The sequence below is a fragment of the Mesorhizobium sp. M0954 genome (genome assembly GCF_040319155.1).
Taxonomy (GTDB): domain Bacteria; phylum Pseudomonadota; class Alphaproteobacteria; order Rhizobiales; family Rhizobiaceae; genus Mesorhizobium.
Map to the genome: position 1 here is coordinate 224,375 of NZ_JAMYNR010000006.1, position 57,671 is coordinate 282,045.

A 57,671-nucleotide genomic window follows, 5' to 3' on the forward strand; every position below is an offset into this window, starting at 1 on the left:
CACGTTGGGCGGGATTGTGCTAACCTACTGATATGCGCGTGATCGTCACTGGCGGCACCGGTTTCCTCGGCCGGCATCTCGTTTGGCGCCTCGCGGACGCCGGTCACGACGTCGTCTTCAGCGGACGTGACGCGGGTAAAGCGCGCGAGGTGATGTCGCGCGCATCGCAGCCCGTCGCATTTGCTGCACTGTCACATGGCTCGAACAACGCCACGGCGACATTGAAGCGGGCGGCCGCTGGCGCGGACGCGATCGTGCATTGCGCCGGACTGTCGTCGCCTTGGGGCCGGCGCGCCGACTTCCGTAAAGCAAACGTGCGGTCAACCGAGGAAGTGCTGGCCACCATGCAGACGAACGGCGTTGCGCGGCTGGTTTACATATCCACGCCGAGCCTTTACTTCCAGTTCCGCGACTGCCTCGCAGTGTGCGAGGATGAGCCCCTGCCGCCGCCCGTCAACGACTACGCGGCCACGAAGGGTGAGGCGGAACGCTTGGTGCGTGCGGCACGTGTGCCGTCGGTTATCCTGCGCCCACGCGGCATCTTCGGTGCGTGGGACGAGACGCTGCTGCCGCGCCTACTGCGCCTGTTGCGACGTGACCGCTTTCCGCTATTTAACGGCGGCGATGCGCTGATTGACCTCACGCACGTAGACAACGTGGTCGACGCAATCGAGTTGGCCTTAGCGCTGCCCAACCCCATCGGCGAGACCTTCAATGTCAGCAACGGCCAACCGCGCCGCGCCGCCGACCTCTTCTCCGAACTCGCGCACACTTTCGGCCAACCCTGGCGGCCGCGCCACGTGCCGCTGACTGCGGGGCTCGCATTCGCGCGTGCGTGCGAGTTCGCGGGACGTATCGCGCGTGGATGGGAGCCGCCTATTACTCGCTACAGCCTCGGCACCGTAGCGTTCTCGCTTACTCTAGACCTGCGGCACGCGCGCACACGCCTGGGCTACGTGCCGCGCGTCGATCTCGACGATGGCATTGCGCTCACCGCGGCGTGGATGCGCGCGCGATCGCAAGGATGGTCATGTTGAGCCCAGTGGCCATCGAGATGTTGCAGGTCGGCTTCTGCCGTCATCCTGAATGCGTGACTTTGCGCGGCGGCTCGCTGCGGCCCATCATATTTCCCGCGATGTGCGCACTGATCCGGCATCCCACCTTCGGCAACTGGCTGTTCGACACCGGCTATGGCGAGCACTTCCACGCGGCTACACAACCATTTCCCGAGCGCTTATACCGTTGGGTCACGCCCATTGCTCTGCCAGAGGTCGAGCGCCTGGTGGCGCAACTCGCCACGCGCGGGCTGCGGCCGCAAGACATTGACGGCGTCGTCATCTCGCACTTCCATGCAGACCACATCGGCGGACTGCGCGACTTCCCGCGCGCGACTCTGGTGGCCTCACATGCGGCATTTTTGCACCTTGATAGGATGTCGCGTTTGCGTGCGCTCTCTCAAGGCTTCCTGCCGGCGTTGCTGCCGCCCGACTTTAAGGATCGCACCCGCTTCATCGAGGGCCTGCCCCGCGTGGAACTTCCCCACGAGTTGTGGCCCCTCGGACACGGTTTCGACATCCTCGGCGACGCCAGCCTGCTAGCAATCCCGCTGCACGGCCACGCGCACGATCAGTTCGGGGTGTTGCTGCGGCGCACCGACGGCCGCGCCATGTTTCTGTTGGCGGACGCCTGCTGGTCATTAAAGGCTCTGCGCGAGTCGAGGCCGCCCACATGGCTCGCGCAGCGTGTCTTTGCGGACAGAGCCAGCTACCAGCGCATCTTCGAGAAGCTGCAGGCGCTATCGACTGATCATCCAGAGATTCTGCTGGTGCCCTCGCACTGCCAGGAGACCGCTCGTGCGCTCGTCCTCCCCGTCGTCGTGTGAGTTGGCCATCCTCGCGTGGCATCTGGTGCGCACGCGGTGGGGGTTACACTTCGCGTCGCGGTCGCGGCTGTTGCGGTGGCAGTCGTTGCAACTCGCTCGCTTCGAGCGCCGTGTTCTATCTCAAGTGCCGCTGTATGCGCCGCACGTCGGCGAGCCGCTGGAGGCGTGGCCGACGATGTCGAAGCAACTCGTGATGGACAACTTCGCGGCGGCAAACATGGGCGGCATCGCACTGGAACAGGCGCTGTCCGTCGCCACCAAGGCCGAGCGCTCGCGCGACTTCTCGCCGACCATCGGCGACGTCACCGTAGGCCTGTCCAGCGGCACGAGCGGACCGCGCGGCGTATTCTTGGTTTCAGCCCGCGAGCGCGCGATGTGGGCTGGTGTGATGATCGGCCGAGCGCTGACGCCGGTACAATTCCGGCGCCTTCTGACGCCGTGGCGCCCGCCGCTGCGCATCGCGTTCTTCCTCCGCGCCAACAGCAACCTTTATGAGACCCTGAAGTCGGGCCGCATTTCGTTCCGCTTCTTTGATCTGATTGCGGGCGTCGAGCCGCACGTTAACACGCTGAACGATTTTGAGCCCGACCTGCTCGTCGCGCCGGCGCGCGTCCTCGCGTGGCTCGCGTCGCAGCGGGCCGCAGGCCTATTGAGGATCGCGCCTACCAAGGTGATCTCGGTGGCCGAGGTGCTTGAGCCCGACGACGAGCGCGCCATCACGCAGGCCTTCGCGCAGCCTGTACACCAGTTGTACCAGTGCACCGAGGGCTTTATCGGTTACACCTGCGAACGCGGTGTACTGCACCTCAACGAGGAGTTCGTACACGTCGAACCCGATTGGCTGGACGCCGAACGCACGCGCTTTTGCCCCGTTATAACCGACTTCTCACGCCGCACGCAGCCAATCGTGCGCTACCGGCTGGAGGACGTGCTGCGCGTGCGAGCTGCGCCGTGCGAGTGCGGGAGACATAGTATGGCGCTGGAGCGCATCGAGGGGCGCTGCGACGATATACTCTGGTTCGAGGATGCGCGAGACGGTAGCACCAAGCCCGTGTTCCCGGACATCGTCCGCCATGCGCTTCTCCTAGCTGCAGTTCCGGGCGACTTTCGCCTTTCTCAGCGGGGCGCGTTGCTGTTCATAAGTTGCTCCGAGAGGTCCGACGCCGCCTACGACGCGGTGGCGAACGCACTACAGGCCTTGGCCGATCGCCTCGGACTGCGCCTGCCGACGCTCGCGCGCGTGGCGTGGCAGGACTTGCCTTGGACACATAAGCGCCGGCGCATCGCCTACGAGCAAGGAGCCCCAGCACCATGAGGCGCCTGCGCCGCTGCACGCCGACTGAATGGCTGTACCGCTGCCTGGAGTCCGAGCTGCCGCCGTTCGCGATCCAATTGCGTATCGCGCTGCGGGCCCTGCCGCAGGTCAGGGCGCTGGAGCGGGCGCTGACGGCGTGTGTCGAGGCCAACCCGGCGTCACGCCAGCAGTTAAGTGGCCGTTGGTGGCTGGACGAAGGTGGCATGCCACGCATCGTCAGCATCGACGCCGACACGCCATTTTCGCTGCAGCATGCGGCGCTGCAACGCCGCCTCGCGCCGACCGGCGCCCCGCCCGTCGAGGTGCTGCGGTGGCCCGGCGCAGGCCTGGTGCTGCGTGCCTCGCACGTGTCAATGGACGCGGCGGGGCTGCTGCACTTCGCGCAGGACTTGTTCCGCGCGCTGCGTGGCGAGCCCCTGCTCGGCTCGAGCGGCTTTCTGGACGACTGGTCGCTGTTGAAGGCCTCGCCGCATTGCCGCCCGCTCCCCTCGCTGCCGCCAATGTGGTCTTCGCCCGCCGGTGCGCCGTCCGCCGCAGCCGGCTATGTTCAGGCTCTGCGCCAGGTGCGCGGCCGGGTTGACTCGCCTACCGCGCGCATCGCGGCCGCGCTTGCGCAAGCATCCACGGGCGGCACGTGCCGGTTAATGATCCCGGTTGACCTGCGCCTGACCAACACGGCCCTGCGCACGACTGCGAACCTGAGTAACCCGCTCTTCCTCGATTTCGAATCCGGCTGGGACGCCTCTACCTGCTGGCGCCACGTGCTGGGCGCGCTAAGTCGCCACGAGCAGTTCGGCGTAGCGCACGCGACCGCGGCGCTCCGGTGGCTGCCAGAGCGCGCGACGGGCCGCGTACTCGGCGTCGTCCAGCGCTGGCAGGCGCGCCATGGCCGCCATTTTTTCAGCGCGGTGAGCTCCAATCTTGCGCGCGTTTCGCAGGCCGCGTTCGCCTTCGACGGTCAACTGCCGACGGATGTCGCATTCCTTCCGTTCGACACGCCCGGCGCCGGACTCAACCTGCTCACGTTACAGCATGACGACGCGCTTGAACTGGCGGCGTCGTGCCCGGCGGCAGCCGGCGATCACGGCCGGCTCCACGCGCTGCTAGATGCGGTCTGCGCCGAACTCGAACGCGGCGTGGTTGCGCATAGGAGCCGGCCTGCGCTGCCAGGTGTCGGTCCACGGATCGCCATCGCCGCTACCTTCGTCGCCGAGCCGCTTGCGGGCGTGCTCGCTTCATGGATGGCTGTCTTCGGCGTGCCTCTCGCACCCGCTTTCTCGCCATACGGCCAAGTCCTGCAGGCGCTCGCCGATCCGAACTCTGTGTTTAGCGGCAACCGCGACGGGGTCAATGTGGTCCTGTTGCGGCTGGAGGACATGCGGCGATTTGCCGATCGTGACGACGCGTTGCATGCCAACATCGATGTGCTGCTCGATGGTCTCGCGCGCAAAGCGGCGCGTGGCGAAGCACCGCTAGTCGCGTGGCTCGCGCCGCTGTCGGAGCGCGGGCGCGGTAATCCAGTGCTCGGGGCGCTCCAGCGCGACTTCGAGATGCGCCTCGCAGCCATCGAGGGACTGCGCCTGCTGGCCGACACAGATGTGCGCCGCTGGTATCCGGTTGCGCAGGATATGGCCCCATTGTCCGACGCGCTGGGCCACATCCCCTTTACCCGTGACCGCTACGCCGCACTCGCGAGCGGAGTGGCTCGAACGGTCGTCGATGTGGTGCTTCCGCCCCTAAAGGTAATCGTGGTTGACTGCGACAACACCCTGTGGCGTGGCGTGTGCGCGGAACAGGGGCCGCTCGGCGTCGAGGTGACAGACTCGCATCGTGAGCTGCAGGCCTGGCTCGTCGCACAGGTGAAGACCGGACGACTGGTGTGCCTTGCCAGCCGCAACGAGCCTACCGACGTCGACGCCGTCTTCGCGCAAAATCCCGACATGCTGTTGCGGCCGGAACACGTGGCCGCTTGCCGCATCGACTGGCAACGCAAGTCCGACAACGTGCGCGCGCTTGCCGCTGACCTACGGTTGGGCTTGGACAGCGTCGTGTTCATCGACGACAACCCGGTCGAGTGCGCCGAGGTGCAGGCGCATTGCCCAGGTGTCCAGGTGCTGCTCCTGCCCCAAGACTTGGCTCAAATCCCTGCTTGGCTTGAGCACCTCTGGGCACTGGCGCCTGCGGTGCGCGCGGAAGCGTCGGATCGCACGCGACTATATCGTCAGGAAGGCGAGCGCGAGGCATTGAGGGCGCAGAGCGAAGACTTCCAGGCCTTCCTAGATTCGATGCAACTGCGGGTGACGATCGAGTCGCCCAAGGACGGCGAGTGGGAGCGCGTGGCGGAATTGAGCCGCCGCACCAACCAGTTCAATCTGGTGCCAAAGGCGCAGACCGCAGCACATTTCCGGAGTCTAGGCGCGCAGTGTCTCGCCGTGCACGTGACGGATCGCTTTGGCGACTACGGGCTTACCGGGGCGCTCGTGTTGCGCGTGGAGAAATCCAGCCTGCACGTCGACACCTGGATGCTCAGTTGCCGCGTGTTGGGCCGCGGCGTGGAACATCAGGTTTTGGCACAATTGGGCGAACTAGCCGTGCGTGCGAACTGCGATGATATCGTCCTGGCCATTGAGTTGACTGCGCGCAACACACCGGCGCTGGCTTTCCTGGAGTCGACCTGCGAACCCCTCGAAAAGCCCGGGGGCCATAGCTTCCGCATTCTCGCATGGCGGGCGTGCCTCACGCGCGTGCGTGCGGCCGACGCGTCCGTGCGGGAGACCGACGCCACCCAATACGCGTCAGGGACGCCGCCGATGGGATTGCCCGCCGGAGTGCTCGACCTCGTCGCTCGTGAGCGTCGCGACATTTTGCGAGTCCGCGCGGCCGCCGGCGAGCACGCCACGACGGATCTTGACGACGATATCCTTTCCGGCCTAATCGCGCTTGCATGCTCGGCCACCGACGGCGCTGTGGGAGGTGCAAAGCCTGACGACTCGCTCGTGGACCTAGGGTTTGACTCTCTGCAGATTGTCACGCTCATTGAGGAGGCCGCCCGCGTGTACTGCCCAGGCCTCGCCGCCGAGCTGTTCGAAACGGAGCTATGCCGCTTTCTCGACAACCCGACACTGCGCGAACTGGCCTCGACGCTGCAGCGACTGGCGCAGGACCCGTACACATGACCGACTTCGGCTCAGTGACACGCTGGCAAATCTACGGACGCTGGGCTTTACTAAACCTACTGGCGTTCGGTACGCTGTATCCTCTGGTCAACTGGCTCACAAGCATGCGCGTGACCACATTCGGGCTGTACCTTGACGCGGAGAGGGCAGCCCCGTTCGTGCCGATTTGGATTTGGGCGTATCTGTCCATCAATCTGCTGTTCCTTATGCCGCCGCTGGTAATGCGCGCAGCCGATTTACCGGTATTGGGTCGCCGCATGCTGGCTGCCACCGTCGCGAGCAGCGTCATCTTCTTAGCGCTACCAGCGCACTTGGGCTTCGAACGCACCGTGCCATCGGAGGGCGTATACCGCGTGATTTTCAGTTGGCTGTTCCAGGCCGATGGCCCGCATAACCTGGTGCCCTCGCTGCACGTTGCCTACGCGTCGTTATGCATACTCAGTCTCCAAACCGCAGCGCGCCGGTGGGTGGTGCGCGCCGCGTGGGGGCTGTGGCTAGCTGCGATCATCGTGTCGACAGTATTGGTGCACCAGCATCATATAGTCGACGTGATGACGGGGCTGCTGCTGGCCGTAGCAGTCTGCCGCCTGCTCCCCGCGAGGGCTGGAGACTCGATCGCTCCAATCGTTGATGAGCACCTACGAAAGACGACGGCGGAAGCACGATAGTAGTTGATCCTTCGACTTCGAGAAGCGTTCGTTGCGTGCATATAGTGTAACCTCCGCGTCCTTTGAAACACTGCGAAAATCAGTCGTACTGAACAAATCGCCGAACTCTAACGGCCGACAAACAAAGTATTGACCCACGAGCATCGATTCTTTGGTTCTCCTCGATGTGCGATATGATAGTGACTGATTCACGCGCTGCCGCTGGTGAGCGCTGAGCGTTGTCGCGACAGGGGAACCGTTGCTTGAACCTGAAGCAACCCTGGACTCCGTTAGCCCATCGTGGCCATCGGCATAGGATTCAGCGCACTGCCGTTGTGGCCCTCACGCGGGACCGGCCGCCTCTTGTCGAGGCCCTTTTCAAGCGCTCGCCGTCGCGTGGTGGCTGATCGGCGGATTCGGCGGCCTTTCGCTCGCCAGCCGTTAGGGACGGAGCGACCATTGTGTCGCCTCACACACACCTACTGCTGTTTAATCCGCTGTGTTTGTTTCTTCCAACGATTTGATGGCAGACCGCGAACTGCTCGTGGTCTTGCCACGGTAAGTGCGGCCGCCGCACTATTTGCCCTCATCATCCTTCCGCCGCCTGGTCTGTTCCAGGACAATCTGGCCTTGCTCTCGCCCTTTCAGCACACCTTGGAATCTCGGTGTGGGCTTGGCGTTGACTGTCGATTGTGCGAGCGCCGCCCACGGCGGCGCCCACTTTACAATAAGCGATGGCAGCCGCGTGATATGGCCTCATGAGAACCAACATCGAGCACCCGTTCGCCTCGCAGCACGCGGCTGAATGTTAGCAGCTCCGCCGCGTGGTGCGAGGCATAGCGCAAGGTGTCCGCGGCAGGCCTGCCGGGCGGGCACCGCCAACGACGCGGCGATGGCGGCCTGCCGCTCAAAAAGGAGACGTCGAGGCGCAAGCCGCCAACAGACCGGCGCAGACAATTGTCCGACCGGTCTCACTTCCACCCTGATACGCCGAAAAGGCCCATGATAATCGGCGCTGTTTCCAGCCAGCGCGGAGAGCCCCACATGAAATGGTTGAAGACGAAGAACGGCAAATTGCACGCCAGCCCGATCACCCAAACACGATGCACGCGACCCCGGCGCACCAGATCGAAGATCAGCACTGGTGCCATCCACAGCAACGCATAGATATATTGGGCATCGTAGGACGCTGGATAAGTGGTCGGCAACCAGCGTACGGCTATGCGATCGACCGCAGCCATAAGTATCACCAGCGTAGCCAAGATCATCAGGCGCCGATGCGCGCCCGGATCGCTGCGCCGGACGGCAATGCCCCAGAGTGCGAACAGCGGAAATAAGACGAAAGCTGTGATCTGCTCGATGAGAATGTTCGACAGCAGCGTCTTGGTAGACGCCAGCACATCGGGTGGAATCGCGCCCGCTGGCAGGCCGGCCACCATCATCCAGATAGAGCGGGCGACAAGCACCATCATCAGCACCATCAACGGGATCCACGCGAATGCGATCATGCCCAGCCTGCGATGCAAGGCGGTGCGGCCCGTGGCAACGGAAGCGGCCTGCACTAGCAGAAGAATGATCCAGCCGCCCATCACGATGGCGTGGATATGTATAGCCAACGGGATCGGCGGCAGATGGCCAACGACAACCGCATGGACGAGGTCGACCGAATGGGGCACAAACCCAACTAGCACCGTGACGAAAATGAACAGCGTGTACGCGAAAAAAAACCGGCGATCGGCGTCCGAATTTGCAGACATTCCAATGGCTGGGGTCGTGGCGACCATCGACTCATCTCCGGCGTTATTGATTGTTGGAGGAAGACGGGAAGTATCATTGAACTACAGTAAACTTGTGCGCGAAATGCTTACCTTTGATGCAGTGACCGTCTGTAAACAGTCAATCGGAAATTCCCTAGGACGGCGCTTTGATGTGGCCGCTGGAGGGTAGCTGCTTTCGGGGGATGCCGTTACCCTGAAACGGTATGCCGACTTGAGCGGCAAGGATGCGGTCCGCAACCGGAAGGTCCGGGTCGCCGAAATGGCCAATTCCAAACGTTCTCCTCCGTTATATCAGTCAACTTGGTGAAGAACGGATCCAGAGAATACCTACTGCCATGTCGGTCGACTGGTTGAACGTAGGCCTTGAATGTGTCCAGGAGAGGAAAGTCGCCTTCAAGGCCAAGCTTGACAGCACCGATCTGTGCGATGACTGGATCCGGATCGTGGGCAGCACACCAGAATCTCCGCTGAGACCCTTCAAGGCAAAGAAACTCGCAGTCAAATACGATCGCTGTATTCATGATCAGCTTTCCCTTCTGCGCCCAATCCTCCCTCGTTGTAGCCGAGTTTGTTTACCCTCCCAAGATTTAGCTCTGGAGTTCGCAACTGGGGTCGCCTCAAGCCGTTGCGCGAACGGCGGCTCTGGAGAAGCGCTAGGAAGGTCATCAATTGGCGCACGGCTGACCTTTGTCGTGTCGATCGGAACATCGACTCTTGGCCGCGATCAGTCGATTGCCTTCAGAGACCTTCGACTACCGTCCTGGAACCCAAAGCGCCTGAGTCCGGCTGCGCCTCTTCCGGCTGAAAGACCATCATCGCATGGATCGTGGCTGCGACGTTGTCGGCCGCCGAGATCAAGACGCTGTCGAGATGATGGATGTAGCGGCTGGTAATCGAGCCGGCCGCATGCCCAAGCATCGCTGCGATGGTCGGCTCCGTGTAGCCGAGCTCAGAGGCTGCCGAGGCGAAGGAATGGCGCAGGGTGTGGGGCGTTACACCCTCGAGTTTCGCCTTCTTTGCAATCCGCTTCCAGCCTCTCGCCATTCCGCCAAACACCTGCCCGTCACGCACGGGTGCGAGCACGGTCGGGCAGTCTTCCACCGCCTCAATGGTTGTGAGATAGTCCAGGACCGTCCGCCCGATCGGCCGCAGTGACGCTCCCTCCTTGTCTTCCAGCCGCAGACAGCCACCTGCTCGATCCACCTCGGCGTGCTTGAGGTGGATGATCTCCCCCAACCGGCAGCCGGTGAGGGCAAGTAGCCAGACCGCATCGATCAACTGCGGCGTTTCTCCCTTCGCTCGTGCTTCTGCTAGCGCTTGCCCGAGCCGTCCATATTCCTCGGGCCCAAGCCGACGGCGGCGACGCGCATCCGCTGGGCGCTTCACTCCATGCACCGGATTGGTCTCGATGATGCCCTGGTCGACGGCGAAGGAGATGATGCCGCTGAGCAAACCGGTCGTGCGTGCCGCAGTGCCCGCCCCGCCCTTCACGATCGATTTGCCGCGCTTCATGGTCTTCTCGACCTTGGCGGTCTTGCCACTCGCCACATCCCTCAGGAAGCGATTGATGTCGGCCTTGCTGAGATCCACGACGCGCGTCGAGCCGAGCAGCGGAACAATGTGCCGATTGATCCGTCCCCGGTCGGTGTAGAGGGTGCTCATCTTCTTGGGGCGATTTCCCTTGCCGAGCACCAAGCCTTTCTCGGCCATGGCCAGATAGTCTTCACACAGTTCGCGGACGGTAACCGATCGACGGCGTGTTGCCCGATCGTCGGCAGGATCCCTGCCTGTCACGACACCGCCGAGTTCTGCCATGGCCAGCTTGCGCGCCTGCTCCACGGTGAGCGGTCCATGCCGCCCAATGGTCATACGTTTACGGACACCATGGACGTTGCGATAGTCGACGAAATAGGTGCGCGTCCCACTCGATTGAACGAAGACGCCGAAGCCCTTGAGCTCACTGCACCAGATGGTGAACTGCTTCTCTCGTGGGATAGCCTTATCGACGATGGTCTTGGTCAACTTCGGCACGACGCGATCCCTTGCTCACCACATACTCACCAATTCGAAGCTGGTGATAGAGCGATGTAGCGTATCGGCGGTCGGCATGAAATTCACCAAGTTATTGTTACATTGGATGTTTTCGCGCCACGTCGCGTTTTCGGCGGCTCGCTTCGGCGGAAGGAATTGGCACTCCGAAGGCAGAGGTCACAGGTTCGAATCCTGTCGGGTGCGCCAATCATTTCAATAAGTTAGCCTCAGACACACCAGCGATTGTGCGAAGGCTGCTCACCAATTGCTCGCAAGCTCTGGCGTAGTTTGGCGAACATGGAGCTTTTGATTTTGGTGAAGGATCGCCAGCAGGAGACCAGCTCTAGGCCGCAGTTGATGCAATCTGATTGTCTATGGCAGCCCTGCACCCAGTCAGCCACCCTGCCGACGATGAGAGTACGCACTCGGAAGGTGAGAGTTTTACCCTTTCGAGAGCGCCGGAGTCGAATTCTCTTCTTGGAAGTCGACATTGGCCGGAACCAGCATTCGTGACCCGAAGCCATCCTACGTTGGGTACGATGTCAACGGCAGCTTTGCGCCCAATCAGCTTTGCCGTTTCCCGAAAGCAGACATCTCAGGCGACCGCGCTGGAGGTCGTTGTGGGGTACGCATGAGCCAAGCTTGCATCAAATCGACACAAACTACGCTGTCGGAATCGCCGCAGATTGTGCGACCTCAACGGCTCAGGGCGTCCAGCGCCCTTTGTGCCGCGATCAGGTCGACGATTGGATACCTAGTGTTAAATGTGTGGACCACCGCTTGCAGACCAGTCGCCGCCTCATGGACACGACCTTGCCGTGCCAGAACTGGTGCTAGTTGCGTTGCGGCGCGAAGCTCGAAGAGTGTCGCTTGCTGCCGACGGGCAGTAGCAATTGCTGTTTCGAATAGGTGCGCGGCGCCCGTCAGGTCACCTCTGCCTGCGGCGATCTGGCCACGAAGGCGAATGCATTCTGCTAGGTAGCTCGCCTCGTCCGTATCGAAAACGAGGGTATCGACATCATCAAGCATTTGCGATGCATTTTCGATGCGACCGGCCCGCAGGAGAAGATCACAAAGTTCGCATGTTTTCTCAGGGGTATGAAATACGACGCCCCGCCCACGCCAAAGAACCACACTCTCCCGGACGTCATCGATGCCGGCATCCAGTTCACCTAAATGCGAGCGGGCATGGCCACGCCACCTGATGCCGCTGCTTCGACGCGCCGTGTAGCCATGCCGTTCGCAAATCTCGACCATCTTCGTAGCGTTATCGAGTAATTCCTTGTATTGGCCGAGTAGCGCGCACAATTGGCACTGCACGAGAAGATGCCACGCGAGATCGAAGGGCTTATCGAGCTGGTCAAAATTTCGCATCAGGCGCTCTTTCTCTTCGACTGCAGCATCAAAGAAACCCAATATGATCAGCGATTCGCTAAAATATGCCTGGGCAGACACACGTTGATCTGCACCGGCGAACGAAATGCGACGACTTGGGTCAACCCGATCAATCAGATCTAAGGCCTTGCGCAAAGCCTCCGCTGCCATTGGTTGTTCTCCCCGGTTGGAATGAGCAATTCCCTTCGTTGCCCAAAGACCACTCAGATAGGCCGTTGGAAGGAGATCGGCACAGTTTACGAGCTGCTCTTCGGCCAGGGTCAGGTAATCGTGATTGCGCCCGGTGGCATAAAAAAATGGAGCGAGCGAAAGCGCAACGTCACATTGCAATTCGACCGATGCAGTGTTCGCGGCTGCAAGCCGTGCATCTTCAAGCGTCTTCCCAAGGCGCTCGGAACGATACCCTTCAGCCTGCATCAAGGCATTGGCCATCTCAAGGTGGAGACGTGTCATCCCTTCGGCGCCGCCGGAGACGTCGCCAAGTCGCCTGCTGCAGTCAATAGCGCTGGAAAAGTGCGACACGGCTTCCCGGGTGGCAGCTCTGGCCACGGCGGCCCTTCCCGCCTTTTGCCAGTGATCGAGCGCGCCCGCCCAATCCCCAGCTTGCTGTAGGTGGTGCGCGAGGAGCTCGGGTTGCGGTTCAGTGATTCCGGTCCACTTTTCCTCCAACACATCTGCGACACGCTTATGTATCTCCTGGCGCTTGCCGCGCAGCAGCGTGCCATACGCTGCGTCCTGAACGAGCGCATGCTTGAAGAGGTAAGTGGCCAGTGGCCGCGTCCCGCGGCAGAACACCAGACCGGCGCCGACGAGTTGATCAAGCGCGCCATTTAGATCAGCGGCATTTCGCTGTGCGACCGCTGCCAGCAATTCGTAAGAGAACTCCCGACCGAGAACCGCGCCGACCTGGGCGACCTCCTTAACGGTTGAGCCGAGGCGATCGAGCCGTGCCATCAACGAGGCATGCAGCGTGGCGGGGACATTGAACGCCGTTGCATCAGCACTTGAGAGCACTGTCCTGGCGTTGCCGCCCTCCAACACCGCCTTGGTCAGCTCCTCGACGAACAGTGGCACCCCATCCGTGCGCTCGATGATCTCCGCGACAACGTCGCTCGGCAGCTCCCCGGTGCCGACGACCCGCTGGACCAGCGCGGCGCCGTCACGACGGTCGAGCCGGTTGAGGACAAGAACAGTGACGTGGGCCTGCCCGGTCCACGGCGGTTGAAACTCGGGGCGAAACGTGAGGAGAAGCAGCACTGGCAGGCGCAGCACCCGCTCGACTACAACGTCGAGCAGCTCGCGCGAGCTGGGGTCGATCCAGTGCACATCCTCGAAGAGCATCAGCACCGGACTTTGTCGCGCCAGGTCTTCGAGCTGCCTGAGCAACGCATCGAAGGTCTTCTCTTTCTTACGCTGAGGCGTCAGTTGGAGAGGCGGGAAGCGACCTTCGGTCGGCAACGACAGCAGCTCGGCCAGCAGCGCCACGTCCTCCGGCGAGGTCGGGGCAAGCAGGGCCGCAAGCTTATCCAGTTTCCTCTCGGGTGGGTCGTCGCGCCTCAACCCGGCGGCACGTTCTAGCTGCGCAATGGTAGGGTGGAGCCCGCTGTCTTGATGGTGCGGCGAACAGAAATAGCGCAAGCGCGTGTGTGGCTCATTCTGGATCCGCTCCTGCAAGGTGACGGTCAGGCGCGACTTTCCGATGCCGGGCTCGCCTGAGAGCAGCACCACACGACCTTCACCACTTTTCGCACGATGCCAGTGGCGCTGCAGCAGGTCGACCTCCTCCTCACGCCCAACCAGCGGCGTGGGCGTCGTCCCATGCATCGCCTCGAAGCGGCTTTCGACAGCGCTCTCACGAAAAACTTGATAGGGATGGATCGGCTCCGGAAAGCCTTTCACCTCGACCGCGCCAAGATCGCGATATTCGAAAAGATCGCCGACCAGCTGCCGCGTTTGCGGCCCGATCACGACCGCGTCGGGTTCGGCAAGAGCTTGCAAGCGGGCGGCCAGGTTCGGCGTCTCGCCCACAACGCCGCGCTCTTGCCCTTCGCCGGCAGTGATCAGATCGCCAACGACGACCTGTCCGGTGCCGATGCCGATACGAACCCGCAATGGCTCGGGCTCTGGGAGTCGCCTAACGGCATTGACGAGAGCAAGGCCAGAGCGCACCGCCTGCTCAGCAGCATCCTCGTGCGCCTGCGGGTAGCCGAAATACACCAAGACTCCGTCGCCCATATACTTGGCGACAAAGCCGCCGAAGCGGGTGACCGTATCGGCGACACAGCGGTGATATGCTCCGATGGTCTCACGCAGGTCCTCGGGATCCAGACGCGTCGCCAGCGCCGTCGAGCCGACGAGATCCACGAACATGACGGTCAGCTGTCGACGCTCCGCGTTTAGGGCCCGTGTGCGGCTCTGAGCCGCGATGTCATCGGTGCTCGCGTCGGGATGGCTTGACGACGGCTCCAGCCCCACTACCGCCTTGCGGAATCGCTTGCGATGACCGAGGAGCATACCGAGCTTCTCGAGGTCGGCATCAGTCAGCTCCGGCAGGACTTCCGCGTCGATCGCGTTGTCGCGAAATGCCTGCTCGTATTGCTGGAGACCGAGGCCTCGCAACCAAGTGGCAACGTCCACACAGCTCTCCCAAGGCTGAAGTTTGGGTCCCTCAGCCGCAACATTAACTCAGATGCCAGGGAAATGCTGTAGGCTCGGCGACGGTGACAGCAAAAGGACGATACGCTCCTAGTGATCAAGCCTCCGCACCGGTGAAGGTTTTCCGATGCGGGGCTCGGCGCGAGGGTGCGTTCGGGGCCGGCCTTGGCCCGCGTTGGAAAACCTTCACCGATGCTGCCGGACCGCAATGCGCCTCATGTCGGCCGTTAAAGTTAGATGTGCCACCGCCTTACAGCGGGGACATTACCGGCGACCGCGCCTGAGGGCGTAGTTGCGCCAATTGCCGACCTCCCTGACCCTTCTCCATAGCGGCCGTTCGCTGGACGGCTGGAGGCGACCCTAAGCGGAAGCTCGTTCGGCCTCGGCCGAATTCACACCTATTCACCAACGCGGAACTCCCCATTTTCGTAAGGAAGTGGCCGAACTCGATTGACCAGCAGACCTTCTTCCTCTCTCTCTGCTCAGCGGAGCGGACGCAGCTTTAGGCGGAGGACGGTGTCGCGCAGGCGGAGGCGGGTGTGTTTACGAGCATGATCGCGGCCTACAAGTCGCTCGGCGGCGTGCCGGCGCAGGACCGGCGGCGCCGAACGGCCGGAACCTTAGCAGCAGTTATTTTGCCGGCAACCACTGGGCGGCGCTGACGGCGATAGGCCAGAGAAAGCGCGCCAGTGCCGACGCTTCGGCCATTGCCGTAATGAACACTTGCGGCGTGGCCGCGAGCGCCAACAGTCCTTCTTCTGCGAGCATTACCGCGCCCGCGACCAGCCCGAGCTCCCACGCGAGCGCGACGCCCATCACCACGAGCGCGCCGAGACCGAGATAGCCGAACAGCATCTTCGCTTCCGGCGACCAGTCGCTCTTGCTCTGCTGAAACGTGAACGCGTAGGCCGGGTTCAGTTCGAGCACGAGCCCATGGCCTTGACGCCAGCGCCGCAGCTCCTGCTCAAGGTTCTGCCGCACCTTCTCCGGCAGGTTCGGCAGCGTCGCGCGATGGATGTGGTAGAGAAACAGTCCATCGGACCCCTGGGGCTCTCCGCCGCCCCCGGCCGGTGGTGCGCCGGCCGGCTGCCACGTCATCGACGGGTGAAAGCAGATCCAGTCGGCGCTTCGCGCGTTGCCCTTGCCGCTGATCCGCACCGGCAGCGGCAGCACGCGCTGCCATCGCGTCATTCGAAACGCGCTGCCTTTGACTGTGTAGTCGAGCGGCACGCTGAATGACTGGAAACCCTTACTCATTCGGATCGCCAGTTGCGGCATCTCGATCTTGAGCTGCGGAACGATCACGTCCTTGATGATAGTGAGCTTTTCGTTCAACTCGTCCCACGTGGACTGCGCCGTTTTGACCGTGCCGACCTCGACGCCGTCGAACACCAGATTGCGGCTGGCGCTGATCCCGAGCATGTCGGGCTTCCGCGCGCCGCCCGGCGTGATCTCTTTGAGCAGCGCCAGCAGCTCTGTGTGTGGCGCCTGCGCCTTCACTAGCCGCATGAACTGCTTCACCAGACGTGGGTTGAGCACGTTGCGGAAGTCCCGTTCGAGCACGGTCATCACCAGCTCGAGTACCGGATCAAGCGGGTCGTAATTGAAGAAAAAGCGCTGCAACTGCCACGTGATCAGCTGCGGCACCGGCAGCGTGCCGCGGAAGTAACTCGCGTAGCACTCGCGGACCCACCATTCGGCCGCCGTATACTCGAGCACGTTCGGCGGATCGTTGCGGACCGGAAAGCTGGCGCACTCCGGAAGACCGAGAAAGCTCATGGCGCCGGACCCGTCATGGTTCGAACACCGGCAGCTCGGGACCGTCCTGCAGCCAGACTAGCGTCGTCGGCACCGTGAACTCCCACGGCTCGCCTTCGGGGACGGCACCGGCCAGGTCGTCGGTCTGCGCTTTGATCTCTTCCGCGATCGACGTGAACAGTGGATCGTCCAGCTTCGGCGGCTCGCCGCCTTGCCAGATCTTTTTGAAGACGTCGGGGTCCTTCGATTCGAGGAAGTAGAGCACTGCCTCGTTGTACGCGGGGGACACGGGGAGCAGGACCCGGGCCGCGCCCGCCTGGAGAAATTGCGCGAACAGCGGATCGGGATCGTCCATGTTGCTGACCTTGATCCAGTTGCGCTTGCGGCCCCAGAAGTACGGGAAGAAGAGATAGGTGATCTGATCCCAGTCGAAGGCCTGCTCGAAAAACTGGATATAGCGGCCCTCGCTTAGCGCTTCGATCGGTTTGACCTCAGGGATCTGAGCCGGCTGCCCGGGCGGATCCGTCATCGCGTCGAAGTAGGCAAAATGCTGTCCGGTCAGCATCGTGATCGAGAGCTTCTTGAGCTCGGCCTTCTCGATCGTGCGGTTGGTCTGTGGGTTGCGCCCTCTGATCACGACCGCGCCGATCTGCGCCTGCGCCTGTGCCACCTTCTGGTCGTACTCGCTTTTGAGCGCCTTGTAGGCGGTGTAGATTTTGTCGAAGGTGGAGAGCTGCCACTTCTCGTAGTGTGCCGTGGTCCGCTCGCAGTTCGCGGCGACGTTGACCGCATACGCGTTGATGTCGTAGCCGATGATACTCACCGGCACCGGGCCTATCGGGTCATCCCAGGGATCCGGAGATGCGGACGGCCCGACCAGTTGATTCGAGCCGTGCTTGACCGCGGTGCTGGCCAGCAGGTGAAAGCCCCACTCGCCGATCTGCAGCATGAACTGCGGCCCGCCTTGCACCCAGATGATCGAGACCTCGGCGTTGAAGAAGCGGAGGATGTAGCCCTCCGGAACGATCAGGTCCTTGACGGACTTCGAGACGGTCAGGCCGTTATCGATTGCCCCCTGATCGAAAACGGTCGTGATGTAGACCCACTCCGCCGGCGGCGGCGTCACGCCCGCGGCGTTGTAGCGGCTCGTGAACAGCTGGTAATTGCTCGGCGTGATGTCGCTCGACGTGAGGGGTTGACCCTTGGCGTTGACCAAAGGCTGTGGCGGCGTCACACCGGCGAGTTCGAGCGCCGATCGCATCTGCGAGGTGCGGAAGAACGCGGCCGGCTCGGGGACGATCAGCTCCAGCATCAGCCGCCGTCCATAGTTATAGACCTGCGCGCGATAGCGCTTGTCGACCCAGCGGTAGACGCCCGTGATGTGGCCTGTGCCGTGCTTGTTGTCGAGGCCATGGCTGTTCGTTTCCTCGACTTCGTGCAGCGTCTTGGTGGTGCGTTCGACCTTGGTCTTCTTCTGGACGCGCGATACCGAGCGATCGACTACGTCCTTCGCGAAGTTGGAACTGTTTTTCGCGGACTCCTGCTTCGACGTCGAATACGCGAAGTCACCGTGCGCCGTCACCGTGACCGGACCGAAGCCGCCCGTCACCGTGACGCCGGCCTGCACGCTCATGTCTTCCTTGATCACCTGCTCGGCTTCCTTCTTCAGCTCGAACCGCTCGGTTGACTGGGTGTCGCGTTCGGTCTCCTGCGCCTCCTCTTCCGACGTGAACACCATCGTCTCGGCGCGATCGAGCACGCGATGCTTGCGGTCCTTGAACTCGCCCTTGAGGACGTTCTCGATGTGCGCGACTTCTCCTGGCACGTAGGCGAGCAGCTTTTGCTTGACGACTTTCAGATCGCCGATCCCGAGAGGCCGGATCTGGCCGCTCATGTTCACGTCGGGAGTCGAGCTCGGGTCGCCGGTCAGGTCTGGCTGCGGGAGAAAGATCTTGTCGAGGCCCACAATGTCCTTCGCCTTGGCCATGCCGATGAATTCCGCGTCGCCCGAAAACGTCTGGACCTTCGCCGACAGCGTCGTCAGGTGTCGTTCCAGTGCGAGGCTGGCCGAGGGAAGGCTGGTCGTGTCCTTGATCGAGAGCGTGCCCAGCAGCCGCTGCGCGGGCGCGGCGACATTGGCCGCGACGGCATCGCGAAATCTCGGCGCCGATGTGATCGAGACCCGGGCGCCGCTCCCCCCTGGGTCGTCCCTGCTCGTCATCCGCGACTGTGCCTTGAGTAACGGTGAGGCCGACCGCAGCGTTTCGAGCAGCGTCTGCGTGGCTTCGAACTCCTGAAGGAGCTCGCGCTTCTTCGCCGTATCGGGGCTCCCCTGAGGCGGTGCCGGTCGGGACGGCGGTGGGGTGGGCGCGGCGGGCTGATTGAAGTGCCGGTGCAGCGCACCTGGCACGAGCGGCGTGGCGCTCAAGGTGCGCTTGGCCTCGTTCGCATCGGTGATGCTGCCGTTCGCGATCCCGCGAGCGAAGTGCAGCGCCCGTAACGCCGACGTCGCAAGCTCCAGTCGGGAGCCTGCATCAGGACCGGTGCGAGAGCCGATGTAGTAGGCATCGAAGGCCTGCTCGAGGAGCGTGTTGATCTTTGCCTCGCTCAGGTTGGCGATACCGGCGTCTCGTGCCGCGTCAGCGGCGACGGGTGGCTCCGGCGCGTCCGCCGGATCGTCGGCCAATCCCCGCGGAGGCCCCTGTTCGTACCTGTGGACCAGCGTGCGATACGCCGCGACGAGCGGCTTGAGCCCGCTGAAATCGGCCTGGCTCCATTTCTGAAGCGCTCCTTCGGTCGTCGCGAGCGGACGGGCGATCTGCTCGAGTTGGCGTTGGCCGTCTGCGCCTTCAGCCCGCGCATCGCGAATCGTGGTCGCTGCGCTGTCTTCCTCGTTGGCCATCTGCGTCGGTCTGATTGCGACGAACTTAAAAATATCGGTGAGGAGTTTTTCCGTCATGAAATATCCCGCAAGCACAAGTGGGCGGATGGTCCGCCGTTGAGCGCACTACGTCAAGGAGCAACTGCTCGGGAGAGAACCTTGGTTAATACTACGTCAAGGAGCAACTGCTCGGGAGAGAACCTTGGTTAATGTTGACGAGGTTGCTGACCTCGAGAAGAATGCCGAAAGAACCTTCCTGCGCGAGGACCTGCACCGCCGGCGCATCGTCACACTCCGCGAAGGCCATGGAGGCGCGCGACGGAGGCTGGCTGGAAGCCGCCGGCATCGTCCTCGCGCGCCAGCGTCCCGGCAGCGCCAGGGGCGTGATGTCCATCACGCTAGAAGACGAAACCGGTATCGCCAATCTGTTGGTCTGGGTGAAGGTGTTCGAGAGGTATGATCGCTGCCCCCTTTGCTCGCAGTCAAGCACGCTGGAGCCGCCGATCGTTGATCTGCAAATCGCCAGGCTCCTGGAGCGCGACGAGACCTGGTACTAGCAGCGCCTGCCTATCGTCGAGGATCGCATCCGTGACCGGCTGGGCGAACTTTCCGGTCGCCTAGGCGATGCCGACTGGCTCGATGGTGCGTTCAGCGCCGGTGACCTTCTGATGGTGGCGGTGCTGCGCAGGTTGAACGGATCGGGTATACTGGACGAATATCCGAACCTCTCCGCCTATGTAGCCCGCGGCGAAGCGCGGCCGGCCTTCAAGCGTGCTTTCGATGCTCAATTGGCGGTTTTCACCGCCGCATCGACCGGCTGATAAGCGCCGCCCTGGGTCACTTGACCCCATCGGAGCGAATGCCCGGTTTTAGGCGGTAAAACGTTCGCTGAGAATGTCCGCAACGGGTCAGATCGCGTCGATGCATGGGGGCGCGTGAACGTCCGCTTCTCACATTCCAAGCCGCAAGTCCGCTTCCGGCCCCAAATTGCGGCCGCTCGTGATGATTCCGCCGTTGCACAAAACCTGACGTTGGTTCAGTTGCGGCATACCGCGGAGCCAGAGCCAAAACTGTGCTACCTCATCTCGAGCCTGCGGATGCCGTGAGCGCTAGCTTGAGAAGGCCCAAGCAGCGGATGGCGCCAAACTGAATATTCGTGATTGAGGAGTCATCCCCCCTGTTTGGCCATAAGCTCAAGGGAAAGGAAGTCGACTATTTCCCGAGAAAGATGAAGGTGGAAGTTTCAATGAGGGCAATTTCCGTTTCGATGGCTTTACTTTGGCAGACAAAGCTCGCGACGATGCTATGCGCATGCCGAGTAATAAAGGGCCTAAGTCACTTCACCGGGTTGTCGAAGCCGTCGCTGTATCGAGGAAATGGGTGGGAGGGCTTATATGCCAAAGGACACTAGGCCTGTCGAAGTCACGCCTGCGAGCCTCCGGGAGCGAGGTGCGATTGAGAATCTATTCCAGCTCTATACCCATGACTTCTCGGAAAATTGGGCAGGGACGGATCTGGGCGACGTGGATGTCGAGGGACGGTTCGCCCCATATCCTCTGGACCGTTATTGGACCGACTCTTCACACACTCCGCTGTTGCTCCGCATCGGCTCACAAATCGTAGGCTTTGCGCTCCTGAACAACGAGAGCCATGTTCTAGCCCCGGTGGACATGAACATTGCCGAGTTTTTCGTGCTGCGAAAGTATCGTCGCAACGGTGTCGGAACCGCTGCCGCTCACGCGGTTTTTGCGCGTTACTCTGGAATTTGGGAGGCCGCGGTCGCCCGGAAGAACGTGTTCGCGCTGGCGTTCTGGCGACGGACCATCGGCGGTTTCCCCAATGTGATGGATTTGACTGAAGACGATGTTCAAACGGATCACTGGGACGGCCCGGTGCTTCGCTTTCGCGTGCCGAATTAGAGCTTCGATAGGTCAGCTAAGGGGTCAACTGACGCAATCTCAGGCAGTCCGAACATTCAGTACGACTCGGTCCGCGCCGATCCGAATATTGTCGTTGTCAGCAATGGGTCGATCGCCCTGCCAATCTTCAGAAGGCTGTAGGAAGGGCAGCCTATTCGAGACGTACTGGCTACCGCGCTCCTCGATATGGTTCGGGGGAGTCGCCTGCCTCTCCGGGCGAACGTTCAGACAATTGAGGGCATTCACTCGGCAGAAATGGATTTCCAACGTAGCCATCGCGGTGCTCAACCGGGCTGGATAGACTGGCAACCTACCGGTCTGCTCCGGGCCCCCAACATCGGTCATTCGACCGTCGTTCCACAAATACAAAAGCCGTCGTTTGCTGCAGCAACCAACCGCCAAAAAAGATTTGGAACAGAGGGCCTACGATCAGCGCCGAGATCTCACTTATCTAAAACGTGCTCTGCTTGCTCAAAGCTTTCCTGACTACCAGCGTCGGAAGGGCAAGGCCAGTACTGACGGAATCTGCTGATAGTGGGGAAGGTTTGCGTCCGGAGAGACGCCCAGGTCCTGTGGTGCAAGGCCCGGATGGAAAACGAAGGTGCCAAAGATCTGGTCCCAAAGTGTCAGGGTTGCGCCGTAATTCTTGGCCTCATTCACGTCCGCAGAATGGTGGTAACGATGCACTTCCGGACCAACGAAGATGTAATTGGCCCATCCCAGGCGCAGATCAACGTTGAAATGGCTGATGATGCCATGAAAGGCATTGATAACGAGAAAGATCAGAACCGCGTCGGTTGAGTATCCCATGAGCCAGATTGGCAGAATGATCGCAGACGCCTGAACGAGCACTGCGTTGAACGGATGCGAAACAGCGTGCATCAGCAGATAAAGCCGTTCCGGCAAGTGATGCGCAGCGTGGATACGCCAGAGCAACCCGCCCAGTGGCCCCCGCAGTTCATGCATGCCTCGGTGGATGTGATAATTCATGAACTCGAAGACGACGAACAGGACTGGCAATTGAATCCAGATCGGCCAATCACGTGCTGGGCCACCGGTTTTGCTGGAAATGGTGATCGTCAGCATCGCAAGTACCGCGGAGACCAATGCCACGGTCGCCCCGGACGATACGATATAGGCAAGGTCCGGCAACAGTGTTCGCCAGGTCATCGACCAGCGTTTCTGCATCGGCAACGTCAACTCGATAACCAGATAGGTCAGCAAGAGTGGCAGGGTGATCAATATCCAGGCGGGGCGCTCGTCCACGCCCATCGCCAGGAACCGGTTCAACGCGTAGATGACCCAGATCCACGAAACCGGGTACAATCCCCAGCGGATGAGCCGCCGAGTTATATTCTCGATACCCATGTTCGGTCCTCCTTGAGTTTTCAGACAGGTGTCTGATAAGTTCGAGAGAGGTAACGGATTTGTGCAGAAGAACCAGATGGGCGGTCATCTTTCCGGACAGGTGCAGACCAATGTGTCCGATGATCCGCGCGCCGTGCGCACGCGCGCCACATTGAAGGAGGCCCTGATGCACTTGTTACAGCAGGGTGATTGGTCCGAAATCACCGCAAGTGCCATCTGCCGTCGAGCGGGCGTTGCGCGCTCCTCCTTTTACGAGCATTTCGACACCAAAGCTGACCTGCTGGACGAAATCTTTTCCGATATATTGGGTGACATAAAGCCTTCAACGCGGCCAAGCGAACCGTTGGCGACGCTGAACTGGCTGGTTTCGCACGTGGGCGCAGCACCGGACTTTTTTGCCGACGCAATGGCGGGCAAGCGTGGGGATGCTTTACTGCCCCGGTTTCGGGCGGCGCTTAAAGTGCGGCTCGAACTGGAGCTGTCTCTCCGCGGAGTGCAGGATGCCTCGGCAAAAGCTGCCTATATCATCGGCGGATCGATGTCCTGCCTGGCGGAAGCAAAGGGCTGCAACGTGCGCGAGGCGGTCCAAAAGATGGCAATGCGCTTGCTCGTATGACTGGATTGGAGTGTGATGCGGTGACTATTGCAACAGTGTTGTGCAAGCATGCGGCGCGATGGTCTTAACCTGGCTCATCTCATTGTCGTGGGAAAAGAGCGATCCGGGTGATATGCTCAGGTGCCGCGAGACAATCGTTCCGCGCCGTCCAGATTATGCTGGGCCACACCAAAATCGAGAACACAGTGAGGTATCTCGGCGTCGACGTAGAAGATGCCCTCGAACTCGCCGAGGCCACGGAAGTCTAACCAAGATGCGGCTCCATTTCCGAGTGGAGCCGTGGATGCAACGCGCCCCAATATAGCCGTTGAGGTCCGTTTGTGCGTCACCTGAAAGCGGACATCCTTATCGGGTCGCAGGACGCCCGCGCCAGTAGCTGACATCTGCGTCAGATATTCTCCGGCGTGACGATTTCAAAAGGTATGGATCGCTGAAGGGTGGCAAATGGTGCTTGCGGTCCAATGACATCGACCATCGTTTGGACAAGAAGGGCCGAGGTCGATTCGAGCGGGTGGCAAAGAGCTGCAGTGATCAGGCCCTCAGACAGTCCCTTTCGAGTTTCGGGTCCAATGTCACGGCATACTACTTTGATACCCGACCGCCGCTCAGGAGACACCTCCCTCAAGGCACGAAGTACACCAGTTATTCCGCCGCCGACGATCAGAATTCCGACAAGATCGTCAGTCGATTTCAGAAGCTCAGTCACCATTCGATAGGCCTCACTGGCTTCCTCGTGGGTCGGACGGCTTTCCTCTACCGCTAGCCGTGGAGCGTGCTCGCGCAAATAGGAACGGAAACTGGCGTCTGACACATCCTGGCATTGATACCGGTGGTTGCCTATGAAAACCGCTATACGACCCGGTCCGTGAGTGGTTTGGGTAATCAGGAAGGCTGCAGTGCGCCCCAGCTTCCAGTTGTCGGTGCCTACATATGCGGCCCTTTCCGGCGCGGACTGATCCGTGATGTAGGAGACAACCGGTTTGCCCATCTCCTTCAGCGAACGGATGGCCTGGCCAATGATGGGGTGATCTGCCGCGACCACCGCAACGGCGTCGCATGAATCGCCCAGCGCAATCAGACGGCTCGCGATTGTCTCCGGCGTCAGCAGATCCACGAAGTCGACTATTGGATCGATGACCTCGTCGCGACGCTCGCGACAGGCGGCAATAATCTTCTTCCCGAACAATTGGTAGAGATCACGGGTCGACTGCTGAAGCAGGAAGCCCAATCGGTAGTGTGGAGATATTTTACGAGCCCGATCATCAATGGCTCCGATTCCGTAAAACCCAATTTCCTCCGCTGCGCTTTGTACTCGTTGGACGGTCTTCGGGCGTACTGAAACGGTGCCACTCAGAATTCGGTTCACGGTCGCCACCGAAACGCCTGCCGCAGTAGCGAGATCGTGGATTGTCGGCCGCCTCATGAGCTCCATCCCAGCTATATCATCATGACTGATATTAAATGATACAAATGTCGCTTTGATACTATTTTCGCCTTCTAGAAATATCAAGCCTCCGATATGAATCCCGCCCAATTGAGGGCCGATGTTTTGACGAGCCCAGTTGGGAATAGCTCCGCAGGGAGGCGCTGTTACGATGGATGACCTTCAGTATGGAACGCGCGATAAACGCGGTAACTGGGCTCCGCATCGCCGGGCCGAGCCGGCGCCAATCTGGCATCGTCCGTTCAATGCAAAGAAGGTGGTGGCGTGGATTCCTGAATTTCTTTGGCCGTGGAACGCCTTTCATATTTCCACGTCGATTATTTGGGTGAACTTCCTTATCCCAAGCTGGCAGAGCCTCGCGACCTTGTCAGTTCTCAACTACTTCTGGCTATACGGCCTAAACGCCGCCGGCATATTCCTCTTCTACGGCTTCTTCGAGCTGCGCTATTACTTCCAGCGCAAGCAACAGAACCGCTTCAAATATAATCCAAAATTCCCTTCGGACGCGCCGTCTGACGTGTTTTGGTTTCAAAGCCAGAACATCGACAATTTCACCCGCTCGTTTTTCGTCACGATACCACTATGGACAGTGGTCGAGATCGTGATGCTGTGGGTCTATGCAAACAGCTGGGCGGTCTGGCTGCCATGGACGACGAATTGGCTTTACCTCTCGTTCCTGGTGCTTATCGCGCCGGCCGTGCATGAGGTCTATTTCTTCTTCCTTCACCGGGCGATCCATTGGCCGCCGCTCTACAAATGGGTGCATTCGGTCCATCATAACTCGATCAATCCAAGTCCCTGGTCGTCGCTGTCGATGCACCCGGTCGAAGGCTTCCTCTATCATGCTGAAGCCTGGCTGCACCTGTTGATCCCTTCTAATCCGGTCTGCGCCTACTTCACGCTGCACGGAGCGGGATTTGGAGCGGTGAACGGCCACCTCGGCTTCGAGACATTCGAAATCACCGACAAGGTTAAACTCGATAGCCATTCGTACGTGCACTACCTGCACCACAAGTATTTCGAGGTGAACTACGGCGGTGATGGGCTGGTACCCCTCGATAAGCTGTTCGGCACTTGGCACGATGGCAGCAAAGAAGCCGATGAGGTCATGAAGGCCCGCTTCCGCAAGAAGAAGGAAAAAATGCGTGGCCAGCAGGAAGGCCGCAGCGATCCCACGTCTGGAATGCCGGCGGAATAACGATCCAAACGCTGTTTCGACTGCGCCTGAGAGGAGTGGGCCCGGGACAGCAAGACTTTTTTGTTGAGACCCCACGGGGTAAATTGGGAGGAAGACTATGAAGCTTTTCAAGACACTCGTGTCGACAGCGGTGCTGATTGGATTCAGCGCCGGCGCGACGCTCGCTGCCAATATCTTCGTGGTTGGCGGCAAGCCGGACGATCCGTTTTGGTCGATCGTAAAGCGCGGTGCTGAAGACGCTGGCAAGGTCGTCGAGGCCCAAGGTGGCAAGGTCACCTGGCTCGGGCCGCAGAACTATGACAATCTGGGCGTGGACGCCGCCGAATTGATCCGTCAGGCCATCGATCAGAAGGCCGACGCCATCGTCGGCCCGGACTGGGTGCCGGAAGCGATGGACCCGGCGTTCAAGGCAGTGAGGGATGCTGGCATTCCCCTGATCATCTACAACGCCGGCGGCCTGAAAGCGGCCGATCGTCTTGGCGCCATGAACTATGTCGGCTCAGACGACTACAAAGGCGGTGTCGCGGCTGGCGAGTACCTCACCAAGGCCGGCAACTAGAAGGGCGTCTGTATCAACACGCTGCCCGGCGCCGCCAATATTGAGGCCTTCTGCGGCGGCTTCAAGGAGGGGATGAAGAACGGCGGTGGCGAAGCCGACGTCCTGCCATTGCCCGCTACATCCTTCGGCTCGGCAACGGCCGTCGCCCAGGCGGTCAAAGCCTATCTGCTGCAGCACCAGGACGTGAATGCCGTCTTTACCATCGGCAACGTTGACGCCAACTCGGCCATGAACGGCCTTACCCAGGCCGGCAAGGTTGGGAAAGTGCAACTCTGCGGCATGAACTTTGACGAAACCATCCTGAACAACATCAAGGATGGCAAGCAAGCCTGCGCGATCGACCAGCAAGGCTACCTGCAGGGATACCTGGCTGTAGCGATCCTGAACGGCCACGTCAATTACGGCTTGGCGGTGCCCACCCGCGAGATCCTTACGGGACCAGGCATCATCGACAAGACAAACGTCGATGCCACCATCGCCGGTGTGAAAGCAGGGACGCGATAATCCTCCCGCCTGGGCCGCCCTCGCTTTACAGCGGGCGGCCCTTTTTCCCTCTCTCTGCGGCGGCCACATTGCGGCCGGCCGCGTGATCGCGGATTACCCTAATGGCACATCCCGTGACATCCACTTCAACTCCGGCGGCGGACCGCGCGTGGTCCGGACTGGCCTTCGGCCGGCTGGCGCGTCGACCAGAGGCAGGCTCGTTCCTCGGCATGGTCGCAGTTCTTCTCTTCTTTGGCCTGTTCGGCGGAAGTGGTTTCATGTCGGCAGCGGGCACGGCCAGCTGGTTGAACATCGCGTCTGAGATCGGGATCATCGCGCTGCCGGTCGGGTTGCTTATGATCGCCGGGGAACTGGACATCTCGGTCGGTGCCGTGATCCCCGCAGCGTCTCTCACCGCTGCTATCGTGTCGGGTCATTATGGGCTGCCCGACTGGCTAGGCATAACGGCCGCGCTTGGCCTCGGCCTCGCTGTCGGCCTCCTCAACGGGCTCTTCGTGACGAGAACGACCATCCCGTCGCTCATAATCACTATTGGCACCATGTTCCTCACGATGGGCCTGACGCTAGGTCTCACCGTCATGATCGCCGGCAGCACCGGCGTCTCGCTTGTGCCGAACCCGCTCACCAAGGCAATCTTCGGCGACTATCTCGGCGGCATGTTCCAGGTCACGATCCTGTGGTGGGTGGTGTTCGTGATTGGCCTGTTCTGGCTGTTGCACATCTCCCCGAAGGGCAACTGGATCTATGCACTCGGCGGCGACAAGGAAAGCGCGCGCAACGTTGGCATCCCGACCAAGCGGCTGACCATCGGCCTGTTCATGCTGTCCGGCTTCAGCGCCGCCTTCGTCGGGGTCAGCGAGGTGATGGTCTACCAGAGTGCGCAGGTTCTGGCCGGTCAGTCCTTCATCTTCAATTCCATCATGTGTGTGGTCATCGGGGGCGTTCTGCTTACGGGCGGGTTCGGCTCGATCGTTGGCATCGTGTTTGGCACGATTACCTTCTCGATCGTGAACCAGGGCATCTACTTCACGAGCATGGATCCCAACATCGGAAGCGTCATAATCGGCGCGCTTCTTTTGATCGCGGTGCTGACAAACGACACCTTCCGGCAACTGGCACTCAGCTATTCGTCGAAGAAGGGAAAACAGTCATGATGGACGCAATCAAATCCGTGCTGCGTCGCCCCGAAGCCGGCTCGATCCTCAGTCTTTTCGGCGTGGTGCTGTTCTTCGTTTTGTTCGGCGGCGCCAACCTGGGTACGCTCGTTGGCGCGGCGAGTTGGGTCAATTTCGCGGCCAATCTGGGCATTGTCGCCATTCCCGTCGGGTTACTGATGATCTCAGGCGAACTCGACATCTCCATCGGCGCTTTGATCCCCGCGGGTTCCATGACAACCGCTATACTCACCGGCTATTACGGACTGCCCATTGGGGTGGGAATTGCTGGGGCGCTGGCAGTCGGCGTGGCGGTCGGCCTGGTCAACGGCCTGCTGACGATCCGCACCTCGGTGCCCTCGCTCATCATTACTCTGGCCACCCTGGTCGCCATGCAGGGGGTGGTGCTCAGCGCTTCGGTGCTTCTGACCGGGACTGCCAGCGTTGCCCTGACCGCGCCGGGCTGGGCCAAATTCCTGTTCGGCCAGCTGATCGGTGGCAGCCACCAAGTCATCATCATCTGGTGGATCGCATTCGCCGTGATCATCGGCTTCGTTCTGCACAAGACCCGTTACGGCAACTGGCTGTTTGCAATGGGCGGCGATCGTGTCAGCGCCCGCAACGCCGGAATTCCGACAGACCGCATGACCATTGCGCTGTTTGTGTTGTCCGCAGTCAGCGCCACCTTTGTTGGCATCTGCCAGGCGATCCTGTTCAATTCCGCCCAAGTCTCCGGCGGCATGAACTTCATCTTCAACGCCATCGTGTCCGTGGTGGTGGGCGGCGTATTGCTGACCGGCGGTTTCGGGTCGGTTGTTGGTATCTTCGTCGGCACCATCACCTTCGCCATCGTCAGCCAGGGCATCTACTTCACCCAGATCGACCGAAACTGGTCGAACCTGATTATCGGTGTGATGCTCTTGGTGGCCGTGCTGATGAACCAGTCGTTCCGCGATTTGGCTTTGTACTTCAGACCGCGGGGTAAGCGAAGCCTGCCGCGGGAGCCAGCAAACCCATGAGAAACGAGTTGTTACAGCAGCCGGGCACTGAACTCGCTTCCGTCAACGGGCATCGAGCTTCGATGAATATCCTGGCCGATCAACCGCATCAGGCAAACCGGTTCGCAGATGAAGAGGTGAGCACGCCATGAACGACAAACCTGCCATTCTCGAGCTGAAAAGCGTCAACAAATCCTTCGGTCCGATCGATGTCCTGCATGACATTTCGCTGAGCGTGCGCGCCGGCGAAGTGCTTTGCCTTCTCGGCGACAACGGCGCCGGCAAGTCCACCCTCATCAAGACCTTGGCCGGGGTCCACAAACCAACCAGCGGCCAGATATTGATGGATGGTCAGCCGGTGACCTTTTCCGGGCCGAGCGAGGCGCAGGCACGGGGCATCGCCACGGTGCACCAGTTCGGCGGCACGTTCCCGCTGATGAGCATCGGGCGATCTTTCTTCGTTGGCCTCGAGCCGACCAAAGGTTGGGGGCCGTTCAAGATCTACGACCGCAAGCGCGCCAACGAGATCGCGGTGAAAGCGGTACGGGATTTCGGAATCACCCGTATTGACGACGGTGACCGCCTGGTCGGCGGCCTGTCGGGCGGTGAGCGCCAGTCGCTTGCGATTGCCCGCGCTGTGTATTTTGGAGCGCGCGTGCTGATCCTGGATGAGCCGACCGCAGCGCTCGGCGTCAAGCAGGCCTCGCATGTGCTGCGTATCGTCAATGAGGCCAAGAAGCGCGGCCTGGCTGTGGTCTTCATCACCCACCAGGTCATGCACGCCATGGCGGTCGGCGATCATTTCGCGGTGCTGATCCGCGGCGCCATCGCCGCCGATTTCCGCAAGGGCCAAAAGTCCCGCGAGGAGATTACGGATCTGATGGCTGGCGGCGAGACCATGGCCGACCTGGAAGCCAAGGTCGAGGGTTACATAGCCGAGCATGAGGGGAGGGATCAGCCGCTCCGTAGACCTTCCCTGGAGCCCCGGCAAGTCGGCTGCGCATCACGGCGCGCCGCTGCCCCGTAAATTCGAAACGCAAAGAATAGGACTGAGATGACAATCCGCATTGCAGTGATCGGCGCCGGCTTGATGGGCGCCGATCATGCCAAGATAGTCGCCGAGGAGCTGCCGGGCGCAAAGCTCCAATTGGTCTGCGACATGGATGAGCAGCGGGCTCGCCGCGTCGCCGACACGTGCGGCGCCTTCGACATTGCCACCGACCCCAAGGGCGCCATCGCCCGGCAAGACGTGGACGCCGTGATCATTGCGAGCCCCGATTTCACGCATGCGCCGCTTTCGTTGGCCTGCATTGCCGCCGGCAAGCGCGTCCTATGCGAAAAGCCCCTGTCACAATCATCGGCTGACTGCATCGCGGTGATGGAAGCCGAACAGAAAGCGGGGGCGAAATTCGTCCAGCCCGGCTTCATGCGGCGTTACGACCGCTCCTATCAGGAAATGAAGCAAGCGCTCGATAATGGTCTTCTCGGCCGGGCGTTGATGATGCACAATTTCCATCGCAATGTTGAAACACCTGCGGCCGATTTTACCGGCGCGATGGCTATCACCAATTCAGCCCCGCACGAATTCGATGTCGTGCGATATGTGCTCGGCACCGAATATGCTGCAATCTCCGCATTCCAGCCGCGCCGCTCCGACGCGCGTGTCGCCCCTGTCTTCATGGTGTTGGAAACGGTGGACGGGCAGCTCGTCAACATTGAGATCAACAACAACGCCGCCTACGGCTATGACGTCCGCGCCGAGCTGATTGGCGAGAACGGCGCCGTGGCAACCAACAACGTTGCCTACACCCGCACGGAGTCAGCGCTTACCCAAAGCACAAACTACGACGCCGACTGGCGCACCCGCTATTACGATGCCTATCGCCGCCAGAACCGCGACTTCCTTCGCTTTGTCATGACCGGTGAGTTCCCCGCGACCGCCTCGGACTGCTGGGACGGCTACTGCGCCGCCGTCGTTGCCGAGGCCGGCGTGGTAGCGCTGAAGCAAGCCCGTCGTACGCCTGTCCAGATGATTGCAAAGCCGGAGTTCTACGCGTGAAGCTGGGTTTCGTTTCAGACAGTCTCGGCAATCTGCCGTTCGACACGGTGCTTGATCATGCCCACCGCATGGGGGTATCCGGCATCGAGGTGAACACTTGCGGCTGGTCGACCGCCCCGCATTTCCGGCTTTCGTCCATGCTGGGTAACAGGGACGCGCAGAAGCGGTTTGCTGCAGCCTTCGAGGAACGCGGCCTGGAGATCATCAGCCTCAATGCAAACGGCAATCCGCTGCACCCAACCGATCCGGCACAAGGCCAAGGGTTGAAAGACACGATCCGCGTCGCCGGCGAGATGGGCATTCGCACCGTCTGCACCATGAGCGGTCTGCCGGCAGGCAGCGCCAGCGACAGCATGCCGAACTGGGTCGTCTCGTCCTGGCCGCCGGAAACGCAGACCATCCTTAAATATCAATGGGAAGAAAAGCTGATCCCGTTCTGGACCGAGATCGCGGCGCTGGCGAAGGAAAACGGCGTCGATCGCATCGCACTGGAACTCCATGGCAATCAGTGCGTGTACAACGTGCCCTCGCTGCTGAAATTGCGAGAAGCGGTGGGATCCGTCGTTGGCGCCAACCTGGATCCCTCACATCTGTTCTGGATGGGGGCCGACCCCCTGGTCGCTGCCGAGGCGCTGGGCGAGGCCCTGTATCACGTTCACGCCAAGGATACGATGCTCAACAAGCCCGTTCAGGCAACGACCTCGCTGCTTGAGAATGGCAGCCTGATGGACATTCCAGCCCGGTCATGGAGTTACATCACGCTTGGGTTCGGCCATGGCGAGGAGTGGTGGCGACAGTTCTGCTATCGACTGAAGATGGCTGGATATGACGGCTGGCTTTCCATCGAGCACGAAGACGTACTGCTGAATTCGCTGGAGGGGCTCGAAAAGTCCGTCGCGCTGCTCCAGGGCGTGATGCCGTCAGCTCCCGCAGACTTCAAACCACAAAATATCTGAGGAGAGACTCGATGCCCTGGGTTGACGCTTGTGCCGCTGCTGAAATCGAAGCCGAGGAAGCCAAACGCTTCGAAAATGGCGGTCGTACCTTCGCGATCTTCCGCAACGACGCGGATGAATACTATTGCACAGACGGGCTATGCACGCATGAGAAGATCCACCTTGCCGACGGTCTCGTCATGGGGAACACGGTGGAATGCCCCAAGCACGCTTCCGTTTTCGACTTCACGACCGGCGAAGTAGAGACGCCACCGGCCTGCGAGAACCTCAAGACCTACAAGACGAAGGTCGAGAATGGCCGCGTCATGATCGAGGTTTGAGTCATCATGGGCCAATTCTTTCAACTCGCCGCCTGCGCCGAAATGCTCTGGCGCGACAAGCCCATCGAATGGCGCGCCGCTCGCCTGCACGAGATGGGGTTCGAGGTCGGCCTCTGGAATTGGCCCGACCATGATCTGACGAAGCTGGAGAAATCAGGAGCGACCTTCTCCATCATGAACGGCTACCTGCGGGGGCGCCTGACCGATGAGGAGGGGGCTGCGGAGTTGCTGGAAACGGCGCGACAGACCGCCCAGGTGGGAAAACGCCTCGGCGTCGCGCGGTTGAACCTCCACGGAACGGGCCTCGGCGAGGGTGGCTTGCCGGTCACGCCGGTCGAGGTGGTCACCGGTGCCATGTGGCTGAAAGCGCGCGATACGCTGCACCGCGTCGCGGAAATGGCCGAGAAGGAGGACGTGACCTTCACGCTGGAAAACCTCAATCTTCCTGTCGATCACCCCGGCGTGCCCTTCGGACGCGCGGAAGACACGCTGGCGCTGGTTTCGTCGATCGACCATCCGCGCTTGCGCCTCAACTTGGATCTCTATCATGCGCAGATCGGCGAAGGGAACTTGATCGAACTCTGCCGCACCTGCCTGCCATGGATCGGCGAGGTCCAGGTCGCGGATGTGCCGGGCCGCATGGAGCCTGGCACCGGCGAAGTGAACTGGCACGCCGTCGCCAAGGCGCTGAAGGCGATGGGCTATACCGGCCCCGTCGGGATGGAAGCCTTTGCCTCGGGCGACCCGAAAGCCGCGCTCGACGCATTCCGCAACGCATTCACGGTGTAAAGCAATGGTCCACAGGAACACCCGTCCCACAGTTGCCGACATTCGAGCCATGAAGGCGCGAGGGCAGAAAATTTCGATGCTCTATGTGACGACGCTCGAAGAGGCGGCAGCGGCCGACGCGGCAGGCATCGACATGCTCTCCATAGAGGGCCGTTTCTTCTCCCCCGAAATGCGCGAGGCGGCTGGGCGTTGCTTCGTGCAGGTGGGGCTACCTTACGGTGGCTGGGGGACTTTCAACGGCCACCCCCTGGCGACGGCCGAGGACCATCTGCGCGCAGCCTTCCATTTTGCCGCCATGGGCGGCGACTGCTTCTATTGCGCGGCCGCCTACGACATCCAGAAAGCACTCTGTGACAACCACGTGCCGATCGTCGCGCATGTCGGGCTTGTCCCTTCATACATCACCTGGACCGGGTTCCGCGCCGTGGGCAAGACCGCTCAGGAAGCTCTGAAGGTCTGGCAGCAGGTAAAGCAGCTTGAAGCTATAGGTTGCTTCGGGGCTGAGCTCGAAGTGGTGCCGGACCGGATCGGCGAGTTCATTTCGAAGAACACATCGATGATCATGCTTGGCATGGGGGCCGGTCCGGGAGCCGACGCGCAATATCTGTTCGCCGAGGACGTGCTGGGCCACACCGACGGCCACAAGCCACGTCACGCCAAGACCTATCGCAATTTCGCGGCTGAGTTTGCGCGGCTCCAGCAAGAGCGGATTGCGGCGTTCAAGGAATTCATCGCCGACGTCGGTTCCGGCGCCTACCCGCAGCCGCAGCACAATGTTTCGATCGCGGAGGCGGAATACGGCCAATTCCTGGAACAGGTGAAAGCCTGAACCAGCTCCAGAGCCATCCCTCAAATGGGGAGGGGACGGCCTCGTCCCTATCAGCGGGCAAGCACCTTCAAAGCTTTCTCGCTGATTTGAAGATTAACCAGACACAGCAAAGCCAGAGGACAACCATGCTCAAAGTCGCCCGTCCCTGGTGGCGTCGGCCCAATGACGATCGCCTGCCTGCTTCCAACGCGCTGACAGCGTTTCGTCGCAGCCTTCAGGCGTAGTCCGCTCAGGAAGAGAGCCAATGTTGAACTTTGCACTTCGCGTCAAATGTCGCTCCACCAGGGGGATCGTCGCTGCGATCGCGACCTTTCTCGCCGACCAGACCTGCAACATTACCGACAGCGCGCAGTTCGACGACGCCGACACCGGCAACTTCTTCATGCGGGTGAGCTTCCGCTCCGAAGGCGGGTGGGGGCTGGAAGAACTCCGTTCGGGCTTCAAAACAATCGCCTCGCACTTCGGCATGGAGTGGGAGTTCTTCGACGAGAGCGTCAAGCGCAGGGTCATCATAATGGTTTCGCGCTTTGGCCATTGCCTCAACGATCTTCTCTATCGCTGGCGTATCGGAGCGCTTCCGATCGACATCGTCGCAGTGATCTCCAATCACATGGATTACCAGAAGGTCGTCGTGAACCACGACATCCCGTTTCACCTCATCAAGGTGACGAATGAGAACAAGGCCGAGGCAGAGGCACAGCAGATGCGCGTCGTCGAGGAGACAGGCGCCGAGTTGGTTGTCCTGGCGCGGTACATGCAGGTTCTCTCGGAAGAGATGTGCCGGAAAATGTCAGGCCGGATCATCAACATCCACCATTCCTTCCTGCCCTCGTTCAAGGGCGCCAATCCCTACAAACAGGCCTACGAGCGAGGTGTAAAGCTGATCGGAGCCACTTCACACTACGTGACGACCGATCTGGACGAGGGCCCGATCATCGAGCAGGACACGATCCGTGTGACGCATGCGCAGTCCAATGAGGACTATGTCAGCCTCGGCCGCGACGTCGAGGCACAGGTGCTCTCCCGGGCAATTCACGCCCATATCCACCGACGGGTTTTCCTCAACGGCAACAAGACCGTCGTTTTCCCTGCCTCGCCCGGATCGTTCGCCTCCGAGCGCTTGGGCTGAGGTGGCTCTTGAAAACCTTGCCGTCATGGGCTGGATCTCAGGACCGTCTGGCTGCCGGTTCTTCGAAGTTCTGGAGGTTTTCGGATGAAATCGCCTGTACTTGCACACAGACCAAAATGTCTTGATGAGATCAAAACTGCGATCGCGAAGCGCGAGCTTCGATTAACCCCCGCTCTCGAGAAGGTAGCTCGGCAAGCACTCGAAAAACCGGAGATCATTGCATTCGAAAGCGCTGAGGCAATCGCCCGCCGTTGTGGCGTCGGCACTACCGCTCTGACAAGGCTTGCCCGCTGTTTTGGATTCACTGCTTTTCGAGAGATGAAGAAGTTTTTTCAGGATAATATGCGCGCTCGAGGCGGGCGCTCTTTGCCGCCAAGCCACGAACGTGGTCGACCAGCGTGAAAATCTTCGACACGCATGCAGAGCAAGCGTTGGTCGTCAGATTGCTAGGCCGAGTAATCAAATCGCATTGAGTAGCGCGGCGGCATGATCGGGTTCCGCTTACGCCGCAGACCGGCTGGAACTCAATGCCAGAAAAGGTCAGGTGGTGACGAAGTCCACCCCAACCTACGGTCCGCTCTCTAAGTCAGTAGCACGAGAGCTGCCATTTCACTTCCGTGCCCCTAACAGGACGTTGATTGTCTTCGCGCTGAGCGTCAGCAGTTGGCGCACGGCTGACCTCTGTCGTGTCGATAGGAACATCGGCTCTCGGCCGCGATCGGTCGATTGCCTTCAAAGATCTTCGACTACCGTCCTGGAACTCAAAGCGCCTGATCTGGCTGCGCCTCTTCCGGCTGAACGACCATCATCGCATGGATTGTGGCTGCGACTTGGTCGGCAGCCGATATGAGCACGCTATCAAGATGATGGATATAACGGCTGGTGATTGAGCCCGCTGCATGACCCAACATCGCTGCGATGGTCGGCTCCGTATAGCCGAGCTCTGAGGCGACCGAGGCGAAGGAATGTCTCAGGGTGTGGGGCGTCACGTCTTCAAGTTTCGCCTTCTTTACAATCCGCTTCCAGCCTCTCGCCATTCCGCCAAACACCTGCCCGTCGCGCACGGGTGCGAGCACGGTTGGGCAGTCTTCCACTGCCTCAATGGTTGCGAGATAGTCCAACACCGTTCGTCCGATCGGCCGCAGCGATGCTCCCTCCTTGCTGTCCTCCAGTCGGAGACACCCGCCAGCTCGATCTACTTCGGCGTGCTTGAGGTTGATGATTTCGCCCAAACGGCAGCCGGTGAGGGCAAGTAGCCCGATCGCATCGATCAATTGCGGCGTCTCTTCCTCCGCTCGGGCTTCTGCCAGCGCACGGCCGAGCCGTCCGTATTCCTCGGGTGAAAGCCGACGGCGGCGACGTGCATCCGCAGGGCGCTTCACGCCATGCACTGGATTGGTCTCGATGATGCCCTGGTCGACAGCGAAGGAGATGATGCCGCTCAGCAAACCGGTCGTGCGTGCCGCGGTGCCTGCCCCGCCCTTCACGATCGATTTCCCGCGCTTCCCGGTCTTCTCGACCTTGGCGGTCTTGCCACTCGCCACGTCTCTCAGGAAGCGGTTGATGTCGGCCTTGCTGAGATCTACTACGCGCGTCGAGCCAAGCAGCGGAACGATGTGCCGGTTGATCCGTCCCCGGTCAGTGTAAAGAGTGCTCACCTTTTTGGAGCGATTTCCCTTGCCGAGCACCAAGCCCTTCTCTGCCATCGCCAGATAATCTTGACACAATTCGCGAACCGTAATCGATCGACGGCGTGTTGCCCGATCGTCGGCAGGATCCCTGCCTTTCACGACACCGCCGAGTTCTGCCATGGCCAGCTTGCGCGCCTGCTCCACGGTGAGCGGTCCATGCCGCCCAATGGTCATGCGTTTACGGACACCATGGACGTTCCGATAATCGACGAAATAGGTGCGTGTCCCACTCGACTGGACGAAGATGCCGAAGCCCTTGAGTTCACTACACCAGATGGTGAACTGCTTCTCTCGTGGCACAGCCTTATCGACGACCGTTTTTGTCAGCTTCGGCACGACGCGATCCCTTGCTCACCACATACTCACCAGGTCGAACCGGATGATGGAGTGATGTAGCGTACAGGCGGTCAGCCTTAAATTCAACAAGCTCTTGTTAAAATAGGCGTTTTCGTGCTGTATCGTATTTTTGGCGGCTCGCTTCGATGCAAGGAATTTGCACTCCGAAGGCAGAGGTCACAGGTTCGAATCCTGTCGGGTGCGCCAAATCTCAAATTGTCCAACCCGGACACATGGGTCGCGGTTTATACCGGAGACATGGTGGACCGCACCCCTGGGTGAGACACCAATTAGGGACAGCTCCCCAGATTTTGGATTGCGCACAGCCTCCTAGCGCAACGGTTAAGCAGGCGACCGCGGGAAAGTCCGCGGGGGTCAAGCCTGTGTAAAAACGCCGGGCCTGGCTCCAATCAGATCCGTGGATCGTGTACTGTGATGAGACGTTGGGACCGAGGATCAGCGGATATGGACGAGGAGGGCTTGGCCGAGATCTCAGCCCGATATATTCGCTTCGCCGATACGGAAGCTCGCGGTCGCTCGCCGCTCTACGAGGAGTTGGCTCGGGCAGTCGCTGGGGATCGGGAGGCGCTCGGTTTCCTGTCGACTCTTCCGGACCTAAAGCGGCAACCGAACCTTCTACTTGCAGCGGTGCGTCACTTGTTCGGCACGCCAACAGGGTGGACCGAGCTTCGCCAGGCGCTTCAGGCTAATCCCGACGCTATCCGCTCGCTCATGCTCGAGCGCTCAACGCAAACCAACGAGCCGGGAAGATGCGCCACCCTGCTCCCCGTCCTGGCGCGTTTGCCGCAGCCGCTGGCCCTCATCGAGGTCGGGACCTCCGCAGGGCTCTGCCTCATGCCCGACCTCTACGGCTATGACTACGGACGCAAGGTGATCCGCGCACCTGCAATGGCCTTGGAGCCGCCTGTCTTCCGATGCCTCGCCAGCGAAACAACGCCATTGCCGACGGCCTTGCCGCAAGTCGTCTGGCGGGCTGGATTGGACCTGAGCCCGATAGATGCTTCGGACGACTCGCAAGTCGCATGGCTTGAGACACTGGTCTGGCCGGAACAGACAGCACGGCTTGCCAATCTGCGGGCGGCCCTAAAGATCGCTGCCACAGTCAAGCCTCGGGTGGTGAAGGGCGACCTGCGCGGGAGCGACCTCGTGCAACTCTGCAACGAAGCGCCAAACGACGCTACACTCGTCATCTTTCACACAGCCGTCCTCGACTATGTCTCCGACCTTGGTGACAGAGAAGCTTTCGCCGAGCAGGCGATGCGTCTCGCGCCTTATTGGGTATCGAACGAGTTCCCTCGCGTCTTCCCGTCCATCGCCACACGCGCCGGAACAAGCTGGCCGCCTGGCCGCTTCCTCCTATCTGCGAACGGCTCCCCTGTAGCTTGGACTGACCCGCATGGCGCCTCGCTCGAATGGATCGCGGACGAGGCGTAGGCTATAGGTCGATGCTCGTCTGCCACTGCTTGCGTCTTGAATTCGCGGCAAGCGCCCTTCGGACTTGCTACCGGGCGGTTGAACCCAGGAACAGCGCGTTGGGCGCGCGAAGACCGCATCCGCAGTCGGGAACCACAGCTATCGGCAAGCCGTTTACGCTGCAAACCCGCCTGTCGATCCTCAGAGCCGGGCGAGTTCTCCGAGATCCACAAATTGGAGATTGATCATGACTAGCGCTGCCGACCGCGATCCGCGCCACCACACGCAGAAAATGCAGAAAAAGTTGGAGGAGGTGAAGCAGCACCTTCGCGAGGACATCGAGAAGGTCGATGAGCCGCAGCTGAAGGCGATGTTCGAGACGTCCGCCGAGGTGATCGGCGGTCTCCAGAAGGCGTTCCAGGACTATGAACAGAAGAATGAACCCGCTTGGCGTTAAACGGCTTCTTCGCGGGTAGGTTTCAAAGGAGCGCCCCCGTGCCTGCACCACCTGAAATGGATGTCGTCCTCGAAAAGCTGCCTTTGAGGATCGGCGCCTATATCCCCGACGACTTGCTGGAGGACTGGTTTGCGCCGGGAACCGGCATGAACCCGGTCAGCAAGGAGGCGCTTGCCGCCGCCAAGAACTACGGCTGGCGCTTCGAATGCGAGTTCAAGCACTACCCCGAACGCAAGGAAGGCGTGTTCTGGAAGTGGGTGCCGGCGATCTGACCGCCGCTGGACGGTTCATCGTTCCGCGGAACGCAGAACCGGTCTATCGTATTGTTTGACGCAAATACCGGACGGAAAACCGCTTCACACTTTTCCTGGAATTGCTCAGCCTCCGCCTATCGGCGTCGTCACCTTGCCGGTTCCGCCGCATTCGGGGCAGGTGCGGCCGTCGATCATGCCTGACCCTGCACAGCGGCGGCAAATATTCTCGCCAGCGCCTGGAGTGCCTGCGGGGACTTCGTCCGTGTTGGTCTGACCGGCTTGCCGGGGCTTGCCCTGCAGCTTGTTTCTCAGCCGGGCGACCCAGCCTTCGTCGACCTCGAGCGGCCTGCTGCTATCGTCCGGCAGGCCTTCGCCGGATTGGCCGATGGTTTCATTGCGCGGCCGGTCGTTCGCGCCTGTCGTGATCTTCTGAGCCATTGCGTTTGCCTTTACGCCTTGCAATTTTCGAACGCCTCAGCTCCGCAGAGGTTCCGGTTCGACCGGCAGCCTTTCAGCGGGGTGTTTGCCGCACATTATCTATCCTGAACCCGGATTTCGGCCGCGCCGGCATGCGGGCAAGCGAGACGGTCATATCCTGATCAGGCACCTGGTAGGCCATCGACCGCGTCAGCAGGCGAACCGCTTCCATGATCAGCGCGACGGTGACGGCTTCTCCGGGGCAGCGATGGGTAGTCGCCGGATCTCCGCCGCCATGCGGGATGAAGTCGAAGCCGTGGGTTTTCCAGCTCAAGCCGCGCTCCGGGATAAATCGGTCCGGCTCCACAAACAGGCGCGGATCATGGTTGGTGCCGTGCAGGTCGAGCAGGACCCAGTCGCCTTGGTGGAAACGGTAGCCCTTCCATTCGAAGGGGTGGCGGGCGCGGCCGCCGATGAACGGGAAGAACGGGTAGAGCCGGCGAATCTCCTCGGCGAAGGCTTCCAGCCCGTCGTCATCGCCGGCGGCGAACTTGTCATACCATTGGCGGTGCTGGTGAAGCGCCAGCGCCGCAAACATGATGAAGCGGCCGATGGCGACGATTGGACGGATAATGTTGATGATTTCGACCGCGGCACCGGCAAGATCGAGCGGCATTCCCTCGGCATCGACATATTCGCTGACCAGGCGGACCGGGCTGTTTGCCGGCAAATCAAGCGCGCCGCTTCGAACGCGCCGTACAAGCTCGCCGATAGTGCGTTCGGTCCGGCGTCGCCGCCACAGCGCCAGCACGGTCGACGGCCCAATGCCGCCGGCGTTCTCGACCATGCCGCTGAGCTCGCGGCAGAGTTCGGCGCGATCCTTGTCGGCGGGGATGCCGGCCCAAGCCGCTGCCGCCTGGGTCAGGACGAGGTTTACGGCGTCGAACAGGACGATCTCGTCACGCCGCTGCCAGTCTTCCAGCTGATCGAGCCAGGCGCGACGGAAGGTTGCGCGGAGCCGCTCGATCTGGTCACCATCCAACAGGATCGACAGGAAAAGCGCCTTGCGGTGGCGGTGAGCGGCGCCGTCGAGCGCCTGGACGCTGCCCTTGTCCTGCAGCAGACGCAGCGTGGTCTGCGGCATCGCACCAATTCGGGTGAAGTGGTCGCCGCCATAAAACATCTCGGCAGCCTCGGCACCACGGACACAGATTGCCGGCCGCAGCATCAGGCGCGTCGCAAAGATGTCGGTGTTCATGCGCCGGCAGCGGGCCGAAATGAAGTCATAGCCCTCGCGCAGCAGGGCCAAGGTGCTGTCGAACGCGGCATCGCGCGGGATGGGCTTTGCGACACGCTTGCCGCCGTCGGCATCGATCAGTTCACGTCTGTTCATGGCGTGCTCCCTGGCGTTGAAATTCCTCAACGCACGGCCGGCACTTTCGATCACTCGACTTTTTGACGGCTTTGCCGCGCCGCCCTTCGGCCGCGGCTGGCAAGGATGGTGGTCAGCGTGACCGGACGAAAATCCCAGCTGTCGACGCCGACGTCATACTGGCGCGTGACCGGGGTCAGCCTGCCGTGGGAATGGCCATGCAGGTCGATCGATTTCCTGCCGATCTGGTTCCAGGTGCGAAAAGGGTAGTGACAAAGGATCAGCAGACTGCCGTCGAGCGCCAGCTCCTTGTAGTGTTGCGTGCTCGCCCAACCTGTGGCCTCGATGGTGGCTGCAGCATCGTTGTTGCCGATGATCAAATGCTTGCTGCCATGAAGAGACGCCAGAAGCGACGACACGAACGCGGCCGATCCCCTGGCAAAATCGCCGAGATGCCAGACCTCGTCGTCCGGCCCGACAGTCTCGTTCCAGAACGCAACGAGCGACCGGTCATGTTCCGCCAGCGAGCCGAACGGGCGGCGGTCGATGCGCAAAATGCGCGGGTCGCTGAAATGCGTGTCGGCGGTGAAGTAGATCATGCGCTGGAGCCTGTTTCGAACTGCCGATCTGGGCGCGTGGCGCACCAAGTCCATGTTGCTCTCCCGATGCTTGCTCAACCCGCTCGATCGCCGGTTGTTCCTGGAAGCAGGCCCAGGCGGTTTCCGCTCGTTGGCACTTTGAAACGGGGGAACTTTGAACCGGGGAACTTTGAACCGGGGAATTTTGAAACGGGGGAACTTTGAAATGAGACGCAGGTTAGAATGCTTGAGGCCGATGCTCTGAAAGGACCTCGACGATGAGCGACGCAGCACCTCTTGGGCGAAGCCCGGCTCAAGCGCGGGGCGATATCGACGCCGGGCGCGAAGGGGACAAGACCCCGGGCATCGACCCGGCTGCGGCTCCCATGGAGACCGACGCGGAATCAGCCGGCAACGCTCCGCCGAAGAGCCCTGCCGCGCGCCATGAAACGGCGAAGTTTACCAACCAGGCGAGCTATGCCAATGCGATGCGCCCGCTGACGGATGAGCCCGACGTCCAACCGAGCAGATATTGGCCGGTGCTGGTGATTGCCGCCATCGTCGTGCTGGCCGCGGCGGTTTTCATCGGCGCAGCCATGCTGCGCTGAATACCTTCATCCGAGAGCTGTGGCTGGACATTTCGTGTCCGGTCCGGGAACTTGCTGACGCGCCAGGTCCAGGCGCGATCGAGTCTGCCGCACAATGACCACGACCCATCGTTTCTTTGCCCGTGACGCCACCACCGTGGCGCGCGACATGATTGGCGCCTCGCTGCTCTTGCACGGCGTTGGCGGCATCATCGTCGAGACCGAGGCCTATCGCCCGGATGACCCGGCTTCGCATGCGTTCGGTGGCAGGACGGTGCGCAACGGCGCAATGTTCGGCGCCCCAGGCAGCGCGTATGTCTATCGCTCCTATGGCCTGCATTGGTGCCTCAATGCCGTGTGCCTGCCCGGCAGTGCCGTGCTTGTCCGCGCAATCGAACCGCAATCCGGGCTGGAGGTGATGCGGGCCAATCGCGGCGTTGACGATCCCCGGCTGCTTTGTTCGGGACCGGGTCGCCTTTGCCAGGCGCTGGCAATCGACAAATCCCATGACGGGCTGCCGCTGGACGTGCCGCCATTCGAATTCAGGCAGCCGGGCGACGCCAGCGCCGTTCTGACAGGCCGCCGGATCGGCATTTCCAAGGCTGTCGATGCGGAGTGGCGGTTCGGCCTGCGCGGCTCGGACTATTTGAGCCGCAAGTTCTGACGCCCGCGGCAGCGGCAGAGCAGTTGCCTGGCATCACTCGTCGGGTTTGCCGAGATGCATGGGTGTCGCCTGCTGGCGGGCTTCCCTGGTCACCTCGTCGGCTCCGGCAGGTGAAATCCCTCGCAATGCCTTCGCAGCTACAGTCAGGCGCCCGCGATCATTGCCGAAGCTCTTGATCAGCTGGCGGACCTGATCGGCGGTGATGCCGTTCTGTTGGGCAAAATACTCGACTTCACGGTCGTCTTCCGTAGAAACGCGGTCGCGCTCGCGGAAATCTCGCTTGCTCTTATCGTCGGCCATTTTTTCCTCCTGGTGGAGCGTCGCATCCATCCATGGCAACGTGGACAACGAGCTTTCGTTGCCGCGATCGGGCGGACTTTTCCGCCGTTGTCCCGACTGCCCAGGAACCATGAGGCGAGCAGCCGGTTTGGCTTGGATGCAGACATATTCGGCCACAATTCATACCGATGGAGAATACGATGACGCTCGCAAGCAAAACCACTGTAATTGTCGCGGCGCTGGCCATGTTGGCCGCGCCGGCATTCGGCCAGACGAGCCCACCTGCGCCCGCCGCGCCGGCACCGGATCGTGGCGCCGAACCGTCGCCCGGAGTGATCGGGCAGAGCCAGGATGCCATGCGCGATATGATGCGCCAGATGATGACTGAGATGCTGGAGGAGAGAATGCAGGAAGATCGCGCGCCCTGGACAGAACGGCGAGGTCCCGACCGCTGGCATCGCGACTACAGGATGGGCCCGCCTGAGCGAGGGTGGGAGATGGGAGGGCGCGGCGGCATTCCACGCGGGATGCATGGCGCGAAGATGCGAATGATGTTCGCCATAGTAGATGCGGACGGCGATGGCGCGCTTTCTCAGAGCGAAGTCCAGGATTTCGTCGGGCGAATATTCAACGCCGTCGATGAGGACGGTGACGGCAGCGTCGACATGCAGGAAATCCGGTCCTTCTTCCACGGAGGCGGCGCCGAGGATCAGGAGTAAGTCTCCTACCGGTCGGCAGGAGGCCTGTCTGGGGCAGCGCGAGCTCGTCGGCCGGGGAGGATAAAAGTCGCCGGCAACTGGATACCAGGCTGCCAGCCGGGGAGATGCGTTCCTTGGCTGGCCTTGCCGAACGCCGCGGACCAATCAGACCAGCAGGAATTCATTGGCCATGACAGAGAAAGCTACAGAGAAATCCCCGACCATCGCTCGTATCTGGCGCGGCAGAACCGTGCCTGAAAAGGCGGATGCCTATGAGAGTTACAATTACGAGGCCGGCATCAAGCCGCTGATCGAGAAGGCCCTGGGCGTTCAGACCTTTCGCGAGGACACGACGACCCATTCGGAATTCGTGACGATCTCCTATTGGGAAAACGTCGAGGCGATGGCGGCGCTCACCGGCGGCGATCCGACAAAAATCCACCATCTCGAGCGGGACGAAGAGTTCCTGATCGAGCTGCCGTCGCGGGTGCAGGTGTTGCGCATCCGATCGAGTCACGGGCGGCTGGGATAGGGCAGCGCCGCCCGGTTCGGCCCGATCTAGGAAATCGCCGTCAAGTCGATTTCGGTGATGTGCCAGCGGCCGAGATTTGCGGTGTAGAGCTTGTCGCCCTTGAAGGCAATGTTGGTTGGGTGGGCGAGCGTCGTTGCCGCCGGATCCTCGATCAGCACCTCGAGCCCGCTATCCTTTCGCCAGCGATAGATACGGCTGGGCTCGTAGCATGAGATGAACAGCGACCCGTCCGGCGCCAAGGCGACGCCATCGGGAACGTTGCTCACGCCGTCCACGACGAGTTGGCGAGGTCCTGCCGTGCCGTCGGCACGGATTGGCACATAGCTGAGGCAGGCCGCATGGCTTTCCACGACGTAAAGCCCATCGCCACCCGGCGCCATCGCCATGCCGTTGGCGAAGGCCATGGTCTCGCTGCACCACAGGCCGCCTTCGCCGGTCTTCAAATCGTAGCGAAAAATGCCGGAGCGGTTGTCTTCGCCGAGGCTGTCCGACACGTAGAGCCAGCCGCGTGTCTCGTCGACGATCGGATAGTTCGGCACGCGGATGCCGGCCGAGGCGAAGCGCTGCATACCAGCCGTCGCGGCATCCCAGCGAAAGATCGCCGAATGTCTCAAATCGCATGCAAAACAGTTTCCCGCGCTATCGAAGGCGATGCCGAGCAGAAAGCCCTCCGTACCGCCCATGCGTTCGACCGAGCCGCCATCGGCGGCCAAGCGCAGCAGGTCGCCGGTTTCGGTGCCGCACCAGATCGAGCCGTCGCGATGGATGGCCACGCCTTCCGGATGGGCGATGCGCGGGCTGGTGAAGATGCCATCGAAGAAGACCCTCGCGGCCGACATTTCGAGCAACGGCTTTGCCATGCGCACCCCCTTCAATCCGGTGCAGTATGCGACCGCTGTGCGGCGATGCAGCGCTCGACCATCCGCCGGTCGGTGGCCAGGATCTCGGCGATCAGGGCGCTGCGCTCCCTGGCGCTGACGAATTCGAGGCGCCGCAGGCCGAGCGGGTCGATGCGGTTTCGCAGGATGTCGAGCGTCTCGTTTGAGGGTAGCGCAACTTCGTGGCAATCGGCATCGAATGTCAGGGCAAAGCCGGTGGCATCCTGGAGCTGCTGGCGCGTCACGCACGGCATGGTCTCGATGACGGCCAATTGCCGGCTCTCCCCGTCGAGCCGAAACACGCAAAGGTCGGTGAACACCAATGCCGCGCCGGTCCGATAGCCCATCGGCTCGCGTTCGGCCTCAGTCAACAGGCCGCGCGCCGAGCTGGCAATCTCGACCGTCTCGACCAGCGACTGCACGGAATGGCGGGGGACGTAGAGCAGATAATCGCGATGCATGTTGGCGACGTCGGCCATGCCGCCTTGCCCGGGCAGCCGGATAAGGCTGCCGTCACACTTGCGCAGCGCAATGGTGTTGACGCGCCCACGGCGGTCGACCTGCGCGGCACCGACGATCTCATGCGTCACCGCGCCGGCCTGATAGTAGGTCGAATAGGTGTCGTCGCCGCCGGCATGCGCCACCGCCGTTTCGCAATCGAGGCTTTCGATCAGCGACAGGATCATCCGGCTCGGTGCTATGTCGAGATGGCCGCAACTCATGGTGGCGATGATCATGTCCGGCGCGTGCGTCGCTTTGGCCAGCCGGTAGGCGACATTGGCGAGCGGCGACACCGCGCCGGCACTGGCAAAGCTCTCATTGTCGAGTTCAGCGGCGATGCGGGCGGCGATGATCTCGTCGATGGACGCCTCCTTGTTGCCGTGCACGAGCCTGGGCATTGCGAGGACTGTTTCAGCGCCGACTTTTGCAGCGTCTTGAACCCGCTCCGGCACGCCTTCCGAAGGCATGCTCAGGCTGTCCGACAAAGGTATTTCCTTGGCCGCGAACGCCTCCGCTAACGCTTGATAGTCCGTCACATAGAATGGCAGGCAGGAGGCGGGATAGGCGCCGCCTGGTGCCAGCGCGATCGCCGACACCTGGTTGCGGGTCAAAATGCTCTGCCGACCATCATGCCGCAGCCCTCCGACCGGGACGATCTCCTCGACCGTCACCAGCACCTCGCGCGCCGCGCCGGCCAGGGCGAAATCCAGCGCCCGTGGTCCGATGATCTGGACATTGCCGCTCTCGTCGGCACGCTGGGCATGGACGACGAACGTATCGAGCCGCAAGGCCGGGATGATCCCGGTCGTGGCTCCCACGATCGGATCGGGCACGGCGATCGCACCCGGCACGCGCGCCAGCATGTCCGAACCCTCCGGAAGCTGAAACGGCATCGACGGCAGGTTCTGCTGCCCCGCCCGCAGCGCCTGGATCATGGCCAGCGCCGTCCAGTCGCGGACCGGCACGGCATTGGTCTCGGCAGCCGCGCGGAAGCGCGGCGGCAAGCCAAAAATATCGAGGCTGGAAAAGCAGATATCAACCTCCGCCACGGCATTCGCTTCGAGAAGCAGTTCGAGCGGCAGGCCGCCGGCCCAGCAGACATAGCGAAGATCCTTGACGCCCAAGCGGGCGATGGCCCGCAACAAGGCGATCGGCAGCCGGGCAAAATGATGGCCACCGACACCGAAGACGTCGCCGCCGCCGACCATCGCGGCCAGGCCCTCGACATCGGTGAAGCGCGGCCGGTTTTGCTTGACCAGGGACGTCATTTCGCAGCCTTCGGCCGCGTCGCGCTCTTTTCAGCAAATTCCTTGACGCGCCGCTGGCCGGTCTCGCTGCGGTACAGGCCACCCAGGACATCGCGCTCCATGGCAAGGCCGTCGGCCAGATCGCCCGACACGGCATGCGCGGTCAGCGCTTTCAGCCCTTCGATCGCTGCGGCCGGTTCGGCGGCGATCATCTCGGCGAGTTCTAGCACCCGCGGCATCAGCCTTTCGGCATCGACGATCTCGTTGACCAGACCGGCGCCGACGAACTCGGAAGCCGGCACGATGGCGCCGGTCATCAGCAGAAAATTGGCGCGGTTGCGGCCGAGCTTCTGGACGCTGCGCTGGGTGCCGCCGCCGCCGGGGACCAGCCCGAGCTTGATCTCGGGCAGGCCGAGCTTCGCGAACTGGTTGGCGATGACGATGTCGCAGCACAGCACCAGCTCCATGCCGCCGCCGAGCGCAAAGCCGTTGACCGCGGCGATGACCGGCTTGCGGTTGTTCTCGACCGCCGCATACATGCGCGTGCCGGCGGCCTGGAAGGCGTCGAACTCGATAGCTGTCTGGGCAGCGTATTCCTTGATGTCGGCGCCGGCCATGAAGCCGCGCCCCTCGCCGGTCACCACGATCGCGCCGACGCTGTCATCCTGCGACAGCGCCTCGAAAACCTCGGTGATCTCGCTTTGCATCAGCCGGTTCATGGCGTTGAGCTGATCAGCGCGCCGGAAGGTGACGACTGCGACGCGCCCGGATATTTCCAAGGTGAGTGTCTGGTAAACGCTCATCGTCAGGCAGCGTCCACGGTCATGTCGCCGGACGCCTCCAGCGCGGCGATCTCGTCGCTGTGGAGGCCGAACTCGGCCAGTATCTCGCGGCCATGCTGGCCGACCAGCGGCGCCGGCCGCTCGATGGTTGCCGGCGTCTCGCTCATCTTGACCGCCGGCGCGACCACCCTGACCTTGCCGCCGCGCGGATGATCGTAGCTGGTGATCATGCCCAGGTGCTTGACCTGCGGGTCCTCGGCTGCGCGCCTTATGTCCTTCACCTCGGCACACCAGATGTCGGCTGCCAGCAGCCGCGCCAGCAGGTCCTGCGTGGCAAACTTCCTGGTTTCGGCGTTGACCTTGTCGAACACCTCGTCGCGCCTGTCGAACAGGGTCTTCAGATCGTCGTAGACGGCAAGCTGCGGCGCCTCCAGCACTTCATACAGCGTCTTGAACGGGCTCATGGCGATCGACACATAGCCGCCGTCCTTCGCTTCATAGACACCGAACGGCGCCTGCATGCCGGGGTGGCCGATGCCGGAATTCGGGCGCACGAAATCCTCGCCGAGATTGAGCACGGCGACATATTCCTGATTGAGATGCGCCAGCATGCCGGCGAGCAGATTGACCTCGATCTTCTGGCCCTTGCCGGTCTTCTCGCGATAGTAGAGCGCCGACAGGATGCCGTAGACCATGTTCATGGCGCCGATCTGGTCGGCCAGGCCGGCACCGGCCGGAACAGGAGCCTGATCGCCGCGGCCGGTGTTGGAGATCAGCCCGGACAATCCCTGGATCAGCATGTCCTGGCCGGGGCGCTCGACATAGGGGCCTTCCTCGCCATAGCCGGAGCCCGAGCAATAGATGATGGCGGGATTGACCGCCCTGAAATCCTCGTAGCCATAGCCGAGCCTGGCGAGCACGCCGGGGCGGAAATTCTGCACCACCACATCCGCCTTCTTGGCCATGTCCATGATGATGGCATGCACCTTGCGACTTTTCAGGTTGAGCGCGATGGAGCGCTTGTTGCGGTTCCAGGCGAGGAAATTCGGGCTTTCGGAGCCGCCGACCCATTTGGCGAAGAAGGTCATGCCGCGGAACATGTCGCCGGCGCCGGCGCGCTCGATCTTGATGACGTCGGCGCCCATGTCGCCGAGCAGCTGCGTGGCGAACGGCCCTTGCAGCAGATGGCTGAAATCGAGAATGCGGACGCCTTCGAGGGCTTTGTTCATTTCATGTCTCGTTGGTTGTCAAAGCAGGTCGGGTACGTAGCGGGGTGCTGCGGTGAGGCCGCCGTCGACGCGCAGGTCGGTACCGGTGGTGAAGCCGGCGGCGTCGGAGGCCAGATAGACGGCGGCTTCGGCCACTTCGGACGGTTTTCCGATGCGGCCGAGCGGATGCATCTTGACCCAGGCCTTGGCGAGATTGCCGCCGATCTCCTTGACCAATTTGTCGTTCATCGGCGTGTTGATGGTGCCGGGCGAGATCGAGTTGACGCGGATGTTGAGCGGGCCGAACTCGACCGCCATCTGGCGCGTCATCGCCATCACCGCACCCTTGGCGCCGGCATAGGCGGTCCAGCCGTCGAGCCCGATATGACCTTGCGCCGAGGCCATGTTGATGATCGAGCCCGATTTCTGCGCGATCATATGCGGCAGCGCATATTTGCAACCGCGGAACACGCTGGTCAGGTTGACCGCGATTAGCCGGTGCCACTGCTCGTCGCTCATTTCGTGAACCGGCATGCCGCCGATGGCGATGGCGGCATTGTTGACGAGAATATCGAGATGGCCGGTCTTGCCGACGGCTGCGTCGATCAGGGCGGCGATGTCGGCCTCCTCCGCCACGTCGCAATGGATGTAGTCGGCGCGGTGGCCGGCGGCGCGCAGCTCGGCTGCGAATTTTTCACCCTTCTCGTCGGCGATGTCGCCGAGGAAGACGTGCGCGCCTTCCCTCGCCATTGCCTCGCTGATCGCGTGGCCGATGCCGTCGGCGGCGCCGGTGACGATTGCGGTTTTCCCTTTGAGACGATCCATATCAGCCTCCAATGGCGCGCCGGCGCTTTGCTTCGTCGAAGGCGACGGCGGCAATGATGATCATGCCGGTGATAACCAGTTGCCACTCGGTCGGCAGGCCGAGACCGCGCAGCCCGTTGGACAGGAACTGCAGGATCAGCACGCCGAGCGCCATGCCGGTCAGGCTGCCTATGCCGCCGGCAAGGCTCACCCCGCCGAGCACGGTGGCGGCAACGACCTGGAACTCGAAATTCAGCCCGGCCGTATGCTGCGCCGAACCGACGCGGGCTGCCAGGATGATGCCGGCTACCGTCGCCAGCAGCGCGCTGATGATGAAGCAGGTGAACTTGACGCGGCGCACGTCGTAACCCGCCAGCCGTGCCACTTCCGGATTGCCGCCGACGGCATAGATCTGCCGCCCGAACGGCCGGTGCTGCGTCACGTAGGCGAAGACGGCGAGCAGGACGATGGCGATGACAGCCGAATAGGGAACGACGTTGAACAGGCGGCCGTCCGACAGCGCGATGAAGCTGTCGAGCGCGGCGTCGTCTGGAATAGCACGCTGGCCGGTATAGAGATAAACGCCGCCGCGCATGATGAACATCGTGCCCAGGGTCACGATCAGCGAGTTGATGCCGGCATAGGCCGTCAGATAGCCATTCACGACGCCGATGGTCAGCCCGAACAGCAGCGCGCCGCTGATGCCGAGCAGCAGAGAATTCGTGTCGTTCATGATGATGATCAGCGGCAGTGCGATCGTCGCCAGCAGCGAGCCGATCGAGATGTCGACCTCGCCTGATATGAAGACGATGGCGCAGCCGATGCCGGCTGTCAGCGCCAGCGAAGCCTGACCGAGCACATTGGTGATGTTGCGCACGGAGAAGAAATTCTCGGCGGTGAAGGAAAAGAACGCGATCACCAGGATGAGGCAGAGGAGCAATGCCAATTCCTGCCGCGCGACGAGCCGCGCCAGCATGGACGGCCCAGCTTTCACGGTGTCGGTGCTTGCCAGGCTCATCGCTTGGTCCCTTTGCGAAGCGTCATCGTCTTAGCCGATTGCCGCATTGAGGATGTTCTCCTGCGTGGCCTCGTCGCGAGGCATGATCGCGGTGAGGCGGCCTTCGCACATCACCACGATGCGGTCGGCAAGCCCCAGCAGCTCGGGCATTTCGGACGTCATCATGACGACCGCCAGGCCTTCGCCGGCGAGCCGGTCGATGAGCGCAAAAATCTCCGACTTGGCGCCGACGTCGATGCCGCGGGTCGGCTCGTCGACGACGATCACCTTCAGGCCTCGCATCAGCGAGCGCGAGATCAGCACTTTCTGCTGATTGCCGCCGGACAGGTTCTTGACCTGCTGGAACAGGCTGGGCGTCCGGATGCGGAAACGGTCGACATAGTCCTGCACCGCCTTGCGTTCGCTGACCTTGTCGACGAAGCCCATTCTGGCGAAGGCGCCGAGTGAGGCGAGGCTGGCATTCTGGTAGACCGGCAACTCGCCCATCAGCCCCTCGCTCTTGCGGTCCTCGGTGAGCAGGCCGATGCCGAGCCGGACGCCGGTGTGCGTTTCGTGCGGCAGCAGCCGGCTGCCATCGACCGAAATGGCGCCGGACGTGATCGGGTCGTAGCCGACGATGGCCTTGGCGAGCTCGGTTCGGCCCGCTCCCATCAAGCCGAAGAAGCCGAGGACCTCGCCGGCATGCGCCTCGAACGACACATCCTTCAGCTTCTTGGCGGTGCTGAGCCCTTCAACGGAAAGCGCGACCTTGCTGCCCGGCGCGCCGCGCTTGCGCGGGAACAGGTTTTCGATGCGCCGGCCGATCATGTCCTGGATCAGCGTGTCGTTGGTATGTTGGCCGATCGGCCTGGTCGAGACGTGGCGGCCGTCGCGCAGCACGGTCACGGTGTCGGCGATCTCGAAGACCTCGTCGAGCTTGTGGCTGACATAGAGCACCGCGATGCCCAGCGCGGCCAGCCGGCGGATGACGGTGAACAGCAGCGAGACCTCGTTAGGCGTCAGCGAGGAGGTCGGCTCGTCCATCACCACGACGCGGGCCTCATGGGCGAGTGCGCGGGCGATCTCGACCATCTGCTGCTGGCTGACCGGCAGCGATCCCGTGCGCGCCGCCGGGTCGACGTTGAAGCCGATACGCTTGAACAGAGCGGCCGCATCGGCACGGATCTTCTTCCAGTCGATCGAGCCGCCTTTGCCGGTCGGATAGCCTTCGAGGAAGATGTTTTCGGCGACGCTGAATTCGGCGATCAGCGCGATCTCCTGGAACACCACCTTGATGCCCTCTTTCAGGCTATCGCGCGGCGACTTGATGTCGGCCTCGCGGCCGCGCAGGCGGATGGTGCCGGCATCCTTGCCGTAGACCCCGGCCATGATCTTGATCAGCGTCGACTTGCCGGCGCCGTTCTCGCCCATCAGGGCATGGATTTTGCCGGGTTCCAAGGTCAGATCGACATTGTCCAGCGCCATCACGCCGGGAAAACGCTTGCCGATGCCGCGCATCTCCAGCGCCGGCACGCTTTTGTCGACAGCCACGGTTTCGCCGGGGTGAAGGAAATCAACCGACATTGGCTCTGTTCCGCACGATGTCGAGATAGGTCGCCAGGATGATGACGATGCCGGGCACCACCATCTGCAGGTCCTGGTTCCAGCCGAGGATGATGATGCCGTTGTCGATGACCTTCAGCACCAGCACTCCAAGCAATGTGCCAAGCAGCGAGCCGCGGCCGCCAAGCAGGCTGGTGCCGCCGAGGATGACGGCGGCAATCACCGTCAGCTCGAAGCCGCGGCCGGCGGTCGGCTGGCCGGCATTCATCAGCGACGACAGGATCATGCCGGCGACGCCGACGCACAGGCCGGTGACGACGAAGGCGAACAGTTTCAGCCGTTGCGAGCGCACGCCGGAGAGACGAACCGCGCGCTCGTTGGCGCCGACAGCGTAGAGATAACGGCCGAGCGTGGTGAAGCGCAGCGTTGCCGCGGCCAGCGCGAAAATCACCGCGGCAACGACCACGGGCAGCGGGATCGCGCCGATATAGCCAGCGCCGAGATCGGTGAAGCCGGCAAGCCGGTGGTGGTTCTGCACCGCCTCGCGGGTGAACAGGTAAACGCCGCCCTGCAGCATCATCATGGTGCCGATGGTGGCGATCAGCGAGTTCACCTTGAGGCTGGTGACGACGAGGCCGTTGAAAAGGCCGACCGCGCCTGAAAAGGCGAGCGCCGCCAGCAACCCGAGCGTCAGACTGTGCGTTGAATTGAGCACGGCCATGCCGATGCAGCCGACAAAAGCCAGCGATGCACCGACCGACAGGTCGACTTCCGCAGTGATGATCAGCATCGTCATGCCGGAGGCAACGATCAGCACCAGCGCGCATTGGCGCAGGATGGCGATGATGTTGGCCTCGGAATAGAATTGCGGCGCGGCAATCGAAATGGCGATGCAGAGCACGGCCAGGATCACGCCGAGCACCAGCTGGCTGCTGCCCAGCAGCTGGCCGCCGATGAAACGCCTTGGCGCAGAGGATTGCGTAAGCTCGCTCATGTCCATTTTATTTCCGGGCCCGTATCGGTGCCGTCGCCGTCTGGAAACTGCCGGCCAAAACAGGACGGTTGCCCTGTTTTGCCGTTCGGCATATCCGATCCGCCGCCCTTCCCGCCGTGCGGGAAGGGCTACCCGGAATCCTTACTTCTTCAGATCGGCGGAAGTTTTCATGCATTTTTCCGGTGGCTGAAGCGCATTGACGGCATCCCATTTGATTTTGCGTGTGGTGCCATCGTAGTCGTAGAACTTCTTCCAGTCGTCGCCGTTCATCGGCGCGGTCGGGCTGACGATGTGTTCCGGCACCTCTTCGCCATTGAAGAGCTTAACCGCTGCATCGATGGCGGTGTAGCCTTCCTTTTCCGGGAACATCGCGGCCTCGATGCGGTAGGACGGCTCGTTCTGCATCGCATTGATGAAGGCGAGGCCTTCGCCGCCGGTGCCGACAGTCAAGAGGCCGTCCTGCGACTTGCCGGCCGCTTTCCAGGCCTGAAGGCCGCCGAGCGAAGAGGAATCGTTGATGCCGTAGATGATGTTGATGTCGGCGTTCTTGGCAAGAGCCGCCGAAGAGACTTCGAGCGCGCGATCGGGATTGCCGCCGCCGTCGAGGTCGTGGACCATGACCGCGTCGGGGATGATGGTCTTGAGGCCATCCATGAAACCCTGCGACCGCAGCACGGTGGCGGACAGCAGCGGCAGGCCGACATTCATCACCTTGGCTTTGGCTTCGAGCTTTTCCTTGGCGTATTTGCCGGCTTCGACGCCGGCGGTGTAGCCGGTGTCGTAGTCGCAGATCGCGACCATTGTGGTCATGCCCTTGACCGGATTGCCTTCGAGCACGACCGGAACGTTGTTGGATTTCGCCTGGCGCAGCAGCGGCACGACGCCTTCCTCGTTGACGGGCGTGATGATCAGGACGTCGACGCCCTTGGCCATGAAATCTTCGGCGGCGGAGACCTCCTTGGCAACGTCCAGATTGGCGTCCTGCACCTCGAGCTCGATACCGAGTTCCTTGGCGCGGGACTGCATGCCCTTGATGACGTTCTGATACCACTCATGCGTGGCGTAGTTGGTGACGTAGCCGATGCGCTTCGGCATGTTTTCGGCGTGTGCCGCGGCGGCGCTCAGAGCAAGCACCGCCGCCGAGGCAAATAGCATCGATTTGGACCAGTTCATGTTTCTTCTCCCTGTATTTCTTGTCAGTTGCTGAACGGATAGTCCCGCCGTTCCGGGTCGGCACGTGAAGAGGCGGCAGCTTCGCCCGCGCCCAGCGCCGACGATATCGCCTCGGCCGCCGCCTTCGTCCGCTCGAACACGGTGCTGCGATCGAAGCGGGCGGCCTTTTGCGGCAGGAAGGGGACGGTGAGCGCGGCAATGACGGCGCCGGTATGGTCGCGCACCGGCATCGAAATGTTGGTGCAGCCCTCGACAGCCAGCGAGGCGCGCATTTCATAGCCGAGCCTTGCGACTTCGTTCAGCCGCGCTTCGATTTCCGCCCGGCTGCCTTGGCCTTCGCCTGCAGCGACGATCCGTTCGACGATGCGGTCGCGCTCGGCGCGGCTCGAATGCGCCAGCAGCACCGCGCCGGAGCTCGTTTCGAGGATCGGGAAATGCGAGCCAAGGGCAACCGAATAACGCATCGGCAAAGGCGAATCGATCTGCAGCACGACCAGTGCGCTCTCGCCTTCGCGCACGACCAGATGGCAGCTCTGGTCGGCATTGGCGGCGAGGCCGCGCATCACCGGCAGCGCGCATTCGACCAGGCGGTTCACCGGAGGATGCATATGCGCCAGTTCGAACAGCTTCAGCGACAGGCGGAAGCGGTCCGATTGCGTCCGGAAAATGTAGCCGCGCTTCTCCAGCAGCAGCAGGATGCGGTAGATCTCGTGAATGGAGCGCCCCATTCCGGTGGCGATCTCGGTCTGGGTCAGCGGCTCGCCGCTGGCAGCCATGAATTCCAGTATGTCGAGCGCCTTCTCCACCGCCGGCACCCGATAGCCGTTGCGGCCGCTTTCGCCTTCGTCGACGATCTGGGCAATATCGGCGGCCATTACGCGACGCTCCGTTGCGGCTGGCTATGCCTGGTCTCGCGATAGAGCCGGTTCAGCCGATCCGCGAGCTCGGCCGCCTGCAATTCGCCGGCGATCGCCGCCGCGGCATGAGGGGCGCATTGGCGGAAGAAGCTGATGAAGCCCGGATGGGTCGGGCGCAGATAAGAGGCTTCGATCGTCGCCAGCGTCGAGGCGAAGAAGCCGCCCGAGAGCGCGTTGACCTCGGTATCCTGCCACGCCGCCAGCGACCCCGGCTGTCCGCCGGATTTCACATAGTCGCCGCGCTGATAGCCGGGCGAGCACAGAAACAGCGCGTAGTCGATGGCGGCTTGCTTGTGTTGCGATTGGGCGCTGACGCCGATGCCGGCGCCGCCGAGCAAGGCGCCGGCGGATCGCGGCGTCGGCACGTCGGCGAAGCGCAGATACGGCCTGTCGGCCCTGGAGGCATAATTCACATAGCCGAAGGCGAACGGCACGTAGACCACGTCGTCATGCGCGATCATGTGATCGTAGCAACGGATCGGGTTCCATTTCGGCGAGTTCGGATGCGACAGCGCCGCAAGCTGGCGCAATTGCCCGACGGCCCGCTCGATTTTTTTCCCGGCGATGAACTCGTCGCCGTCTTCCCGGGGCTCACCCAGCGTCAAAAGCAGGCACATGGCGTCAGTCGGCACCAACGGCAGCCCAAGCCATTTGCCGTCCTTCAAGGCGCGCCGGCCGAGCTCCAGCACCTCGTCATGGCTGCGCGGCAGCGGTCCGTAGCGCTCCAGGAGATCGGGGCGATACGAGGCAACCTGACAGGCAGCATCGATCGGCAACGCCCATTGAAGCCCGTCCCTTGCGTAGGATTGCCAGGATGCGCCGACCGAATCCCGTTCGAAGCCGTGGCGCTGCTCGGCCGACAAATCGAACGGCACCATCAGCCCGCCTTCGGCAATATCGCCGATGAACGGATGGTCGAACACGACAAGGTCATAGGCGCCGAGCACCGGACCAAGCGCGCCCTCGCCGAACTCATAGAGGCTGCGGCGGTCCCATTCGATCTCAAGACCGGGATTGGCGGCACAATACGGCCCGATGCTGGCGTCGAGCGGACCCCAGCAGCGTCGGTGATCCCACGCAAGGCCGCGCAGTCTTGTCATGCCGAAATTCCTCCCAGAGGCGGCCATGCGCCGGCCCAGCCGATTAGTAGCAACTATTTTCACCTAGACAAGTAGTTTTTACATACGCAAAGCCAGTCCTCGCTTCCGCTTGGCGAGAAAGCCGCCCAACCATCCCTGGTGCGCATCGCGTTGCCGCCGGCCTGCAACCAAAGGCTGCGACGGATCTGGCTTTTTGGAACTTTCGCGACGAACATTCGTTCGGTTGGCGCAGCCATCTGGAGCAGCAGCAGTGGAATCAGCAGCCACGTCGCAGGGAGCGGACTAAATGGACCAACCTTGGGCGGGGCCATGAACCGGTTTACCGCCTTGGCATTCGCCACGTTTCTGGCGATAACTTCGATCTGGGCACTGTTTCTGATTTCTTAGGATTTGGCTCTGGTTGCTTGGGATTTGCCGCTGGTTTTTAGGATTTGGAGGGTTCTCGACAGGTTGACCGCTTAACGATGACGTCCGCCGCGTGTGGTTCTGCCAGCCGGAGCCCCGTGCGTGAAGAAACTGTCGCCAGGAGCACACCGGCGCGAACATTCGGGGGTTGGCAGCCACGCTGCCTGCAACGTTCCATCGGTTTTCAGGAAACGGCGAGATGTCATGTTGCTGAGGGCGATCGTTCGAAATTGTGCCGCCATCCGTGTTGGCCGCGTCGGCGCGACGATGCTTGTTGCCGCGCTGCTTGCCGGCTGCCAGGGCGGCGTGCTCGATCCGCAAGGGCCGGTGGGGGCGGCGCAGCGGACGATCCTGCTCAATTCGGTCGCTATCATGCTGGCCATCGTCATCCCGACGATCGTGGCGACGCTCGGCTTTGCCTGGTGGTTCCGGGAAACCAACAC

50 protein-coding genes and 5 pseudogenes (2 of these 55 running past the window's edge) are annotated in these 57,671 nt (G+C 61.8%); 31 read left to right on the forward strand and 24 right to left on the reverse strand.

The window, feature by feature from the left end; genetic code table 11:
* The 6 genes in view from NKH93_RS10900 to NKH93_RS10925 are tightly spaced (at most 7 nt apart) and all read left to right on the forward strand, a layout consistent with a single transcriptional unit that may run on beyond the window.
* Positions 1–31: the 3' end of a 3-oxoacyl-[acyl-carrier-protein] synthase III C-terminal domain-containing protein gene (locus NKH93_RS10900; RefSeq protein WP_352970258.1), read on the forward strand. It extends 968 nt beyond the left edge of the window; only the last 31 of its 999 coding nucleotides appear in the window; its start codon lies off the left edge, out of view; its stop codon occupies positions 29–31.
* Between the two features lie 7 nt (positions 32–38).
* On the forward strand, positions 39–1,037 hold the full coding sequence (locus NKH93_RS10905; protein ID WP_352970260.1) for an NAD-dependent epimerase/dehydratase family protein: 999 nt from the start codon (positions 39–41) through the stop codon (positions 1,035–1,037).
* Positions 1,038–1,042: 5 nt separating this feature from the next.
* Positions 1,043–1,882, forward strand: coding sequence for an MBL fold metallo-hydrolase (locus NKH93_RS10910; protein WP_352970262.1), 840 nt, complete (start codon positions 1,043–1,045; stop codon positions 1,880–1,882).
* Positions 1,854–3,197, forward strand: coding sequence for a F390 synthetase-related protein (locus NKH93_RS10915; protein WP_352970264.1), 1,344 nt, complete (start codon positions 1,854–1,856; stop codon positions 3,195–3,197). Before NKH93_RS10910 ends, NKH93_RS10915 begins: the two co-directional genes overlap by 29 nt.
* Positions 3,194–6,373 (forward strand): HAD-IIIC family phosphatase, encoded by a 3,180-nt coding sequence (locus NKH93_RS10920; RefSeq protein WP_352970266.1) that lies wholly within the window; start codon positions 3,194–3,196, stop codon positions 6,371–6,373. The genes NKH93_RS10915 and NKH93_RS10920 overlap by 4 nt, the downstream gene beginning before the upstream one ends.
* A complete protein-coding gene (locus NKH93_RS10925; RefSeq protein ID WP_352970268.1) occupies positions 6,370–7,041 on the forward strand; it encodes a phosphatase PAP2 family protein in 672 nt (223 codons plus the stop codon). The genes NKH93_RS10920 and NKH93_RS10925 overlap by 4 nt, the downstream gene beginning before the upstream one ends.
* A 950-nt stretch (positions 7,042–7,991) precedes the next feature.
* On the opposite strand, the gene NKH93_RS10930 is transcribed toward NKH93_RS10925, so the two are convergent.
* The 6 genes and pseudogenes from NKH93_RS10930 to NKH93_RS10955 all read right to left on the reverse strand — a co-directional run bounded on the left by NKH93_RS10930 (position 7,992) and on the right by NKH93_RS10955 (position 19,596).
* Complete coding sequence (locus NKH93_RS10930; RefSeq protein ID WP_352970270.1) at positions 7,992–8,804, reverse strand: hypothetical protein; 813 nt, start codon at positions 8,802–8,804, stop codon at positions 7,992–7,994.
* Positions 8,805–9,070: 266 nt separating this feature from the next.
* Positions 9,071–9,319, reverse strand: a pseudogene (locus NKH93_RS10935) (3'-5' exonuclease family protein); the annotation flags it as partial.
* Between the two features lie 217 nt (positions 9,320–9,536).
* Positions 9,537–10,829: a site-specific integrase gene (locus tag NKH93_RS10940; RefSeq protein WP_352970272.1), complete on the reverse strand. Its 1,293-nt coding sequence runs from the start codon at positions 10,827–10,829 to the stop codon at positions 9,537–9,539.
* A gap of 696 nt (positions 10,830–11,525) precedes the next feature.
* The gene (locus NKH93_RS10945) at positions 11,526–14,861 is read right to left on the reverse strand and encodes an AAA family ATPase (protein WP_352970274.1); all 3,336 of its coding nucleotides are present in this window, start codon (positions 14,859–14,861) and stop codon (positions 11,526–11,528) included.
* A gap of 648 nt (positions 14,862–15,509) precedes the next feature.
* Entirely contained in the window at positions 15,510–16,658 is a 1,149-nt protein-coding gene (locus NKH93_RS10950; RefSeq protein ID WP_352970276.1) for a hypothetical protein, read from the reverse strand.
* 13 nt (positions 16,659–16,671) lie between these two features.
* On the reverse strand, positions 16,672–19,596 hold the full coding sequence (locus NKH93_RS10955; protein ID WP_352970278.1) for a hypothetical protein: 2,925 nt from the start codon (positions 19,594–19,596) through the stop codon (positions 16,672–16,674).
* Positions 19,597–19,771: 175 nt separating this feature from the next.
* Between NKH93_RS10955 and NKH93_RS10960 the strand changes: the two are divergent.
* The 3 genes and pseudogenes from NKH93_RS10960 to NKH93_RS10970 form a co-directional block, all read left to right on the forward strand.
* Positions 19,772–19,973 (forward strand): annotated as a pseudogene (locus NKH93_RS10960) (OB-fold nucleic acid binding domain-containing protein); the annotation flags it as partial.
* A 30-nt stretch (positions 19,974–20,003) separates the two neighbouring features.
* Positions 20,004–20,339 (forward strand): annotated as a pseudogene (locus tag NKH93_RS10965) (glutathione S-transferase C-terminal domain-containing protein); the annotation flags it as partial.
* A gap of 573 nt (positions 20,340–20,912) precedes the next feature.
* On the forward strand, positions 20,913–21,437 hold the full coding sequence (locus tag NKH93_RS10970; RefSeq protein WP_352970280.1) for a GNAT family N-acetyltransferase: 525 nt from the start codon (positions 20,913–20,915) through the stop codon (positions 21,435–21,437).
* Positions 21,438–21,923: 486 nt separating this feature from the next.
* Here the strand turns inward: NKH93_RS10970 and NKH93_RS10975 are convergent, their stop codons facing one another.
* The gene (locus tag NKH93_RS10975) at positions 21,924–22,805 is read right to left on the reverse strand and encodes a sterol desaturase family protein (protein WP_352970282.1); all 882 of its coding nucleotides are present in this window, start codon (positions 22,803–22,805) and stop codon (positions 21,924–21,926) included.
* 76 nt (positions 22,806–22,881) lie between these two features.
* Between NKH93_RS10975 and NKH93_RS10980 the strand changes: the two genes are divergently transcribed.
* Positions 22,882–23,421: a TetR/AcrR family transcriptional regulator gene (locus NKH93_RS10980; RefSeq protein ID WP_352970284.1), complete on the forward strand. Its 540-nt coding sequence runs from the start codon at positions 22,882–22,884 to the stop codon at positions 23,419–23,421.
* A 134-nt stretch (positions 23,422–23,555) separates the two neighbouring features.
* A pseudogene (locus NKH93_RS10985) lies at positions 23,556–23,669 on the forward strand (integrase); the annotation flags it as partial.
* 140 nt (positions 23,670–23,809) lie between these two features.
* Here NKH93_RS10985 and NKH93_RS10990 read toward each other — a convergent pair.
* Positions 23,810–24,844, reverse strand: a complete 1,035-nt coding sequence (locus NKH93_RS10990; RefSeq protein ID WP_352970348.1) for a LacI family DNA-binding transcriptional regulator — start codon at positions 24,842–24,844, stop codon at positions 23,810–23,812.
* Positions 24,845–25,016: 172 nt separating this feature from the next.
* Between NKH93_RS10990 and NKH93_RS10995 the strand changes: the two genes are divergently transcribed.
* The 12 genes and pseudogenes from NKH93_RS10995 (at position 25,017) to NKH93_RS11050 (ending at position 35,762) form a co-directional block, all read left to right on the forward strand.
* Complete coding sequence (locus NKH93_RS10995; RefSeq protein ID WP_352970286.1) at positions 25,017–26,063, forward strand: sterol desaturase family protein; 1,047 nt, start codon at positions 25,017–25,019, stop codon at positions 26,061–26,063.
* A gap of 97 nt (positions 26,064–26,160) precedes the next feature.
* A pseudogene (locus tag NKH93_RS11000) lies at positions 26,161–27,126 on the forward strand (sugar ABC transporter substrate-binding protein).
* 209 nt (positions 27,127–27,335) lie between these two features.
* Positions 27,336–28,280, forward strand: coding sequence for an ABC transporter permease (locus NKH93_RS11005; protein WP_352970350.1), 945 nt, complete (start codon positions 27,336–27,338; stop codon positions 28,278–28,280).
* Positions 28,280–29,299 (forward strand): ABC transporter permease, encoded by a 1,020-nt coding sequence (locus NKH93_RS11010; protein ID WP_352970352.1) that lies wholly within the window; start codon positions 28,280–28,282, stop codon positions 29,297–29,299. The genes NKH93_RS11005 and NKH93_RS11010 overlap by 1 nt, the downstream gene beginning before the upstream one ends.
* A 127-nt stretch (positions 29,300–29,426) precedes the next feature.
* On the forward strand, positions 29,427–30,305 hold the full coding sequence (locus NKH93_RS11015) for an ATP-binding cassette domain-containing protein (protein WP_352970288.1): 879 nt from the start codon (positions 29,427–29,429) through the stop codon (positions 30,303–30,305).
* A 27-nt stretch (positions 30,306–30,332) separates the two neighbouring features.
* The gene (locus NKH93_RS11020) at positions 30,333–31,337 is read left to right on the forward strand and encodes a Gfo/Idh/MocA family oxidoreductase (RefSeq protein WP_352970291.1); all 1,005 of its coding nucleotides are present in this window, start codon (positions 30,333–30,335) and stop codon (positions 31,335–31,337) included.
* The gene (locus NKH93_RS11025) at positions 31,334–32,293 is read left to right on the forward strand and encodes a sugar phosphate isomerase/epimerase family protein (RefSeq protein WP_352970293.1); all 960 of its coding nucleotides are present in this window, start codon (positions 31,334–31,336) and stop codon (positions 32,291–32,293) included. Before NKH93_RS11020 ends, NKH93_RS11025 begins: the two co-directional genes overlap by 4 nt.
* Positions 32,294–32,304: 11 nt before the next feature.
* Positions 32,305–32,613: a MocE family 2Fe-2S type ferredoxin gene (locus NKH93_RS11030; RefSeq protein ID WP_352970295.1), complete on the forward strand. Its 309-nt coding sequence runs from the start codon at positions 32,305–32,307 to the stop codon at positions 32,611–32,613.
* A gap of 6 nt (positions 32,614–32,619) precedes the next feature.
* Positions 32,620–33,402, forward strand: coding sequence for a TIM barrel protein (locus NKH93_RS11035; protein WP_352970298.1), 783 nt, complete (start codon positions 32,620–32,622; stop codon positions 33,400–33,402).
* 4 nt (positions 33,403–33,406) lie between these two features.
* Positions 33,407–34,231, forward strand: coding sequence for a 3-methyl-2-oxobutanoate hydroxymethyltransferase (locus NKH93_RS11040; RefSeq protein ID WP_352970300.1), 825 nt, complete (start codon positions 33,407–33,409; stop codon positions 34,229–34,231).
* Between the two features lie 244 nt (positions 34,232–34,475).
* The gene (purU, locus tag NKH93_RS11045; RefSeq protein ID WP_352970302.1) at positions 34,476–35,360 is read left to right on the forward strand and encodes a formyltetrahydrofolate deformylase; all 885 of its coding nucleotides are present in this window, start codon (positions 34,476–34,478) and stop codon (positions 35,358–35,360) included.
* Positions 35,361–35,444: 84 nt separating this feature from the next.
* Entirely contained in the window at positions 35,445–35,762 is a 318-nt protein-coding gene (locus tag NKH93_RS11050) for a MurR/RpiR family transcriptional regulator (RefSeq protein WP_352704806.1), read from the forward strand.
* Positions 35,763–36,121: 359 nt separating this feature from the next.
* Here the strand turns inward: NKH93_RS11050 and NKH93_RS11055 are convergent, their stop codons facing one another.
* Positions 36,122–37,387: a site-specific integrase gene (locus NKH93_RS11055; protein ID WP_352970304.1), complete on the reverse strand. Its 1,266-nt coding sequence runs from the start codon at positions 37,385–37,387 to the stop codon at positions 36,122–36,124.
* Positions 37,388–37,852: 465 nt separating this feature from the next.
* On the opposite strand from NKH93_RS11055, the gene NKH93_RS11060 reads away from it, so the two are divergent.
* From NKH93_RS11060 to NKH93_RS11070, 3 genes are all read left to right on the forward strand, one after another.
* Entirely contained in the window at positions 37,853–38,842 is a 990-nt protein-coding gene (locus tag NKH93_RS11060) for a DUF2332 domain-containing protein (RefSeq protein ID WP_352474762.1), read from the forward strand.
* Positions 38,843–39,068: 226 nt separating this feature from the next.
* Positions 39,069–39,278 (forward strand): hypothetical protein, encoded by a 210-nt coding sequence (locus NKH93_RS11065; protein WP_352474763.1) that lies wholly within the window; start codon positions 39,069–39,071, stop codon positions 39,276–39,278.
* Between the two features lie 38 nt (positions 39,279–39,316).
* Positions 39,317–39,550, forward strand: coding sequence for a hypothetical protein (locus NKH93_RS11070; RefSeq protein ID WP_352539901.1), 234 nt, complete (start codon positions 39,317–39,319; stop codon positions 39,548–39,550).
* 105 nt (positions 39,551–39,655) lie between these two features.
* On the opposite strand, the gene NKH93_RS11075 is transcribed toward NKH93_RS11070, so the two are convergent.
* The 3 genes from NKH93_RS11075 to NKH93_RS11085 form a co-directional block, all read right to left on the reverse strand.
* Positions 39,656–39,970, reverse strand: a complete 315-nt coding sequence (locus NKH93_RS11075; protein ID WP_352540042.1) for a hypothetical protein — start codon at positions 39,968–39,970, stop codon at positions 39,656–39,658.
* A gap of 73 nt (positions 39,971–40,043) precedes the next feature.
* Complete coding sequence (locus NKH93_RS11080) at positions 40,044–41,342, reverse strand: cytochrome P450 (protein ID WP_352970306.1); 1,299 nt, start codon at positions 41,340–41,342, stop codon at positions 40,044–40,046.
* Positions 41,343–41,392: 50 nt separating this feature from the next.
* Positions 41,393–41,920, reverse strand: a complete 528-nt coding sequence (locus tag NKH93_RS11085) for a metallophosphoesterase (protein WP_352539899.1) — start codon at positions 41,918–41,920, stop codon at positions 41,393–41,395.
* Between the two features lie 257 nt (positions 41,921–42,177).
* Here NKH93_RS11085 and NKH93_RS11090 point away from each other — a divergent pair, with 257 nt between their 5' ends.
* Complete coding sequence (locus NKH93_RS11090; protein ID WP_352970308.1) at positions 42,178–42,507, forward strand: hypothetical protein; 330 nt, start codon at positions 42,178–42,180, stop codon at positions 42,505–42,507.
* Between the two features lie 94 nt (positions 42,508–42,601).
* Positions 42,602–43,150, forward strand: coding sequence for a DNA-3-methyladenine glycosylase (locus NKH93_RS11095; protein WP_352539897.1), 549 nt, complete (start codon positions 42,602–42,604; stop codon positions 43,148–43,150).
* A gap of 33 nt (positions 43,151–43,183) precedes the next feature.
* Here the strand turns inward: NKH93_RS11095 and NKH93_RS11100 are convergent, their stop codons facing one another.
* On the reverse strand, positions 43,184–43,606 hold the full coding sequence (locus tag NKH93_RS11100; protein WP_352970310.1) for a DUF3606 domain-containing protein: 423 nt from the start codon (positions 43,604–43,606) through the stop codon (positions 43,184–43,186).
* Between the two features lie 23 nt (positions 43,607–43,629).
* On the opposite strand from NKH93_RS11100, the gene NKH93_RS11105 reads away from it, so the two are divergent.
* Both NKH93_RS11105 and NKH93_RS11110 read left to right on the forward strand, forming a co-directional pair.
* Positions 43,630–44,148 carry an EF-hand domain-containing protein gene (locus tag NKH93_RS11105; protein WP_352539895.1) on the forward strand — a complete coding sequence of 173 codons (519 nt, stop codon included), beginning with the start codon at positions 43,630–43,632 and terminating at the stop codon, positions 44,146–44,148.
* Positions 44,149–44,317: 169 nt separating this feature from the next.
* On the forward strand, positions 44,318–44,659 hold the full coding sequence (locus NKH93_RS11110) for an antibiotic biosynthesis monooxygenase family protein (RefSeq protein WP_352539894.1): 342 nt from the start codon (positions 44,318–44,320) through the stop codon (positions 44,657–44,659).
* Between the two features lie 26 nt (positions 44,660–44,685).
* Here NKH93_RS11110 and NKH93_RS11115 read toward each other — a convergent pair whose 3' ends face one another.
* The 11 genes from NKH93_RS11115 to NKH93_RS11165 form a co-directional block, all read right to left on the reverse strand.
* Entirely contained in the window at positions 44,686–45,519 is an 834-nt protein-coding gene (locus NKH93_RS11115; protein WP_352501148.1) for an SMP-30/gluconolactonase/LRE family protein, read from the reverse strand.
* An 11-nt stretch (positions 45,520–45,530) separates the two neighbouring features.
* Positions 45,531–47,306, reverse strand: a complete 1,776-nt coding sequence (locus tag NKH93_RS11120) for a CoA-transferase (RefSeq protein WP_352970312.1) — start codon at positions 47,304–47,306, stop codon at positions 45,531–45,533.
* Positions 47,303–48,088, reverse strand: coding sequence for an enoyl-CoA hydratase/isomerase family protein (locus tag NKH93_RS11125; RefSeq protein WP_352970314.1), 786 nt, complete (start codon positions 48,086–48,088; stop codon positions 47,303–47,305). Before NKH93_RS11125 ends, NKH93_RS11120 begins: the two co-directional genes overlap by 4 nt.
* 2 nt (positions 48,089–48,090) lie before the next feature.
* Complete coding sequence (locus NKH93_RS11130) at positions 48,091–49,296, reverse strand: CaiB/BaiF CoA transferase family protein (RefSeq protein ID WP_352970316.1); 1,206 nt, start codon at positions 49,294–49,296, stop codon at positions 48,091–48,093.
* Between the two features lie 18 nt (positions 49,297–49,314).
* The gene (locus NKH93_RS11135; RefSeq protein ID WP_023677038.1) at positions 49,315–50,100 is read right to left on the reverse strand and encodes an SDR family NAD(P)-dependent oxidoreductase; all 786 of its coding nucleotides are present in this window, start codon (positions 50,098–50,100) and stop codon (positions 49,315–49,317) included.
* 1 nt (position 50,101) lies between these two features.
* A complete protein-coding gene (locus tag NKH93_RS11140) occupies positions 50,102–51,097 on the reverse strand; it encodes an ABC transporter permease (protein WP_352970318.1) in 996 nt (331 codons plus the stop codon).
* 30 nt (positions 51,098–51,127) lie between these two features.
* On the reverse strand, positions 51,128–52,660 hold the full coding sequence (locus tag NKH93_RS11145; protein ID WP_352970320.1) for a sugar ABC transporter ATP-binding protein: 1,533 nt from the start codon (positions 52,658–52,660) through the stop codon (positions 51,128–51,130).
* Positions 52,650–53,633: an ABC transporter permease gene (locus NKH93_RS11150; RefSeq protein ID WP_352682380.1), complete on the reverse strand. Its 984-nt coding sequence runs from the start codon at positions 53,631–53,633 to the stop codon at positions 52,650–52,652. The genes NKH93_RS11145 and NKH93_RS11150 overlap by 11 nt, the downstream gene beginning before the upstream one ends.
* Before the next feature lie 141 nt (positions 53,634–53,774).
* Positions 53,775–54,806, reverse strand: a complete 1,032-nt coding sequence (locus tag NKH93_RS11155; RefSeq protein ID WP_352473034.1) for a sugar ABC transporter substrate-binding protein — start codon at positions 54,804–54,806, stop codon at positions 53,775–53,777.
* Positions 54,807–54,829: 23 nt separating this feature from the next.
* Positions 54,830–55,681 carry an IclR family transcriptional regulator gene (locus NKH93_RS11160; RefSeq protein ID WP_352615125.1) on the reverse strand — a complete coding sequence of 284 codons (852 nt, stop codon included), beginning with the start codon at positions 55,679–55,681 and terminating at the stop codon, positions 54,830–54,832.
* On the reverse strand, positions 55,681–56,823 hold the full coding sequence (locus NKH93_RS11165) for an extracellular solute-binding protein (protein WP_352473036.1): 1,143 nt from the start codon (positions 56,821–56,823) through the stop codon (positions 55,681–55,683). The genes NKH93_RS11160 and NKH93_RS11165 overlap by 1 nt, the downstream gene beginning before the upstream one ends.
* Positions 56,824–57,432: 609 nt before the next feature.
* Here NKH93_RS11165 and cyoA point away from each other — a divergent pair.
* A protein-coding gene (gene cyoA / locus NKH93_RS11170) for a ubiquinol oxidase subunit II (RefSeq protein WP_352539884.1) crosses the window boundary here: on the forward strand, positions 57,433–57,671 show its 5' end (the start). 685 nt of this gene lie beyond the right edge of the window; 239 of the gene's 924 nt are visible here — the first part of the coding sequence; it begins with the start codon at positions 57,433–57,435; the stop codon falls past the right edge of the window.

Excerpts from the sequence above, each read along its gene's own strand:
- NKH93_RS11160 (WP_352615125.1), bottom strand. The coding sequence starts at position 55,681 with ATGGCCGCCGATATTGCCCAGATCGTCGACGAAGGCGAAAGCGGCCGC.
- NKH93_RS10975 (WP_352970282.1), bottom strand. The coding sequence starts at position 22,805 with ATGGGTATCGAGAATATAACTCGGCGGCTCATCCGCTGGGGATTGTAC.
- NKH93_RS11125 (WP_352970314.1), bottom strand. The coding sequence starts at position 48,088 with ATGAGCGTTTACCAGACACTCACCTTGGAAATATCCGGGCGCGTCGCA.
- NKH93_RS11080 (WP_352970306.1), bottom strand. The coding sequence starts at position 41,342 with ATGAACAGACGTGAACTGATCGATGCCGACGGCGGCAAGCGTGTCGCA.
- NKH93_RS11115 (WP_352501148.1), bottom strand. The coding sequence starts at position 45,519 with ATGGCAAAGCCGTTGCTCGAAATGTCGGCCGCGAGGGTCTTCTTCGAT.
- NKH93_RS11145 (WP_352970320.1), bottom strand. The coding sequence starts at position 52,660 with ATGTCGGTTGATTTCCTTCACCCCGGCGAAACCGTGGCTGTCGACAAA.
- NKH93_RS11150 (WP_352682380.1), bottom strand. The coding sequence starts at position 53,633 with ATGAGCGAGCTTACGCAATCCTCTGCGCCAAGGCGTTTCATCGGCGGC.
- NKH93_RS11050 (WP_352704806.1), top strand. The coding sequence starts at position 35,445 with ATGAAATCGCCTGTACTTGCACACAGACCAAAATGTCTTGATGAGATC.
- NKH93_RS10990 (WP_352970348.1), bottom strand. The coding sequence starts at position 24,844 with ATGAGGCGGCCGACAATCCACGATCTCGCTACTGCGGCAGGCGTTTCG.
- NKH93_RS11040 (WP_352970300.1), top strand. The coding sequence starts at position 33,407 with ATGGTCCACAGGAACACCCGTCCCACAGTTGCCGACATTCGAGCCATG.
- purU (WP_352970302.1), top strand. The coding sequence starts at position 34,476 with ATGTTGAACTTTGCACTTCGCGTCAAATGTCGCTCCACCAGGGGGATC.
- NKH93_RS11060 (WP_352474762.1), top strand. The coding sequence starts at position 37,853 with ATGGACGAGGAGGGCTTGGCCGAGATCTCAGCCCGATATATTCGCTTC.
- NKH93_RS11120 (WP_352970312.1), bottom strand. The coding sequence starts at position 47,306 with ATGACGTCCCTGGTCAAGCAAAACCGGCCGCGCTTCACCGATGTCGAG.
- NKH93_RS10995 (WP_352970286.1), top strand. The coding sequence starts at position 25,017 with ATGGATGACCTTCAGTATGGAACGCGCGATAAACGCGGTAACTGGGCT.
- NKH93_RS11095 (WP_352539897.1), top strand. The coding sequence starts at position 42,602 with ATGACCACGACCCATCGTTTCTTTGCCCGTGACGCCACCACCGTGGCG.
- NKH93_RS11005 (WP_352970350.1), top strand. The coding sequence starts at position 27,336 with ATGGTCGCAGTTCTTCTCTTCTTTGGCCTGTTCGGCGGAAGTGGTTTC.
- NKH93_RS10930 (WP_352970270.1), bottom strand. The coding sequence starts at position 8,804 with ATGGTCGCCACGACCCCAGCCATTGGAATGTCTGCAAATTCGGACGCC.
- NKH93_RS11140 (WP_352970318.1), bottom strand. The coding sequence starts at position 51,097 with ATGAGCCTGGCAAGCACCGACACCGTGAAAGCTGGGCCGTCCATGCTG.
- NKH93_RS11165 (WP_352473036.1), bottom strand. The coding sequence starts at position 56,823 with ATGACAAGACTGCGCGGCCTTGCGTGGGATCACCGACGCTGCTGGGGT.
- NKH93_RS11110 (WP_352539894.1), top strand. The coding sequence starts at position 44,318 with ATGACAGAGAAAGCTACAGAGAAATCCCCGACCATCGCTCGTATCTGG.
- NKH93_RS10970 (WP_352970280.1), top strand. The coding sequence starts at position 20,913 with ATGCCAAAGGACACTAGGCCTGTCGAAGTCACGCCTGCGAGCCTCCGG.
- NKH93_RS11015 (WP_352970288.1), top strand. The coding sequence starts at position 29,427 with ATGAACGACAAACCTGCCATTCTCGAGCTGAAAAGCGTCAACAAATCC.
- NKH93_RS10920 (WP_352970266.1), top strand. The coding sequence starts at position 3,194 with ATGAGGCGCCTGCGCCGCTGCACGCCGACTGAATGGCTGTACCGCTGC.
- NKH93_RS10955 (WP_352970278.1), bottom strand. The coding sequence starts at position 19,596 with ATGACGGAAAAACTCCTCACCGATATTTTTAAGTTCGTCGCAATCAGA.
- NKH93_RS11130 (WP_352970316.1), bottom strand. The coding sequence starts at position 49,296 with ATGAACAAAGCCCTCGAAGGCGTCCGCATTCTCGATTTCAGCCATCTG.
- NKH93_RS11135 (WP_023677038.1), bottom strand. The coding sequence starts at position 50,100 with ATGGATCGTCTCAAAGGGAAAACCGCAATCGTCACCGGCGCCGCCGAC.
- NKH93_RS11075 (WP_352540042.1), bottom strand. The coding sequence starts at position 39,970 with ATGGCTCAGAAGATCACGACAGGCGCGAACGACCGGCCGCGCAATGAA.
- NKH93_RS10980 (WP_352970284.1), top strand. The coding sequence starts at position 22,882 with ATGGGCGGTCATCTTTCCGGACAGGTGCAGACCAATGTGTCCGATGAT.
- NKH93_RS11090 (WP_352970308.1), top strand. The coding sequence starts at position 42,178 with ATGAGCGACGCAGCACCTCTTGGGCGAAGCCCGGCTCAAGCGCGGGGC.
- NKH93_RS10950 (WP_352970276.1), bottom strand. The coding sequence starts at position 16,658 with ATGAGCTTTCTCGGTCTTCCGGAGTGCGCCAGCTTTCCGGTCCGCAAC.
- NKH93_RS11035 (WP_352970298.1), top strand. The coding sequence starts at position 32,620 with ATGGGCCAATTCTTTCAACTCGCCGCCTGCGCCGAAATGCTCTGGCGC.
- NKH93_RS11065 (WP_352474763.1), top strand. The coding sequence starts at position 39,069 with ATGACTAGCGCTGCCGACCGCGATCCGCGCCACCACACGCAGAAAATG.
- NKH93_RS11085 (WP_352539899.1), bottom strand. The coding sequence starts at position 41,920 with ATGATCTACTTCACCGCCGACACGCATTTCAGCGACCCGCGCATTTTG.
- NKH93_RS11155 (WP_352473034.1), bottom strand. The coding sequence starts at position 54,806 with ATGAACTGGTCCAAATCGATGCTATTTGCCTCGGCGGCGGTGCTTGCT.
- NKH93_RS11105 (WP_352539895.1), top strand. The coding sequence starts at position 43,630 with ATGACGCTCGCAAGCAAAACCACTGTAATTGTCGCGGCGCTGGCCATG.
- NKH93_RS11020 (WP_352970291.1), top strand. The coding sequence starts at position 30,333 with ATGACAATCCGCATTGCAGTGATCGGCGCCGGCTTGATGGGCGCCGAT.
- NKH93_RS11010 (WP_352970352.1), top strand. The coding sequence starts at position 28,280 with ATGGACGCAATCAAATCCGTGCTGCGTCGCCCCGAAGCCGGCTCGATC.
- NKH93_RS11030 (WP_352970295.1), top strand. The coding sequence starts at position 32,305 with ATGCCCTGGGTTGACGCTTGTGCCGCTGCTGAAATCGAAGCCGAGGAA.
- NKH93_RS10925 (WP_352970268.1), top strand. The coding sequence starts at position 6,370 with ATGACCGACTTCGGCTCAGTGACACGCTGGCAAATCTACGGACGCTGG.